The sequence below is a fragment of the Chloroflexus sp. genome, assembly GCF_034431535.1.
Classification (GTDB): Bacteria; Chloroflexota; Chloroflexia; order Chloroflexales; family Chloroflexaceae; genus Chloroflexus.
This window is the reverse complement of record NZ_DAOUDC010000001.1, coordinates 1-57,671: the sequence shown is the minus strand read 5'-3', so window position 1 is coordinate 57,671 and position 57,671 is coordinate 1. Positions and strand designations below refer to the sequence as shown.

The following is a 57,671-nucleotide window of genomic DNA, read 5'->3' as shown; positions in this document are numbered from 1 at the left end:
CGACCGTCGCATGGCAATAGCGACAATCGATCTTCAGCTCACTAACGTGATGCTTGTGGCTAAACGGCACCGGCTGGGCCGGGGCAACCCCGACATCCGTATACCACGGCGAGAGGTAAAACCCGACCATGGCGGCAATGATGCCGACCACCAGCATCACAAGGCCGAAGAGGCTGGCCAGAAAGATCGCGTTGGCATTACGCGGAAAGATTTGGGCAGACATAGGTTGCGTCTCTCGCTCTCTAGCCTAGCGGCCGGCTCTCACTTGTTGCAGCTCAGCCTCGGTCAACAAGACGACATCGGCATTCTGGCTCAATTGCAGGGCACGCACGTACGCAGCGATAGCCCAACGATCCTCAGGCGGGATGCGCGAAGCATAGCTATACATTCTGCCGATGCCGTTCGTGATCACATCAAAGAAATAGCCGATCTGCACCGTGCGCAACCGATCGTTATGCAGACTCGTTACTGTCATAGGGCCGCGATAGGCGATCACGCCATTCCCATCACCGACCAAACCGTGGCACGGCGCACAGAAGGCGTTATAGCGCGATTGGCCGTGGGCGAGCAGCGCGGCATCGAGCTTGATTTCCGGCGGCAATTGATCGGCCAACTGCCCTTCGATCCGCCCGGTCATCAACGGCGAATTGGGATTGTAGCTATTCAACGGCACCGTATTGGCCGGCGGCGGCTGCATGGCCCGGCCATCAGGAAAGAACGAACTCACATCGTTCGGCTTATATTTCGGCTGGTCGTACATATCAACGTGACAGGCGACCAGCAGCAGGCAGAGCGGCAGCCACGCCAGCCGCGCCATACGGGTAAAGATCGATCTGCGAACAGATTGCACCATACGCCCTACTCATTTCTAGCGCCGGCCACACCAAGCCGGCCTGCTGCTACCCTTCGCCATGGCCTCCTGCAATCGCCTCATTGGGATTGCGCACCCGGGCCAGATAGCTCGTGCGCGGCTTGAGATTCAGCTCATCGAAGACGGTATAGTTGTGCGGCTGCTGTTTGATCTGGGCCACCCGACTGTTGGGATCGTTGATATTACCGAAGATAATCGCCTCGGTCGGGCAGACCTGTTGGCAAGCCGTGACAACTTCGCCATCGCGAATGGGGCGATTGCCTTCCACTTTGGCCCTGATCCGCGCCGCGCTAATCCGCTGCACGCAGTAGCTGCACTTCTCCATCACACCCCGGTTGCGCACCGTCACTTCCGGGTTGCGCATCAGCTTCAGGCTCTCGCTGGTCAGGTCACTGTACTGCAAGAAGTTAAACCGGCGCACCTTGAAGGGGCAGTTGTTCGAGCAGTATTTGGTGCCAACACAGCGGTTGTAGACCATATTGTTGATGCCTTCGGCGTCATGCACCGTCGCTGCAACCGGGCAGACCAATTCGCACGGCGCCTGCTCGCATTGAGCGCAGGTCATCGGCATCATGTAGGCTTCAGGGTTATCGAGATCGCTCCCGGCGTAATAGCGATCGATCCGGATCCAGTGCATCTCGCGGCCACGCGCCACTTCCTCTTTGCCGACAATGGGGATATTATTTTCGGCTTGGCAGGCGATCACACAGGCATTGCAGCCGATACACGCCGAGAGATCGATCACCATGCCCCACTGGTTGCCGGTGCTATAATCAAAGCGGGGCAGCAGAGACTGGTACTTCGGCTTCTGTGGCGAACCGTATTTCTCGGTATAGGCCTCTTTGGCAATGTACTTGGGGTCTTCCTTGAAGCGGGCAAATTCCCCGGCCCGCACCACATCACGCCCTTCCAGCGTCCAGTGATCTTGGGTGCTGACCAGCAGATAACGCTCGTTCACAGCGGTTGCGCTCACGCCGGCCACTAGCCACGGATTGGCGCTCTGGCGCAGGCGATAGACATTGAACCCAGCGCCTTCGGCCACTCGCCCACCATGGGTACGGCCATACCCCAGCGTCACCGTAATCGTATCGTCGGCATGGCCGGGCATGATCCAGATCGGCAGCCGCAACGTCCCAACGGGCGTATTCACATCGATCATGCGGCCATTCTCGCCGGCCAATCGCTCAAGCGCCTGATCGCGCGCCCGGCCGGGAGCAGCGAGGCTAGCCGGGTCAAAGGGCAGATTCAGCAAGCGGATCGCGGTACGCGGGCTGACCAGCGCGGCGTTATCCCACGTCAGCTTAGTCATCGGACGGGGCAGCTCTTGCAGCCAGCCATTATTGGCAAAGCGACCATCCCAGATCGCCGGATCGGGGCGGAAGATCAGCTCTAGACCTGCCGAGGGCGCCGGCGCTTGCAGACGCAGACCGGGTTGCAAGGTCACGGTCACCGGTGCAAAGCGCGAACCATCGATCACGCCAGCGCTGAGCGCCCGCTTGAAAAAATCGTCGAACGCAGCGCTCTCAAGCCCGGTTTGCTGCTGCCAATAGCCGCGCACGATATCGTAATCAGTCGCACCGATTGACCCATTCACCACCGCCAACAGCTCGTGGGCGGTGCGCGCGCCATAGAGCGGCATAGTCAACGGCTGGATGATGGTGGCCGTACCATCGTAGGCGCGTGCGTCCGACCACGACTCGAGCGGATGGGCAAGCGGGATAAACCACGTCGCCAGCGCCGCTGTCTCGTCTTCGTAGGGATTGAGTACAACGACCTGCTTGGCCAGCCGCATCGCCTCGGCAAAACCCAGATCGGCCGGGGCAGTAAAGGCCGGATTGCTATCGATAATCACCAACAACTCAACGCTACCGGCGCGCAAATCGTTCACTAAGGCCGCCAAATCCTGCGGATCGGACGGCTGGGCGACCGGCTCTGCGTACTCAACGGTCGTGCCGACAGCGCCAAGCTGCCCATTGATCGCGTGGGCAATCGCATGCACCACCGGCGGTTGGGCTTCACCAACCACCACCACTGCCCGATTGCCGGCGCGGCGCAGATCAGCGGCGACGGCAGTAACCCACTGCTGCTGCGCCTCATTGAGGCCAGTGGCCGGTGCAACAGCCGCCACCCCCAACTCGTTGGCTACAGCCGCGGCCAGTTGGCCGATCAAGCCAGACTGCACCGCCAGCCGGTGATCGGCCAGTGCGCCGGTCGGCGAAAAGACCGGCTCGGCGACGTACAACCGGCTCATTGATTCGGCGTTGGCACGGACGCGGCGGCGCTGCATCAGATCGCGGGCGTAGCGCACGCGGCCCGGCCCCTCGCTGACAAAATCGGCATCGAGCGCCACGACCACCTCAGCCTCGGCGAAGTTGTAGCGCGGCTCGTAGGGCGCGCCGAAGGCCAATGCCGCACCCGCATAGGTATTGCTGCGCCCAACCGGATCGTGCTGCACCCAGCGCGCCGCCGGGAAATTCGTCAGCAACTCGGCAATCTGAGCCCGCAACGTCGGCGAAGTGATAGTCGGCGTCAACAACCGCATCCCTTGCCCTTGCAAGGCGCGCTGCACCTGCAACGTCTCGGTAATAGCGGTGACAAAGCTCTGCCATGTGCTCAGCAAGCCGCTCCGGCGCACCGTTTCCGGCCGATCAGGGTCGTAGAGCGCCAGCAACTCAGCTTGGGCAAAGACATCAGTCGCGCCAAGGCTGGCCGGGTGAGCCGGATTGCCTTCGATCTTGATCGGGCGCCCCTCGCGGCTCTTGACCGTCACACCCAAAGCAAATCCGTCGAGCGTCACAGCGGTGGCGTAATAGTTGGGAATACCGGGGATCTGATCGCGCGGCGCGCGCGCGAAGGGTGCCACCTTCTCTTGCGGTTGCTTGATAGCGAACGTACAACCCGACAAACCGGCAAGCGCCAGCGATGCCCCCATCAGCTTGAGGAAGGTGCGGCGCGATACCGGATCGGCCAGCTCGCTCGCGCCCTGCGGAAATTCGCGCGCGACCAGCTCACGGAAGGCAGGGGTATCGACCAATTGGTCGAGCGAACGCCAGAACTGCTTGCCGCGCGCCTGTTGCAATTGGGCGCGCACAGCCTCGATCTCAGGCGCGGCAGGGTGAAGATTGATCTCACTCATTGGCGTGGCCAGACTAGATACGGGGCGGATCCAATAACCCGCACGCAAACTTGTGAATTTGGGCACACTTTATCGCGTTCGATTATAGCAGAAGAACGGCTCGTCAATGCTGCCAGCTTTATATTTCTTGCCTCTACGTTTCGTATCTGTCAGGAATAACAAGCGTTTATCCCTTGTTATCCCGGCAGCTTACCGCACCATTGAGAGCTGCTTGCAAATAGGATGATTCGGCGTTATGACCTGTACAGGCGCGATATTTGTGCCGATTGGTGCAATTATAGTAGCATAGGTTGAAGCGAACGCGCAACATGAACAAGCCCTGTGCAGCATATATTCGGCTGCACAGGGCTGTTAAAAATCACTTGCTTAAATTGTCAGGCAGGGGTTTCAACTTTTCGATACGCGGCATCGAGCAATTCGATAATATAGCGCACCTCGACCTGTTTGCCGCGCCGGCGCAATTCACCGGCCAGTTGCAACGCGCAACCGGGGTTCGCAGTAGCAATAATTTCGGCCCCGGTGGTCAGCGCATTGTCGATCTTGCGCGCGCCAAGGCTCATCGCCATCTCAGGCTGGGTGACGTTGTAGATACCGGCGCTGCCGCAGCACAACGACGACTCAGGCATCTCTTTCAAGGTCAAGCCGGGGATGGCGTTCAGCAACGCCCGTGGTTGAGCGCTGATCCGCTGGGCATGCACAAGGTGGCACGGCTCTTGATAGGTGACGGTGAGGTCAAGCCGGCCCAAAGCGGCCCGGTTCAGCTCAATGCCAGCCAGAAATTCATGCACATCCTTGATTTTGGCGCTAAAGTGTTCGGCCCGTTCGCGCCACGCCGGATCGTCGTGCAAGAGATGGCCATACTCTTTGAGCGTACTGCCACAACCGGCAGCATTGACGATAATGGCGTCCACTCCCAAGCCTTCAAACGCGGCGATGTTCTGCCGGGCCAGCTCGCGCCCGCCGTCGAGATCGCCGCCGTGGGTGTGCAACGCGCCGCAGCAACCTTGATCGGGCGGGATGATCACTTCGCAGCCATTCTTGCGCAACACCCGAATGGTAGCCTCGTGGACATGCGCGAACGCCGTGCTCATAATGCAGCCGGTGAGTAGGGCGACACTATAGCGCCGTTCGCCTTCAGGCGGCAAAATCTGCCCCTGCGGCACGCTGAAGCGGTCGCTAATCGGCGGCAGCATGGCTTCGGTGTCAGCCAAGCCCAACAGCTTGAGAAGGCGGCTCTTGCGGGCCAGCCACTGCGCGCCGCTGCGCTGATAGAGGCGCATCATCGCAGAAAAGAGGCGGAAGACCTCCATCCGCTTAAACAATACCCCAAACACGGCGCCACGCAAAGCGCGCTGCCAGAGCGGGCGCGGCGGCAGTTTCGGCTCCGGCGCGCCGGGGGTGGCCGGCGGGCCAGCCTTGCCAGCGCGGGCCTGCTCGATTTGGGCCCGGCTCGCTTCAAGGATCGCACCGTACTGCACCCCCGACGGGCAGACCGCTTCGCAAGCCCGGCAATTGAGGCAGAGGCTCATCTGCTCTTGAAAAACTTCACTGGCGAGGCTGATGCGACCTTCATCAACCGCCTTCATCAGATAGATCCGGCCTCGCGGCGAAGCCATCTCAAGACCGGTCTCGCGGTAGGTCGGACACGACGAGAGGCACAACCCGCAATGAACGCAGGTATTGATAATGTCAGGGCTGGGTTTATCTTTGGCGCTAAAGCCGATCACGAGCGGAATGACCGGCTGCGATGCGGGTGACGAAGGTTGAGTCACTGTCACAGGCGCTTCTCCTCTGGATTATGAAGGCTGATTGGTAAACCAAAACGCGGCTGGATGCATCCGGCCATAAGGATCAATCGCAACTTTGAGCGCACGCATCCGGTCAAGCGCCACCGGCGACTGGCCCCACACCGGCGCCTGCAGGACGAGCGCAGGCGGGGAGGCGAGCAGGCGAGTATGCGGAAACGCAGCGACCAACTCGGCGTGATAGGCAGCCACCTGCGCCGGATCGCCGGCAACTTGCAGGTAAATGATACCGTTGAGGGCATGGGCGGTCACAGCAACCGTCACCTGCCGGCGCTGGGCAGCTTGCTCGATGGTGTGGAGCGCGGCGGCGAAACGGGCCGGCCAGACGCTCAGTCGTAGTAACGCCTGATCGGCAACCGGCGCATAACGGGTGACGGTCTGGTACCAAAACGCGGCTTCATCGGCAGCGCGGGCAACCGTCACCGTGCCGCCACGCTGCTGGGCCAGCGCCACCGTCTCGCGCAGATGGCGCTCAACCGCCGCCAGATGACCTTCGGCCCGCATGGCCACCACCACGCCATTGCGATCGGCCAGATATTCGACCGCCGTAGGCAACAGCCGCGAGGCAGCCAGCGCGTCGAGCATGGAGCATGCCGTCGCCGCATCGGGCATCTGCGCCAGCAAAGTGGCGCTCGCCGGCGGCTGGGGAAAGAGCCGCAGCGCCACCGCCGTGATCAGACCAAGCGTGCCGGCGCTGCCGACGTAGAGTTTCACTAGATCATAGCCGGTGACATTCTTGACCACCTGCGCGCCAAGCCGCACCAGCTCGCCATCAGGTTCGAGCACATCGAGCGCCAGTACCCAATCACGGAACGAACCGTACCCCAAGCGGCGCGGGCCATCGGTCGCCGTCGCCGCCAGACTGCCAATACTGCGCTGTGGATCAGCAATATCGAGCGGAAGCATCTGGTTATGCGGTGCCAGCAACGCCTGCAACTCGGCCAGCGTGGTACCGGCAGCCACCTTGATCGTCAGATCGTCCGGCTCGTAGAGCAGCGGCCCGTGCCAGCGCAAGGTAGAAACCGTCACCGCGTCTGGCGAACGCGCCGTCGCGCCACCGGTCGGGATCACCGCCACCCCAGCGTGATGGCAAGCGTTGAGCAATTCGGCAGCGGCAGCCGGCGTTTCCGGGGCAACGAATGTACCGGGAGCCAGCGCAACAGCGGCGCGGGCCGAATCATGCTGTTGCAAGCGGGCCGCGCGCGCGGCTGCTAACTCGGCGGGGGTGGTGTCAGCGGGAAAGATCTTGGCTGGGTTGAAACAGCCGGTCGGATTGAAGACCTGATGGATCGTGGCGTGCAACTGCAACTCAGCGGGCGAGAAGAAGCGCGGTAGATATTCGCACTTCTCTAGCCCAATGCCATGCTCACCGCTCACCACACCGCCGTGCTCGATACTGAGTTCAAGCACGCTCGCCGCCAGATCGTGCGCCCGCCGGCGCTGATCAGGGTCACGCGGATCATAGAGCACGAGCGGGTGCAAATTACCATCGCCGGTGTGGGCAACGTTGCACACCTCAAGCCGGTACTCGGCGCGCAACCGCTCGACCTGCTCCATCATCAGTGGCAATTTGGTGCGCGGCACCACCGTATCCACCAGATAGTACGCCGGGGCAAGGCGACCGATCGCACCGGCCACCGACTTCCGCGCCGTCCAGACCCGGGCCTGCGTCGCTGGATCGCGGGCCGGGCGCAGATCGAAGGCGCCGTGCGTGCGGCAGATAGCGATAATCTGATCGAGCTGATCGTCAAGACCATCATTGACGCCATCGACTTCGATAATCAGCGCGGTCGTGCCGGTCGTTTCAGGCAAACCCAGATCATACGCTTGATTCACGGCCCGGATCGCGTTGTGATCCATCAATTCGAGCGAAGTCGGCAGCGAACCGGCGGCGATCACGGCGCTCACCGCTGCTGCTGCCGCCACCACCGACGGGAAGAGAGCCAGCACCACCCGCACCGCTTCGGGCAGCGGTGTCAGACGAACGATCGCCGCCGTCACCACGCCGAGCGTCCCTTCGCTCCCAGCAATGAGACCGGTCAAATCATAGCCAACCGGATCAAGCACGCCATCGCCAGTCCAATAGCGTTGGCCGGTATGATCAACCACCTCGACGGCCAACACGTGATTGCTGGTCACGCCGTACTTGAGGCAATGGGGGCCGCCGGCGTTGGTGGCGATATTGCCGCCGATGGTGCTGGCGCGTTGGGAAGAGGGATCAGGCGCGAACTGGTAGCCACGCGGGGCAAGATAAGCATTCAGATCAGAGTTAACCACACCGGGTTGCACCACTGCCAACCGCGAACGCAGATCGACCGATAGGGTTTTATCCATGCGCGCAGTGCTGATCATCATGCCGCCACGCAACGGGACCGCGCCACCGGCAATGCCGGTGCCAGCGCCGCGGGCTACGATCGGCACGCCAGCGCGGGCCGCCAAGCGCACCGCCTCAGCAGCCTGTTCGGCGGTGGCCGGCAGCACCACCACATCTGGCGGATGCGAGACCAGCATACTGCCATCGGAGTCATACGTCAGCAACGCTTCGGGAGCGACGACAACGGCATCGGCCCCCAGCGCAGCGCGGAGATCATCGATCAAGGTTGCCGGTGTAGCAACAGACACTATAAGATACTCCTTATGCTATGCTCAGCGTTTGTGCCCCTATGTGATAGGTTTGGCCTAACCCAATGGCCGGGTTGTGCGCCCGGCCCTGAAGGGCCGGGCTTTCCTACGAAGCCCGCGGCGCGGGCTGAACGTGCGTTCGGTTGTGTACGTGCTCGCGCACCCAACCCGGCGAGGCCGGCTTTTGTCTCCGGCTTTTCTGGGCCGGGCTAGGGTTGCGAAGCCCGCGCCGCGGGCTGAATGTACGTTCGGTTGTGTACATGCTCGTGCTCCTAGCCCGGCGAGGCGGAGCTAACACAATCGGTTGTGCGGGCGAGAACGTGCGCCGGGTGGTTTCGTTTATCCCGCCTGACCCACCACAAACCGGCCCGGATTGAGCAGATCGGCCGGATCAAACTCCTGCTTGATTCGGCGCATCAGATCAAGGTTCGCGATGCGCGTGCCGAAGGCCGGCAGTTCAGCGATCAAGGCCGGCGGCACAGCGAGCAGCATCGTCTGCGGCGCGGCTTTGAGCAGGGCAGCGTGCCACTCGCGCAAGGCTTCAGCGGAGCCGCGCACGCGCAGATAGGCCACACCGTTCAGCGCGCGCGCCGTGACTTGCAGCGGCAAATTAGCGCGTTGGGCCGCTGCGCGCGCCGCCGCTAACGCATTGCTCAAATCGGCGGGCAAGCAGGTCACGCGCACCACCAGCTCATCAGCGGCGAGCGTTTCCGTCTGCGGCGCATCATTGATCGCATTCCAGAGCTGTTCATGGGCGGCGTCGCGCAGCGGTTCGGTACTGACGCCAGCCTGCTGCGCAAACGCGGTGACATCGCGCACGTGGCGCTCAACCGCCGCCGGCAAACCCTCGCTGCGCACCGCCACAGCACACGGCGCACCGGCGTGCTCAAACCCTTCAAGATACTCGACGGCCACCGGCACCAGTTGGCTGGCGGCAATCGCATTGATCAATTTCCACAGCGGAGCCGACGTCGCGGCGCGACAGAGAATGCTGGCAGCGGCCCGTGGCTGCGGAATCAGCTTGAAATTGGCCGAGGCAATGATCGCCAACGTGCCGAAGCTGCCAAGATAGAGCTTCATCATATCGAAGCCGCTGACATTTTTGACCACCATGCCGCCGGCTTTCGAGATCCGCCCGGTCGCTTCAACCACGCGAATGCCGATCAACAAATCGCGCGCCGAGCCATACCCCAACCGGCGCGGGCCATCCATTGCCGTGGCGAGCAAACCGCCAATCGTTGCCTGCGCCGGCAACGGGCAATCGAACGGCAACATCTGGCCGTTAGCGGCTAGAGCGGCGCTCAGTGCGCCCAAGGTCATCCCAGCCTCGACCGAAATGGTCAAATCGTCAGGGGTATAGTCAAGAATGCGATTCAGACGGCTTGTTTCCATCACCACAAATGGGCGAGCCGGCGGGCGGCCCCACGTCTGCTGAGTGCCGCCACCCCACGGTACGATCGCCACTGGTTCAGCCACGAGACGGGCCACCGTCTGAGCCAACTCTTCGAGTGAACCGGGAGCGACCGTCAGCAAGGGCGCTTGGCCATAGATTTGGCGATCGGCGGGATGCTCACGGACGTACTGTTCACCGCTGATCGCTGCTAAATCGGCGCGTAACAGGGCGAGATTCATGGGCTTATCTCGACTTCAAAACACTCCACGCCACCCCTGACCGGCGCAGGGCAGCCAACTCGCCGCAACCGCGCCCCTTGGGGAACACTTTACCGGGATTAAACAGATCGTGCGGGTCGAAACTCTGGTGCAGACCGGCCATCGCCGCGAGATCATCCGTTGTAAAGAGCAAGGTCATGTAATCTTGCTTCTCAACACCGATGCCATGTTCGCCGCTGATGACGCCGCCGAAATCGATGCTCACCTTCATCACGCCAGTGGCGGCTTCAAGCGCGCGCTGATTTTGCGAGCGATCGCGGCGATCAAAGAGGATAATCGGATGCAAGTTGCCATCGCCAGCATGGAACACATTCGCGATCGGCAAGCGGAACTCGCGCGAAATCCGGCCCACTTCATCCATCGTCTGCGGCAGTTTGGTGCGCGGCACCACCGTATCAACCAAATAGTAGGTCGGCGCAAGGCGACCCATCGCGCCGAAGGCATTCTTGCGCGCCGCCCAAACCTGATTCTGCTCGGCCAAGGTGCGGGCCGGGCGGACATCGATCGCGCCGTTGCGCCAACAGATCGCGGTCACATCGTGCAGCAGCTCATCGAGACCATCTTCGACGCCATCAACCTCGATCAGCAACGCAGCGCCGGCGGCTTCGGGCAGCCCTAACTTGTACATGTCATTGACGGCCTTAATCGCCAGCCGATCCATAATCTCTAGCGCCGCCGGCAACAACCCGCTCGCAATCACTTGGGAGACTGTGTTGGAAGCGCCGGCAATATCGGGGAAGAGCGCCAACACCACCCGCACCGCTTCGGGGAGCCGGGTCAAGCGCAGCCACGCCGCCGTGACAAAACCAATCGTCCCTTCCGAGCCAGTAATCACGCCGGTCAGATCATAGCCGGGGGTATGCGCACTGCCATCACTCGTCCACATAATCGAGCCATCAGGCAGCACAACCTGCACGGCCAGCACGTGGCTGGCGGTAATGCCATACTTCAGACAATGGGGGCCGCCGGAGTTGTTGGCAATATTGCCGCCGACAGTGCAAGCTTTTTGTGACGAGGGATCGGGGGCGAATTGGTAGCCAAAGGGCTTGAGATACTGTGACAACTCCCAATTAATTACACCGGGTTGGCACAGCACGCGACCATTGGCAGTATCAACCTGCAAAATCTTATCCATGCGGGCGGTAGAAATAACAATGCCGCCCTGCATCGGAGTTGCGCCACCCGATAGACCAGTGCCGGCGCCACGCGGCACGATTGGCATACCGGCGCGAGCGGCTAGCCGGACAATCGCTGCCACTTGCTCGGCGCTGGTTGGCAACGCCACCACATGCGGCTCGTGGGTATCCATCACGCAACCGTCGGCATCGTAGGTTAGCAACGCATCAGGTGTGGCAACCACACCGCGCGGGCCAAGGATGCGCTCAAGCTCTGCGATCAGTTCAGCACGGTTCATTCCGTACTCCTGCGGCTAGCGGGCCGCACTTTTGGTTTCGATAGGAGATTCTTTTATAAGTGGACGCTATGTCTTTAGTATACCATGAAATGAGCAGGGATCAGCAGCGCACCGTTCGCGCTGGTTGCGGTAGAGCGGTCAATAGCGGTATGATTGCACGTTTGCAAGCAGCAATCCGTTTTACCGCCGAGCATACACGCACTGCCACCGGTTTGGCCTTCACATCTCGATGGCTAGGCGCGGGTATCTCCCCGTGCCTGTGGATATTGAGTGGCGGACAGAACATCTGATTGAGGACAATGGTTGATCGCTGTACGATGTGTCAAAGCTGAGCTCTGCCCCCCTCCCCCGCGCCGGTGGAAGCGGGGCTGGAGGTGAGGGAACACCAGCGCATCGCAAAGCCTTGAACCATAATCTGCACTCATGCGTTCTGGCTGACCTTGAACCTATAGTATAGAGAGGAACGAGCTGGCTCGACCTTCCAGAGATTCGGTTACGTCTTGGAGTATGCAATAGAATAGAGAGAGCTACCAGAACCGTTGAGGAAACGAACCATGCAACTACCAGCTTCGTTACAGCGCGCGCTTGAGCGCGTGATTGCCACCCAGCCGGCGGCGGCGCTTGAGCAAACCGCCGCCGCGTTATCGAATCGCTACCGGGAAGCGAGCGCCGGCAGTGCGCCGGTCATCACTTCGCCGCTTGAGGCAGTGGCGTATGCGGCATGGCGCATGCCGGCCACCTACGCCGCGTTACGATCGGTATTCAAGCGGCTTGCAGAGGCGCAACCCGATTTTGCCCCTACCCGTATGCTCGATGTAGGCGCGGGCAGCGGCGCCGCGATCTGGGCCGCCGCCGAACAGTGGCCATCGCTACGCCGGATCGTCGCGATCGAACGGCAACCGGCGATAACGCGCCTCGGCGAGCAATTGGTCACCGGCGCGGATCTGCCGCCCATCATATGGCAACGCAGTGATGTGCTTGCCCTCGACCGGCTGCCAGACAGCGATCTGGTGGTCGCCGGGTATGTCTACGGCGAGATCGAGTCGGCGGTGCGGGTACTGTTGCTCAGTCGGCTCTGGAATGCCACACACGGCGCGTTGGTGCTGGTTGAACCGGGCACCCCGGCAGGCCATGCCACCATGTTGAGTATCCGCAGCGAATTGATCAAGCGTGATGCTAGCATTCTAGCGCCGTGCCCGCACACCGGCGAATGCCCGCTCGCCGCCCGCAATGACTGGTGTCATTTTGGGCAACGGATTGCGCGGCCTGCCTTCCAACGCCGCCTAAAAGGCGCAGCCGCGCCGTTTGAAGACGAAAAGTTCGCGTACCTCATCGCTGCCCGCCACGGCGCACCGCCGGCCAACGGGCGGATCGTGCGTCATCCCATCACACACAGCAAACGGATCGAACTACAGGTTTGCACGGCGCAGGGCCTGCAACATATTACCGTCACCCGCAGCCAAGGCGAGGCATGGCGGCGCGCGCGCGACAGCGTGTGGGGTGATGGGTGGGACTATCATCCATCTTGAGATATAGGCGATAGCGAAGCGGAGTGATATAATAATAGATACCCGGTGCGATCTGTCGCCTCGGTTACGCATAGGATACCACCATGGCCAGCACTCGCACCCACCTCCTTCTCTTCGCCGTTGACGATCTGCGGGAGTCGATTATTCAAACGCTGGTTCCCTTTCCCCAGATTAGCTACTCCTTCGTTCCTACGCTGAGCGACCTGATCACACACCTCGAAACCCAACCGCCGACCTTCATTGTCTGCCGGCCAGCCGTGCGCTACAGCATGCCGGCGGGCATTGCACTCGTGCTCATCTGCACGTTGGCAGAATATGATGTCACGCATTTTGCCAATGAGCAGACCATTGTCGATCTCTTGATCGAGGGCGATCTGGCTCGCTTGCCATTGATTGCGCAGCGCGAGGAGCGCATGCAGCGCTGGACTGAACGCGAAACGCGCCGGTTGCGCACCGTCGTCGAACATGCGCCGCACGGCGTGATCGAAGCCGAACTAGCCAGCCGGCAGGTGCGGTGGGCCAATCGGGCAATGCACGTGCTCTTCGGGTATTCGGCAGCGGAAATGGTCACCCTGCAGATCGAAGATTTGCACCCAAGCGAATCCCGCCCAACGATCATTGACGCCTTTCAGCGTATAAGCGCCGGCGATCAGGCACCACTGCTCAATATCATTTGCCGCCGGCGCGATGGCTCAATCTTCTACTGCAATATCGCGCCGGGAGGCGTGTATAGCAACGGCCAGACCTTTATTTTTGTTTTTTTCACCGATGTCACTACTGAATACGAAAGTTTACAAACACTTCAGATCAATGCGCGCCGGCTCGAATTAGCATTGCGCGCCGCCAATCAAGGGTTATACGATCTCGATCTGCGCAACGGGCATATCGTGGTCAACGATGAATACGCAACCATGTTGGGGTACGATCCGGCTACGTTTACCGAAACCAACCAGCAATGGCGCGACCGGTTGCACCCCGGCGATGCGAGCGCAGTCTACCAGACCTACCTTGACTATATTAGCGGGCGCATTCCCGAATACCGGGTTGAGTTTCGCTCACGGATGCGGCAAGGCGGGTGGAAATGGATTCTATCGGTAGGGTCGATTGTCGAGCGTGATGCCGATGGCAATCCGGTGCGCATACTCGGCACCCATACCGACATCAGCGCCTTGAAACGGCTCGAATTGCACGAACGGCTCCGGGTTCAACTCTTCACCAGCCTGTTAGGAGGGGAAAGTTTGCAAACCCTGATGAACACCCTGATTCAAGCCTTTGAAGAAGAACAACCTGACACACGTTGCGCGATTGCGCTCTTCGACCCCGCCACCCGCCGGCCACACCACGTCATCGCCCCCAACCTGCCGCCTACACTCAGCCAGATGCTAGAACAGAGCCTTCAGCCGGGGCAGGAAGCCATCTGGCATCCGCTGCTCGCGCAGCAGCGCGTGATCGTACCGGAATTACCCGCTGATCCCAATTGGGCGCGTCTTGCGTCCGCCGCGCAAGAGAGCGGCTTGTCTACACTGTGGGCGGAACCGATCCTCGGCGCCGGCGGTGCGGTGATTGGCGCTTTTACCGTTTGGTCGGCGCGGGCGGCGCCACCGCTCAGCGAAGATCGCACGCTTCTCCAATTTATCAGCCATCTCGCCGGGCCAGTGATCGAGCAGCATGTGATCGCTGAACGGCTCCGGCTAAGCGAAGAACGGTACGCCCTGGCGGAGCGCGCGGTGCAAGATGGCGTATGGGATTGGGACATTCTCGATGGCGTGACCTATCTCTCGTCGCAGTGGAAGGCGCTGTTTGGGTTTGGCGAGAATGAGCTGCCCAATGCTATCACCACCTTCTTCGAGCGCATCCATCCCGATGACTGGCCAGAAGTGACGAAGGCGCTCGATCGTCACTTTGCCGGCCTCGAACCATTCAACATGGAATTTCGCATGCGCTACCGCGATGGCAACTATCGCTGGATCTTGGCGCGGGGCGAAGCGTTGCGCGACGCTGACGGCAACGTGACGCGCATGGTCGGCGCCCTGAGCGACATTACCGAACGCAAGCAGATCGATGAACGCATCCGCGAAACGCAGAAGCTCGAGGCGCTCGGTTTGCTCACCGGCGGGTTGGCCCACGATTTCAACAACCTGCTCGGCATTATCATTGGCAACCTTGATCTCTCGCTCAGTGATTGGCAAGGCGATGAAGCAGCGCGGCAGATGATCGAAGCCTCGTTGCACGCGGCGCTGCGCGGCGCCGAACTGACCAAGAGTCTCTTGGCGGTGGCCCGCCGGCAACCGTTAGCGCCGACCACCATTGATGTCAATCAAGTGTTGCGCGAATTTCTGCCACTCATTCAAGTGACCGTCGGTTCAGCGATTAAACTTGAGCTGATCGAACAAACCAACCAGCCGGCCCGCGCCGACCGGGCCGGGCTTGAGGCAGCGATCCTCAATCTAGTTATTAACAGCCGCGACGCTATGCCAAACGGCGGCAACTTAACGATCAAAATCAGAGAACAGCGCGTCACTAGTGAAGACACAATGTTGCTAGCCATCCTTGCCCCCAGTTGCTACATTGTGATCGACGTGACCGACACCGGCACCGGTATGCCGCCAGAGGTGGCTGCGCGCGCGTTTGAACCCTTCTTCACCACCAAAGAGCGCGGGCGCGGCACCGGACTTGGGTTGGCGATGGTCTACGGCTTTGCCCGCCAATCGGGCGGCACCGCGCAAATTTATTCCACGTTAGGCCGTGGCACCACGGTGCGGCTGTATCTGCCGTGCGCTGATCAACCGGTAGGAGAAGAGCCAGTTGTCATCGAGCCGGCATCGCGCCGCGAGGCGCGAATACTGGTGGTTGATGATGATCCAGATCTGCTGCGCATGACCGTCACTACACTGCGCAATCTTGGCTACACCAGTTTTGCCGCCCAAGATAGCAAAACGGCGCTAGAGATCCTGCACAATGAGCCGATTGATCTCCTCCTCACCGATGTGGTGATGCCAGAGACAGACGGGCAAAGCTTGGCAATGCAAGCGCGGCAGATATCGCCAGCGCTCAAGGTGCTCTATATGAGCGGGTTTGCCGCCTTGCAGGGCGTTGAGATTACCGATGCGCCGCTGATTGAGAAGCCGTTTCGGGCCAGTTCGTTGGAAGTGGCGGTGCAACAGACGTTAGAGGGGTGATGGGCGTCTGCTGCAATTCGCTCGCCATCACCAGCAGCGGTGTGTTCGGTTGTCATTGCGAGGGGGCGCAACCCCCCGAAGCAATCTCTTGCTCTAGCGGAAACCGTGCGTGGAGGTATCCTTCCCACGCTCGCGGGAGATTGCTTCGCCGCGCGGCGGGCGAGGGCGACGTTTTTACCGCAGAGGACGCCGAGGGGGAAGGGAACACAAGCGCGCTCGTATCCCTGCCATCGCACCCCTTCGCGTTCTCTGCGCGCTTTGCGCCTTTGCGTTGCAATCCTTTGCGGCTTTGTGGTTGCCTCCAGCCCCCTCACCCACCTCGCAGCCTCGCGACGAGCCGAGCGGGGCTCGGCCCTACCGCTCGGCTCGTAATGACATCAGGAGAGCGGGAGATTGTGGCGTGCCGCACAGGTTTGCAAGACGGATAACGCGGCAGCGGCCAGTTGCCGGCGATCGAATTGTTGTTCGGCCAATGCCCGCGCCTTGCAACCAGCTTGGCGGGTGAAGTCAGGATGCTCGCGCAAATAGATAATCTGCGCCGCCAGATCGGCGGGATCGCCGCCGCGGGCATAGCGACCGCACTGATGGGTTTCGACTAATTGTTGCAACCAACCCGGCGTGTTGACGATGGCCGACTTTCCGGCGGCCAACGTATCGAATAGCTTGTTGGGCGAACAGGTCGCCAGCACCGGCACTGCTTTGAAGATTGTCAGGCAGACATCGGCGGCGGCGACTAGATCGGCGACTTCGGCTTTGGGCAACGGATCAAGAAACCGTACATTGCGCAGACCGTACTCTTGCGCTAATGCCTCAAGCTGCGGACGCTGGCGGCCTTGCCCAGCTAGTGCGATCAACACATCGTCATACCCCCGCTCCTGCACCACCCGCGCCGCCTCGATCACCTGCCGCAGATCGTTCGCTTCTCCCATGGTGCCAAAGTAGAGGGCGAGAAACGATGGATTGCCCAGCCGCGCGCGCCACCCGCCGCCATCGCGCTGCGGGTGGAAGAGGTCAAGATCGGCGGCGTTGGGAATGACGCTGATCTTCTCCGGCGCGACGCCGGCGTCGATGATCCCCTGCCGCATGCCGGGCGAGAGTGCGATAATGTGACATGATCGGCGATAGATGGCGCGTTCGAGCCAGCGCGCAGCTAGAATCAGCAGAGGTTGGCGCAGCGCTCCCATCTGGATCGGCGCTTCCGGCCACAGATCACGCACCTCGAAGACCAGCGATGCGCGATGCCAGCGACTAGCCACCATACCGGGAATGCCAATCGTTAGCGGCGTGCTGGTGGCAAACACCACATCGGGCCGTTCGACCCGCAACACGGCCAGCAAGCTGGCGAGCGCAAAGAGGATGAAGGCGACGATCCGCTGCCCATAGCCAATCGCCGTACCGCGGCTGTAATCGGCATAACCGGCCCGCACCTCGACGACATGAATGCCGTCAACGTCGCACTGGCGCCACCATCCGCCTGACCACGGCGTCTGACGATCGGCGGCGGTTACAAGCGTGACGCGATGACCCTGCTGGATAAAGAAGCGGGCGAACTCATACGAACGGGTGCCGCCAACCCCGGCGCGAGTGGTGAAGTATTGGTGCAGGTAGAGAATGTGCATCGGGTTTGACCGCGTTACAACGGTATTTCACGCACGACATGGCGCAACTTGCCGGCGCGGGTGCGCGGCAAACGTTCGACCAGCTCCCATTCGATCTGCATCGAGGGGCCGAGATAGCGACGCGCATCTGCTAGCACCGCCTGCATCGATTCAGGCGCAAAATCGGGTGCCGGTACCACCCGGATCACGATCCGGTCGAGCGCGACTTGAGCAATCTGGCTCTCTTTGATCCCCACCCCCGGCTTGGTCACGTGGCTGAGCCGCCCGATCCAGCGCCCATCGGGAGTCTTGATCCGGTCATCAATCCGGCCCTCGATCGCCAGCCACGACGGGCTATGGCGGCCACACGGACAATCATCGGCGGCCAGCGTAGCGAGATCTCCGGTCTGGTAACGGATAAACGGCGTCCCCGCACTAGCAAACGTCGTGATCACAATCTGCCCAGTCTCGCCGGGAGCGACTGGCTGGCCAGTATCATCAACCACTTCAGCGATCGCGGCCCGGCTGAGCACGTGGTAGCGGCGATGCTCGCATTGCCACGCGATCTGCCCGATCTCGCCGGTGCCATAGGTTTGCACCATGGAACAACCAAATGCCTGCTCAACCACGGCCTGTTGCTCAAGCGAAATCCCTTCGCTATCGGTAATAATCGCGCGCAAGCGCGGCGGTTGGTCGCCGCTTTCCAAGATGTAGGTTGCCAAGAGGTGCCATGCCGTCGGGTAGCCGGTGCCATACACGACGCCGCGCTCGCGCAAGACGCGCAGGTAGTGCGGGTAAAACGCCGGCGCGAGATGGTAGGCCGAGCACTGCAACTGGCGGTAGAGATCGATCCAGATCCAGAACGGCGGTTTCGTGCGGTTGTAGGGAGCGACATACGCGCCGGAGAAGCGGGCGCGTGGTTCGCCAAACCGGCACCCCAACGCGGCCAGCATCGCATCGGCAGGCGCCTGATGGTTGCGCGTCGCTTCGCGGTCGAGATAGAACGTGAGCGGCGTACCGGTCGAACCGCTCGTCTTGCGCGGCCAGAGGGTGCGGCGGTCGCAATCCGCGGCGACGAGATCAAACGGGTTGCACCGGATCTGTTCCTTGCACAGCATCGGGAGACTCGGTAATTCGGCCAAGCTAGCGAGCGTGCGGTCAGGCAACACGCGGCGATAGTGCGGCACGCGCCGGCGAGCCTCAGCCAGCAAACGGTTGAGCTGGGCAAGTTGCCATGCTTCTTGTTCGGCGCGTGGACGATAGTACCACGCCGGATCGTGGGCGGTCACCAGCCGTTGATAATCACCGTAACGGCGAAACCACTCACGGCGCACCGCTTCGGCATTGACCAGCACGCGCTGGAACCAGCGCGGCGCGGTGTCGTAAATCTGCTGTTGGGAAGGCAAGCGCAGGATGTTCATATCACTGCCTCGAAGCCTACAGTCTGCACACCGGCAGCCGCTAACCGCCGGGCTAGCGCTGGATCTCGGAAGACCTCGTATTCGCGCAGGCGTGATTCGGTCAATTCACCGAAGAGTTCTGGCACCATCTGGGTAGCGGGATGGATCACAAGTTCAGCCGGGCCGTAGCACGGCCATGGCACGCGCGGCACGATCTGCTCGACTTCCGCCTTACCCGGCCCATAACCCGGCGTACTCACTACGCCAGCCGGCATTCGCATGCCTTGGCGGGCAGCGGCAGCGACCCAACGTGCAATCATTTGCCCTTTCAGCCAGTAGACCGGATGGGTCAGGTGGTACATCAACGCCGAGCCATTGCGCGGCGCGGTAACGCGGCGGTGCGAGCGCATCGCTGGGATGCCGAGCTGGCGGGCTAGCGCGACAGCGAGTGCAAACAGGCCGGGTAAAACATGCACGTTCTGATGGGTATTCCAAAAATCGGGTTGGCCCGCCACGGCCACAAACCGATCATATTGAGCGCGCAACTCGGTTTCGATCTGGGCCGGCGCGATCCGGCGGGCCAGCCAGCGCCGGCGCAATTCCGGCGCCGGCCAGAACTGTCCATCCGGCGCCAACAGATCGGGTACTTGCGCCGGGTCAGCCGCCGGCCTGCCGAGCGTGAGCGTCCAGTGAATCCCGATCGAGGCCTGCGGGAAGGCGCGGCGAAGCTGCGCAGCGTCAGGGTAATCCGGCATGTTAGTCATCACGCAGGTCGCGCGCAGCGCGCCGGCAGCTAAACACGCTTCGATCGCTCGATTGACCGGGGGGCACATCCCATAATCATCGGCGGTGATAATCAGTTGGTGAACAACGCCATTCCGATTCATAGCAGTTCTGTGTATAACGCCAATAAATACTGCGCTTCGCGCTGCCAATTAAACTCGTTCATCACGCGCGCGCGGCCCTCGGCCCCCATTGCGCGCCGCAAGGCCAGATCGTCGAGCAAACGAATGATCGCCTCGGCATAGGCCTCGCTATCGTCAGGCGGCACCATGATGGCGCACCGGCCATCACCAACGAAAGGCCGGCTAGGCGGCAAATCGCTCAGCACGGTAGGCATACCCAGCGCCATAAACTCGAACAGCTTGGTGGGAATATTGTGCTGAAACTTGGGCAGATCGGGCAAAGGAATAAAACCGATCTTGGCCTGCCGCACCCGCACTGCCACCTGCTCGTGCGGCACCAGATTGGCATCGAGCATGATGTCATCTTGTAAACCGCGTCGCGCGATCTCGGCCTGCGCCCATGCCGCTTCGGGACACTTGCCAAAAAAGAGCCAGCGCACCTGCCGGCCACGCCGGCGCAACGCCTCGGCCACAGCAAAGGTCACTTCAAGATGGTAGCGTGGAATCGTACCGTGGTAAACCAGATCGAACGGCGCATCATCAGCGGGAGGCGGCTGTTGCAAAAACAGATCAAGTTGGGGAAAATTGTGAATCGTCACCACCCGGCGCGCACCAAACCGGTGTAGATAGAGATCGGCCACGCCGCGATCGGCAGTAATGATCGCGTCAAATGAACGGGACGCCAAGCGTTCCAAGGCCTCCATGCCAACAGCCAACCCACCGCGCAGGAGAGCCGGCACATGGCGTTTCTGCCGGATATAAGCCGCATTATTCTCGTGGCAATCAAACACCACGCGCGCTCGCCTTTTCGCTTTTAACCACAGTCCCAGCGGGATCAGCTCCGGATCGTGCAGATGATACAGATCGGCCTGCAACCGGCGCGCCAAGACTGCCGCTTGCCGGATACGTTGCCAACGCCGCTTGAGCGCCAAACCCAGCCGCTGATCGACTAGAGCGCCAACACTGTGCAGGTACACCCCTCGCCGTTCAAGCTCTGTCACCGGCAACGGCGCCAACAAATGCGTCTCATAGCCGGCGGACGCCAAACTGGCGCATTCACGATAAAAGATGCGCTGATCAAATGGCTGATGCACCGTCGAGATATGCACAATCCGGCGCTCAACCATCAGAGACCGCTCAGCCGGGCGCGCAGCCGTTCGGGTAGCAGCGGCATGACTGGATAGATGAGAGTGCGGTTGAGCCATCGCATCCCCCCAAAGATAGCCTCATACAGGCGCAATTCCTGCGGCGAATAAACGGTTGCTAATGCGCGAGCGCGCTCGGCATCACGGCGCGGCGAGGACTTTGAGCTGACACCGCCGCCATCGAACACGGCAACTTCTTTGGTCAAATGGACATAGCGCACCCGCCGGCGCAGGATCATGTCAAGCAGATAGGCATAATCGGCCAGAATGCGGTAATCAGTGGCAAACGGCTGCGCCGCATAGATCGCGCGGCGCACAAACCACACCTGATGGCAGATCATCTTACGATAGAGCCAGAACCGATTGAGTCGATCGGGATAACGGATCAAGCGACCTTCACCGGCGCGTCCAGTACCGAGATGGGGATGGTCAACAAACGAACGCACATCGCCGTAGAGAAAATCGGGATCATTGTGACGGCTGAGCGCCGTTGCCACGGTTGACAAAATGGTGGGACCAGCAAAACGGTCGCCAGCATTGAGAAAGCAGATATAACGGCCTTGCGCATAGGCAATGCCCTGATTCATCGCATCGTAGATACCGGTGTCGGGTGAAACAATTACCTGCACCCCTAACGCGCGCAACCGTTCCGGCGTGCCATCGGTCGATCCGCCATCTTTCACCAAATACTCGACATCGGCGAAATCCTGCGCCAACACGCTGCGCGCCGTCTGCTCAGCATCAGCAGCGCAGTTCAGAGTCACGGTAATAATGCTGAAGAGGGGTTGATTCACGCGGCATCTCCCGATCGAATAGACTGCTGGTAACGCGCTAATTGCTCTTGATACCGCCGGCGATGCTCAGGAATGAATTTGCGCTGGATCGCGGGAGGCAACCGTTTTACCAGCGCTGGCGGCGTCTGTTCGCGCACGAGTTGGATCAGGCGGGCCCGTGGTCGCCACCAGATCAGATACATCACATAATCGCGCCAGACCCGCAGCCGCTCACACCGGGCCGCTGCCAGCACCATCTGCGCATAGCGCGGATCGGCAAGGAGCCGTTCGATATCATCGGTACGGCGCAGGTCGGTCGTCACTTTGCCAGACGCAAGATCGGCGCGCAGATCGAGAATCGGTTGCGGATGCTGGCCGGTAAAGCGGGCCAGCCAATTCTGCGTGTCATACTGATCCATTATTCGCAACCCATTAGCGAGATGCACCTCGTTGAGCAAATCGAGATTTTTCCGCAACCGCTCACGTTCCCGCGCCCATGGCTGATTTTGATAGTATGCGCCTTTACGAGCGAATTGGTGCGGAAAGACCATAAAGTAGTGGTACATCCACACACCAAAAACATCGGCGTGATAGATACGGCGGCGAGTGATATCGCGCCCACGTTCATCGACAATCGTCGGCGGGCGATGGCTATCGTAGCGATAGCCCGGTCGCCAGCGAAATACCCGCCGGTAACGGCCCCACGGCTCGCCTTGGTATTGGCGATGCCAAAATAAGCCACCATCGGTGAGATAATCGAACCCGCCCCAGAAGTGATAGGCATGAAAGCAGAGGCATGTCGTGTCGGGGTGGCGGTCTAAGAAGGCTGCTACCCGCTCGATATCAGTCGGATGATAGAACTCATCGACATCGATCTGCCACAACCAATCGCCGGTGGCGCGCTCGGCATAGGCGCGGCTCTGCTCATCTTTTTCACCCGGCCAGAAGCCATTGGGATGGCCGCACATCTCGGCAGTGACGATGATCAACTTATCGGCGGGATCCTCTTCAGCCTTAAACCGATAGAGCGCCTGCAAGGTACCGTCAATCGAATGGCCATCAGGAGTAGCAGCGTGGGCAGCGCGCGGGCTCGCGCCCTCGGCGACGATGATCTGGTGGGCGAAAGGGTAGATAGCGCGCAAGTTGTAGCGTAGAAATGGCTCGCCATTGAGCACAATCATGCCGAAGGTGATGCGCGGTTTGCTGCTCATGACCGTCCTCCTGCCGGCAAGGCGCGCAAGCGCACGCGCGGCGGGGTTGGGAAGGGCTGGCGGTTGACGGCAACCACAACTCCATTACTCAGCGCCCACACTGCCCATAACGGCCAATGCAAATGGGCGGTCATCATGGTATTGCCCGATGCTTGGCCATGCACCATAGCAAACGCAAACAAGGCAAAGAAAGTCACACGCCACACGGCGCGGTCATCATCCGGCGTCTGCGCCCACACCGCTGGCAACCGGCGCGTGGCCCAGACCAAATAGCCAAGGAAGAAGACCATCCCGATGACCCCCTGATCGGCCAACGTCCCGATAAGTACATTGTGCGACCAGAGTTTGTATTCAAAGCCCCACCCCCATATCGGCGAAGCGAGAAAATAATTCCAGCCAATCTGCCACAAACCGCCCCGATCTTCAAAGACGTTGAACGACTCTTCCAGACCGCTCTCGCCTTCACGCACGACGAGGTGCGGCGCTACTTGGTACAAGAAGACCACGACAATCACGATAGCAGCAATAGCCAGCGGTACCCGCCACGGCTTCTTGCCGGCACGGCTCAATGACCAACCAAAGATCAATGCCACTGCGATGCCTGCCCCGCTCAATGACTGGCGCGCGCCGGTCAAAAAGACGCCATAGCCACACCAGAGCACAAGCGACATCACCAACACCATTGACCATAACCGGCGGGCATTCAGAAACAAGCCAAGCCCCAAGAGAAAGGCTATGCTCAAATGGTGCGAGAAATAGTTATATTCACGAATGCCAAGATTACGATAGGGCAATGACGAAAGACCGGGATCACTGAGCAAATAGGTCAGCGGCACATCGATAAAGCGCAACGCAGCATAAAAGCCATAGGCGCTTGTGAGGAGATAGGTCAGCGCGAAACGCCGCGCCGCCGGACCGTCGCGGATGACAATCAACGCAGCTAGCGAACCGACAATGATGTAGAGCAACAGCGGCCGCGCAATCGACATCTTATCGCGCAGATCGAATTGGAAGAGCGCACACAGCGCCCATGCCCACCACAGCATCATCCACGGCACAATCCACGGATCACTGCTGGGGAAGAGCTGGCGGGTCGTCAGATCAAGCCGCTTGGGCAAGAACGACCATGGCTGCACTACGTGCAAATACCGGATCAGGGCAAGCACAATCGTCGCTAAGAGCGGCCACGTCACGGCGCTCGGCCCTACAAAGACCGTGCGCGTCCACAGCGAAACCGACAAATAGATTGCCAGCGGGATCTCAGGCCGGCCGCGCCAGACCGCATACAGACAGATCAGTCCAAGCGCGGCTAATTCCAACGGATTCAGGATAATCGGCCCCGTGGAAATCATAGGGTCGCCTTACTAGCATTCAACGCCATACGCGCGATAGAGCCGGTTGCGCACACTGGCATGCTTTTGCCACAGCCACCAGAGCAGGCGCAAGCCGGCATACTGGTAATTGCCCAGCGGGCGCCGGTAGCGACGCCGTAACAACGCATGTTCGTGTTGCCAAACCGTATGTAACGTGGCCGTCTTTGCCTCTTCGTGCAAACGAAAATCACCCAACGGCGGCCCCGGAATGCGCCGGCTTGGCCCGGCGGCGCTGAGGCGGATAAAGAGATCGCGATCCATGCAGAAACGCAGGCTCCGATCAACGCCGCCGACCTGTTCGTAGACGCTGCGCCGCCAAAAGCACCCCTGTTGCGGCCAGCGATGGACACCAAGCAGCGCAGTGAAGGTGGCGTTCGGCGGCAAGGCAAAGATGCGCGCGGTCACCCGGCTATCAGCATCGATAAAATACACATCGCCATTAGCAAACGCCAGCCACGGTCGATTCGCAAAAAATTGCCCCACCCGCTGCAAGGCCCCCGGCTGCAAGCGATCATCGGAGTTGATCCATGCCAAAATCTCGCCGGTGGCGCGAGCAAAACCATCGGCCAGCGCCGCCGACTGGCCGCCATCCGGCTGCGATTGCCAATAACTCAGCCACGGTACGTAGCGCTGAATGATTGCGACGCTGCCATCGCGGCTGCCGCCATCCATCACGATATACTCAAGATTGGGATACCCCTGCAACAGCACCGAACGGATCGCCTCTTCGAGGTAGGGCGCTTGCTGGTACGAAGGCGTCACGATGGTGATACGCGGCCACGGCTGGTTATTGGCCATCACCGGCGCTGCCGGCGGCGTGGCAACCGTCCACGGCCACCCTTGCCGTCCGGGTGGCGGAGGCGGCAGGTCGATAATCGTTGGCATCATTCGGATCGTCGTTGCCATATTAGGCTGCCCCACCCACGGCGCGCATTACGATCGCCGGTTCACGATGAGCCCGATACCATTCGATCGTGGCCCGCAATCCTTCGGTAAATGTCGTCTCAGCCCGAAATCCAAACCGCTCCCATGCCCGCGACACATCGAGCTTGCGGCGAGGTTGGCCGTTCGGTTTCGAGGTATCCCAAACGATTCGCCCGCAAAAACCGGTCAATTCGGCGATCAACGTGACGAGATCACGGATGCTGATTTCGTAACTGCTGCCAATATTGACCGGATCGGGATCGCTGTAGCGTTCGGTCGCCAAGAGAATGCCTTCGGCAGCGTCGGCGGCGTAGATAAATTCGCGGGTGGGCGAGCCGTCGCCCCATACCACAATCTCATCAGCGCCACGCTCAGCAGCCTCGATACACTTGCGAATCAGCGCCGGAATCACATGCGATGTCGCGAGGTCAAAATTATCGCGCGGCCCGTAAAGATTCACCGGCAACAGAAAGATCGAGTTAAACCCGTATTGTTGCCGATAGGCTTCACCCTGCACCAAGAGCATTTTCTTAGCTAAGCCATACGGCGCATTCGTCTCTTCGGGATACCCGTTCCAGAGGTCGTCCTCTTTGAACGGCACCGGCGTATACTTCGGATAGGCGCAGACGGTGCCGATCGTCACGAATTTGCCGATGCCAAACTGCCAGCTTTCGTGCAGCAACTGCACACCCATCATGAGGTTGTCGTAGAAGAACTCGGCGGGATGATCACGGTTAGCACCGATTCCTCCTACCCGCGCCGCCATGTGGATCACAATATCGGGACGCGCATCGAGCAGCAACTGGCGAATGGCATCAACATGGCGCAGATCGTAATCACGCGAACGGGGCACGAATACGTTGCCGGCGCCGCGCTTATGCAGCTTTTCGACCACATACGAACCGAGGAACCCGGCACCGCCGGTCACAACCACTCGTTTGCCTTGCCAAAATTGATGGCTATCGGGCCAGCGTTGCGTATCGAGCTGCATAGAAACCTCGCTGGATGGATTGAGAGAAACATTTCTTGCCGGGATGGGCTCAGCGGCGCTGCGCCGCTACTGGACGATGAACTGCGCGTTGCGATATTGGCTATCGAGCGCATCTTTGATCACGCCATTCAACAACACGCTGGCCACCTCGCGAATACCTTGCTCGACGCTGATACGCGGTTGGAAACCGAGCCGCTCGCGAATCTTAGCGAACGAGACGCGAATATCGCGCATATCACCGCCGAAGGTCAGATCTTTGTACTCAATCTTCGTCCCCTCGATATAGCGCTGCACCAGCGCCACAATTTCGTCTTTGGTGTAGTTGCCTTCATCGCCGCCGACGTTAAAGATCTCGCGGTTGACAACCGCAGGCGCGGCGGTTAAGCCAAGCAGGATCGCATCGCACACATCGCGCACATGCACAAACGAGCGAGCATAACCGCGCTGATAGATGATCAACTTGCGGCGCGTCATTGCTTCAAGCACAAACTGATTGACAATCAGATCGAAGCGGGTGCGTGGTGAGACGCCGAACAGCGTAGCAAAGCGGAAGAGGATCGGCATCGTAGTTGCGCCAGCAGTCTGTTCGCGCAGATACTGCTCGGCGGCAATTTTGGTTTCGGCGTAGAGTGACTGCGGGTTGAGCGGTGATTCTTCAGTGACCGGCTTGCCATCGGCTGACAAACCGTAATTACTGTAGGTCGAAGCAAAGACAAATCGCCCAACCTGTGCCGCATCAGCCACCGCAAAGACCCGCTTGGCGCCCTCGAAGTTGTAGCGCCATGCCACCTGCGATCCCACCATCTGGCAGGCTGGGAAGCCGACGATGGCCGCCAGATGGATCACCGCATCGAACCGCGCCGGTGGCAGATCACCAGCCGTAATCTCACCGGCGCTCGCCCGTAATGTCGCCGGATCACAGACATCGCCCTTGGCAAAGCGGAAGCGGGGATGGTGCCAATAGCCAAGCAGCGATGTGCCGCCAAAGAGCAGGTCATCAACTACTGTAACTGACCACCCTTGATTGAGGAGCACACCGGTTAATAGTGAGCCAATATAGCCAGCGCCGCCAGTAATCAGAGCATGGGGGGCAGGTGCAGCCGTCATTGCGATCCCTCCTGAGCGTTGGACGCTCTGTGAAGCAAATATGTCGGTGTACTATCAGCAGGTTGCTCTTACATCAATAATTGCGCCTGGGAAAGATACACAGCGTCACTGTGCGCTGACACACGCTCGTAATGACCTGAGATACGCCAACTGCCAGCCAGCAAAGCCATTAGCTACCTGCTGAAAACGTCACCTGTGCGTTCATATTCCAGCGCAACCGCGGATCCCAGCTATCGGGCGTAATGCGCACCGTATAGATCGTGCCAATCCCGCTCTCTTGGCCAACCGGCTCGATATAGCTCACCCGCCCGCTTAAGCGCACATCAGGCAGGGCAATGAAGCCAATCGTCACCGGATCGTTCTCTTGCACCAAACTAATGTAGATTTCGCTGAGATTGGGCACCACAATCTGCCACTGATCGAGGGTAGCGATGGTAACAACCCACTGGCTAGCCTCAACCGTCTGGCCGGGTTGGGCATTGACACTCACCACAGTTGCGTTAATCGGCGCGCGGATCTGGTAACGTTCGCGATTGAGTTCGATCCGGCGCAACTCGATCTCGGCGCGCTCGATGCGCGCTTGGGCGATCGCAATCTGGGCGCTGGCCGGTTCGGCTGTCAAGCGCGCTAAATCAGCCTCAGCTTTGCGCAACTCGGCTTCGTACACTGCCACTTCATTCGGATGATTGATGGTTAATTGTGCCAACCGCGCCTCTGCTTGCAAGATGCGCTTTTCAGCAGCGGCAATTTGGTCAGGCGTGACCGGACGCAAGGCATCAGCCAACAACGCTTCAGCCTGTTCAACTTCAGCCCGATAAGCAGCAATTTCGCTAAACTCATTTTGGCGCACCGTCTCAAGCGCAACCCGTGCCTCTTGCAACCGTCGCTCAGCATTTTCGACCGCGCGCAACAAACGCGTTTCATTGTCGATCTGCGCTTGGGTCAATTGGCCGCCGCCGGCCACAATCTGCTCATTCGCCCACTTGGTGCGCGAATAGTCATCTTGCGCATTACGCAGCTCGTTGGCCAATCGCTCGATCTGCGACTCAAGCTGGGTCTTTTCCCCGGCTAGGTTATTAATCCGGGTCTGCAAACGAGCCTTGGCCTCGGCGATAGCTGCCTCTAACCGCGCCCGATCTTCGGGCGTAATCCCTTTACGCAGCCGTTCCAGCACCTCGCGAGCTTCGCGCAATTCAGCCTGAGCTGCGGCAATATCGCTCTGGGTCACATTGGTGCGACCATCAGCCAAACGGGCGCGGGCGCGGGCGATCTCGGCTTGGGCCTGCTCGATCTGTTCCGGCGTAGCCCCACTGATCAACAGCTCGTAATTGGCCTGCGCTTCCGCCAACGCCACCTTCGCCTCAGCCAATGCCAAATCGAGCGTGCGAATGTCAAGGCTCGCGATAATATCGCCGGCGCGCACCCGATCACCCGGCTTGACCAGCACTTCAGCCACCGAACCGGCGCTAACAAAGCTCAGATCGAGCACCGTGACCGGTTGTACCCGGCCATTTGCGATCAATGTCCCGTTCACAATCGCCGGAGCAGCCGTAGGAGCGGTAGCAGGCAAAGCGGCAGCCGTTGGCGCAGGCGATGCAACAACCGGTGCGGTATCCGTGGCGGCTGGTTGGCTGCACGCATTCAGCAGCAACACCCATATCGCAATCACCAAGAACCAAAAACGTGGCATGGTTCAATCTCCTGCATCGCCCACCGTCTCGCTCCGATGAGACACCGGCAACGAAACAACCGGTCGGGTGTGTTGCTCTTTGGGGAATGACCATCGTCGCGGGCGCTTGTTCACGTTGTTCAGTACCACACCTATGCAACCGATCTCAGTTTGGCGCAACAGATCGAGCATTTGGCGCAATTCGCCCTCAGCGGTGCGATTGGCGCGCACAACGACCAGCGTGGTGTCAACCGCCCGCAGCAGCAACGTCGTATCGGCAAACAGCAGCAACGGTGCTGTATCGATGATGATCACATCGGCGTGCTGGCGCAACCCGTTTAGCGCGCGCTCGAGTTGCGGCCCGCCCAACAATTGCGCCGGCAACCCTGCCATATTCCCTGCCGTCAGCACATAGAGATCAGGCTGGACTGTCACGCGCAGGAATGGCTCAATTGCTTGCGCTGAACCACCCAGCAGATTCGACAGCCCGCCTTGATTGGCGAGATCAAAGAAGGTATGAATGGTGGGATGGCGCAGATTAGCATCAACCAAGACCACGCGCCGTCCAGTTTGGGCTAACGCCATCGCCAGATTAGCCGCCGTCAGGCTACGTCCTTCACCGGCTGCTGCGCTAATGACGGCAATCACCTGCGGGCGCTCGGCAGCGGCCAGTGCATCGAGATGGAGCCGAAACATCCGGTAAGATTCGGCCTCCAGCGAGGTTGGATCGTTCAGCGTCACCAATTGCGCCGCTGGCGTAGTCCCCTTCAGCTTGCCGATCACCACCAACGGACGCCCGCCGCCGCGCCGCTCAAGATCGCCCTCATCTTTAATCCGGGTGTTGAAATAGTCGTAGAGAAAGCCGATCACTATTGCAAGTAACACAGCGATAAAAACGCTCAGAGTAATATTGCGAGCATAATCAGGGCTAACCGGATTGCGCTTGGCATAGGCCGGATCGACGACGATCAGGCTCGATCCCTGCGCATACGGATTATCAAGCAGGTCACGCTCAAGCGCGCGGAACGAGGCCACAATCGCATCAGCTAACGCTACCGCGCGCTGGCGATCGGTATCCTGCACCGTCAGCACAAACAGTTCTGTCTTGCCGACATCAGCCGTGCTCGCACGGGCTGCCAGTTGGGCAGCGTTCACGCCATCCACCATCTCAGCCGCCCGTTGCAACACTGGTCGCACCAACAAGAGCTGGCGCACCGTCAGCGCGTACCGTTCTCGCGCGCGTAAATCATCAAAGGAGGGGGAAGGACGGGCAAAGTTACCCTGATCCTGATTCACCATGAGCATGGTGGAGGCGGCATACAGGCGAGGTTGGGTTTGCGAATAGGCAAAGCCGATCCCCGCGCCGATCGCGGCGAAAAGCAGGATCAACCATGCCCAACGCCACACAAAGAGGAGATAGTTTCTGAGTTCCAAGCGACCCTCCACGCGATGCACGCAATGTCGCTAGCCATTACGCACCTGAAAGAAAGACTAAACCGGTAACGAACACTGGTCTGTAAGCGTAGAGCATTGTGAGCCAAGAGGACAGACCTAAATGGCGAATAGTATCATTGTTGCACACTAGTTGTAACTAGTTGTAACCGGTTGACGTGACAGTGAGATGTCACCTACAGAACATCGCTATGACAAAACGTTCACCTTCTCCGAGACAATGTTCTCATAGCCGACTTCGCCGTGATCTGGCGGTAGAGTTCGAGATAACGCTGAGCCTGTAGCTCTTGCCGGTACTCGGCCAGCGCAATCTCGCGGCCCCGGCGCCCCATCGCTAGCCGTTCGTCATCGTTGCGCAGCAAGCGGCGTAACGACTCGCGCAGGCCTTCGACATTACCCACCGGCGCCAGCCAACCAGTTTGGCCGGGCCGCACCAACTCGCTAATTCCGCCGGTGTCAAAGCCCACCACCGGCGTGCCACATGCCAACGACTCAAGTACCGTACTTGGCATATTGTCTTGCAACGAGGGAATAACAAAAAGATCAGCCGCGCTGTAAATCAAGGCCAACCGGCTATCATCCTCGACCACGCCAAGCGGATGGTGGACAATCGGCGCGGCCAAGGGCGGCGGATTTTTACCAATCGACACTAACACTAAATCCGGCTCGTCGCTGAGACCTGCTAACGCCGCTGCCAATTGGGTAAACCCTTTGCGCCGGTTGTCAACCGACACGGCCACAAAGAGCACAATCTTGGCGTGCAAGGGTAAGCCGAGCACAACCCGCGCATGGGTGCGATCGGCTGGCGAGAAGATAGTTGTATCCAAACCGTTGGGAATGATATGCACCGGCAAATGGCCAAAGAGCGAACTACGCTGCACTTCAGCCGCTATCCACCGGTTCAACGCCACAATATGCAACCGGCCGGGAGGCGCCGCCGCTAGCGCCTCCCGTTTACGCGCCCAAATCTGGCGTGAGAGATCATGTTCGTCACGCGAACCGAGTTGCGGGCAGGCGCCACAGGCGGCGGTATAGCGCCCGCACCCTTCATCATAATGGCACCCGCCGGTAAAGGGCTGCTGGTCTGACAGCCGCCACACCACCGGCACCCGGCGCGGTACGGTGCGAAAGAAGGAGGGATAATCGACGAATCCGGCCACCCAATGCAGATTGACTACATCACACAGCGGCAGCGCCTGAACCAACTCGCTGTCATACCGGCTCCGATCATCACTAAACGGCTCTAACCCAGCCGGGCGGGTCTGCCGATACGGCTGCATTGCCCGCCGGATTTGCCACCCGCGCCAGCGCCGTCGCCATTGACCGATCGGATCAGTTGGCGCCGGCAAGGCTTGGACCGTAGGATCGTTGCTGCGCCGGTTCGCAACCAGCATTGTGGATTGACAGCCGATCGCCACCAGTGCTCGGTGCAGCCGATACGCCGCCCGCGCCGCGCCGCCACTGATGTCGTTGGTACTGAGGTGAACAACCCGCATCGCTTTACCGCACCGCTAGCCGGCGCCGCGCTAACGGCCCAATCGCCGGCAATGAATAGATGATCTCCGGGATGGCGCGCCGGTAGTAGGCGGGAATAAAGGGCAACGCAAAGCCGGCGGTTAACCATTGAACATACGCCTCACGGCCACGGTAGAGATTGCGCCACCGCCCGTAATAGGTCGTCCAGATCACGCGGGTAATCGCCGCCCGGCAAGCAGCCCACTCGCGTGGATGGCGCTGCGCATAGACGCGCAAGGCTGGATGGCGATCGAGGAAGGCGAGGAATTGGCGCGAGGCGCGGGCCAAACTCGTCACGCTGACCGACTTGCCGAAACTGGTATCGTAGATGCGATGGCGAAAGGTCGCTTCGTCACAATACACGATCCCGCGCTCGATGCTCAACGCGACCAACAACGCATTGTCAACCCCATTCCCGCCATCAAAGTCAGGATACCCTCCCACGGCGCGCAATTCCGCCGTGCGGGCCAGATTGGTGGTAAAGCAGATAAACTTGTGCTCATTATACCCCCAGCGCTTAATCCAATCAGGCCCGCTCATACGACGCGGCGGCAAGGGCCGGTCAGCGGTTGAACCCACCACCCGATCCTGCTCATCGAGCACCTCAACCCGCGAGATAGCCGCCGCCGCATCAGGATGCGCCTCTAGCGCCGTCACCATTGCCGCGAGATAGCCCGGCACTAACTCGTCATCATCGCTCAGCAGCACGAAATAGTCGCCGTTCGCCGCCGCCAGTAACTGGTTGAAATGCGGCACAATCGGCACCGAGACCGGGTTTTGGCGAAAGACAAACGGGCGCGGATAGTTGGCACGAGCAATATTCAGCACCTCATCGCCGTTACAACCATTATCCGACACGATCAGCTCGATTGCAGGATACTCTTGCGCCGCAACCGAACGGATCGCCTGCGCTAGGTAGGTGAGCCGTTGGTACACCGGAATTGCAACCGTGACCGTTGCTGCCATGCGCCACCTCATCCCGTCGTGATCTGACCAATATCAAGCGCCGTTCGCTCGCGCACGATCCGCGCCGGCGCACCTGCCGCAATCACCCCCGCCGGCAGGCTGCGCGTGACGACACTGCCTGCCCCCACTACTGTGCCGGCGCCAATCGTGACCCCTGATAACACCACTACGCTATACCCTAGCCACACATCATCTTCCAGTACGATTGGCCCTTTACTGGTGAGCGGCTGATAAACAATGGCTTGGCCGGGGGCAGTACCGTGATCGTAGGGATAGAAGGCGCACTGCGGCGCTATTTGGCAACCGCGCCCGATGATAATCTGCTCAACATACGCCGAAAGCTGGCAGCGCGGCTGGATGCCGGTGCGTTCGCCGATAGACAAGCTGCCGCCGCGCCCGCATTCGATGATCGTGTCGCGATGGAGTTCGACGTAATCGGCTAACTCGATCGGGCCGCCATCTTGGCGCTGGTAGATCACTACGCCATCACCGATGAATACGTGCCGGCCACGCCGGATGCGCTGCCCGTTCAGTTGGGCGGATGGGGCGATGTAGCCTTGCGGATAGCGATGGGCCAGCGCCACCCGCGCTTTGTAAGGCGCATACGGCAACCCGGCAAGCCACGTCGCCAGCTTGCCGAACCGGTCAGGCCCGGCCCGCTGCATCCAGAGATCAGTCCATGCCTGTATCAGTGGCCGGCGCATCGCCTGCTCCCTTCACGATGACCCACTGTGATCGCCATACCCGGCTGCCAGCATACCGACGCGATGATAGCGCCAAAAGAGTTCTTCATCCTCTGGCGAAAAGAGATTGCGCCAATCGCCAGAGCCGCCTTTGCGCACGAAAAACGGGGTTGTCGCGCCCTGCGCCGCCTTCTCTTTCGCCCGCATCCGGTCGAACGATGAAGCGGCGACGGCTGCCGCAATCTGTTCATCGCTCGCCCGCATCCCGCAAAAATCGAGGATGCGACGCACTTGACCGGCAGTATCAGCGTAGAGGTCTTCGTACTTTACCACTAACAGCTCGCAGCAGCTATTGAGCCATCCCAGCACATGATCCGACCAGCTTCCCCAATAGATATTGCCGGTAATAATCTCGCGCAGCGTGACCGGCTGCTCCGATCGCTTATTGCGCCAGTGGAAATATGAGGTCATCGCATCGCGCCCGTCACGCGCAATGTAGATGGCGCGGCGGAAGATTGGGCGATAGTGGAGATGGGTCTTCACGAAGCGCGGACGCATCTGGTTGAACGGCGTGGCCGGATCGGCCATATACGCCAGATCGCCTTTGATATGGCTATCGGGCACATACCGGCCAAATCCTTGCAAGCCTAACTCCTCGCCAGCCAGTAGATTAGCGAGCAGAAAACGCACCCACGTATTGCCCGACTTGGGAAACGAAGCGAGATAGTAGAAGTCAGGCTGAGGCTTAAATCCTAGATCGGCATACGGCCCCTTGATCCAACGGCGGAGCGTGCGGCGCGCGCTACGGAAGACGTTGAGCATACTAGCCCTCCAGAAAGCCCTTCTCTTCGAGATAACGAACAATCTTGCGCGCGTTCTCTTCGGGGGCAACGTCGGTCGTCGTCAACACCAACTCAGGGTTGACCGGCGGCTCGTATGGATCGTCAATGCCGGTAAAGCCGCGCAACTCCCCACGGCGCGCCTTGGCATACAGCCCCTTGACATCACGCTGTTCACAAACCTCAAGCGGCGTATCAACAAAGACCTCAATAAACTGATCGCTACCGATCATCGTCCGGCACTCATTGCGCGCGGCCCGGTAGGGGCTAACCGCTGCACAGATGACCGCGCCGCCGGCCTTAACCACCGCGCTGGCGACGAAGCCGATCCGCAAGATGTTGGTGTCGCGATCCTCGCGTGAAAAGCCCAATCCCTTCGACAGATGGGTGCGCACCACATCACCGTCAAGCACAGTCGGCGTGCGGCCCCGCTCAAGCAACAGAATGTTGAGGATCCCGGCAATAGTTGACTTGCCGGCCCCGCTCAGACCGGTAAACCAGACACAAAAACCTTGCCGGTGGCGCGGCGGGTACATCTGGCGCAAGATTTCGGCGGTCTCAGGACGGGTGAACCATTCGGGCAACAGGCGCCCCTTGGCCAGATACTCGTCGCGCACTTGCGTACCCGAAATACTGGCGATCTCGGCCCCCGGCGGCACCTCATCCACCATCACATACCGGCCTTCGCGCTTGAGATAGACCAGCTCGGTGAACGGGATCATCATCACGCCAATCTCGGCGGCGTAGCGGGCCAACAGCTCTTGCGCCGCATACGGGCCATAGAATGGCTTGCCGGTGCTGTCGTTGCCGGGGCCGGCATGGTCACGGCCGACAATAAAATGATTGGCGCCGTAGTTGCGGCGAATGATCGCATGCCAGACCGCTTCGCGCGGGCCGGCCATGCGCATCGCCAACGGCAAGAGGCTGAGCAGGGTGCGCGACGGATCGTAGTACTTTTCGACCAACAGCCGGTAGCTGCGCACACGGGTGAAATGATCGACATCGCCGGGTTTAGTCATACCGACCACCGGATGGATGAGCAAGCTGCCATCAACCTGCGCCGCCGCCCGTTTGGTCAGCTCTTCGTGAATGCGGTGCATCGGGTTGCGAGTCTGGAAGGCAACCACATTGGGCCGATCCATCGCGCTTAGTAGCTGGCGTACCTCGGCAGGAGTGCGGCGCAGATCGGTAAAATCGTAATAACGCGGCAAATTCAACACCCGCAACTTACCAGCGGCGTAAAACTTCCCCCAACGCGCCATCTCGGCCACCAGCGGATGGCGCGGGTCGGTCGTGCCTAATATCGCCAGCGCTTCCCGCTCGGCGTCCCAGCGATAGATCTCGCTCAATTCCAAGATCGCAAGCGGATCGTTATGCACATCGCGCAGCAAAATCCGATCGCTGCCAAAATGGCTTTGTTCAACCGGCAATGTCACTGGGATCGGCCAGAGCGTGCCATCGGCCAAGCGCATCTCTTCCAACACCCGTTCATAATCGGCCCGACCCATAAAGCCGGTCAGGGGCGAAAATCCGCCGGTAGCAAGCAATTCCAGATCGCAGAGGCTGCGCATTGAGATCTGGATCGACGGCAAGCGCGAAGCTGTTTCCAGCAGTGCAGGTCGCTCGGCAGCCGGAACCATTAAATCGATCAAGCGGCCACCATAGGGTGAGATCAAGGTGAGATCGTGATTCATACGAGGATTGTTACCTACTTTCTATGTTACAGAGCCGGACGGAACCATGGCACCCGCACCGGCGTCCCGGCGCGGATCAACTCCGGCACGGTGACAAAGCGATATCTTGTGCCCACTTGTGCCAAGACTTGCGCCAGCGCCGTGAGCAATGGCGTGCGAGCAACCGCCGCCGGATCGCGCGGATTGACCAGCCGGTCGTGCAACAACACGATGCTGCCCGGCTGCATCTGGGCCAACAACCGCTCGGCTAACCGGTCTGGCGGCTGTGCCACCCAATCTTCGATGTGGTAGCTCCAACCAACCACCTCGTAGCCGAACAGCAAAGCATCGACCCGCGAACCATACGATTGGCCGCCGTAGGGCGGGCGAAAGAGGGCGGAAGCAAATGGCGCTAGCGCGCGCCGTGCTAGCCACAGCTCACGCCACCGCTGCCAGCGCGGCGTCTGCGGCATACGAATGTGGGTAAAGGTGTGATTGCCGATTGCATGGCCGGTAGTGGCCATCCGCGCCACCAGATCGCGTTGCCCGACGGCATGTTGGCCTAGTAGAAAGAATGTCGCCCGCGCGTGATAGCGCTCCAACAGATCGAGGAGGTGCGGCGTATAAAGTGGATGTGGCCCATCATCGAAGGTCAATGCCACGACTGGTTCGGTCGTAGCAACCCGTACTAGCGTACCGAGCAATCGCCGTCCCGCTGGGGCCAGCCAACGCCGGAACGTTCGCGAGAGAGACGGTTGGATCGATCGCGGGTGGGCCATAATGACTCTTTAGGTGCGCGCAAGATTGCTTAAATCGCCAACGGCGGGCAACGGTATTGCCAACTTGCTTGCAACAAGCCGATCAACCACGCATTCATACGCAACCATTCCGCCAACTGTTCACGCCGGCGAATGCGTGTAGCGCGAAGCAACTGGCGCATCCAACGCCGGGTATAGGCCAACCACGGCGATAATGAACGCCGGTGAGCATACCGATCGCCGCCGTACCGGCGCGCCAGCGCAACATTAGCAATCGCGCGCTCGCGAGTCTGGCGCAACATTCCACGCAACGTATCGCGATAACGAACGTAGACCAGCGCTTCCGGCACAAATGCCAAGGCAACGTGACACTGCAACTGCACGCGGAAGCAGTAGTCGGTATCCATCAAGCGTAACAGCGTCTCATCAAAGCCTCCTACCTGCTCGTGCAATGCTCGTTCGATAGCCAACCCGCAACCACCGGCATGCGATAGATAGGGCGGATAACTCACCTGTTGCAAACCATCAGCCTGTGGGTTGCGCCGGATACGGCTCAGCCACGAATGCCGGTTCAGACGTTCGATATCAAACCGGGAAGCGACAAACGGATGGCGATCAAGCGCGTGGCCGATTGCTGCCACCCAACCCGGCGCCACCACATCATCGGCATCGACAAAGGCCAGCGCCGTGCCGCGCGCATGCCGCGCCCCTTCGTTGCGGGCAAAGGCGCCGCCCCGGCGGGCGCTGGCGTCGATAATGCGCAAGTTGGGCATGCGCGCGAGGAAACTGGCTGCAACCCGCCGCGAGTCATCACGCGACCCATTGTCGGCTACGATCACTTCCCATGGCCGATCCCACTGTTGATCGGCCAGCGCCGCCAGTTGTTCGCCAAGCGTCGCCACCGCGTTGTAGCACGGAATAATGATACTGAGTCGCACCTCTACTTGCACAGACGCTCCTCCTCGCACGCAATGCGGTATGCTACCGGTATACTATTGCCGGATGAAAGAGCGATGATTACCGGCGCAACTAACAGTCTACAATACTGTAATCTTCGCGCGCAGCGGCCCTTGGATCGCCCGCGTCGCGTGGCGGGTATCAACGACCACCGGTGCCAAGGTGACAATCCGCTCGTAATCGAAGGCGCGATGATTCGTGATGATGACCGCGCAATCGCAGCTTTGCAACAGATCATCGGTCAACGGCACGGTACGCATGCGGCGGCCATCGTGCATTTCAAACTCGTCGATATGCGGGTCGCACGGTATGACCGTCGCGCCGTCAGCAGTCAACAGATCGTACACCTTAAATGCTGGCGATTCGCGGTAGTCGTCAACATCAGGCTTGTACGCAATGCCCAACAATACGATTGTGCTGCCGTTGAGCGGCTTGCGCGCCCGATTGAGCGCCCGAATGACCAGATCATGCACGTGGCGCGGCATCTGCGCATTAATCTCGCCGGCCAGCTCGATAAACCGAGTGGTGAGATCAAACGCGCGCGCTTTCCACGTCAGATAGAAGGGATCGATCGGAATACAGTGACCGCCAAGACCGGGGCCGGGGGTAAACTTCATAAAACCGTAGGGTTTGGTCGCCGCCGCCTCAATCACCTCCCAAACATTGATCCCCATCCGGTCGCAAAGCAACGCCAGCTCATTGACCAGCGCAATATTGACGGCACGAAAGATGTTCTCGAACAGTTTGGTCAGTTCCGCCACATCCGGCGAGCTGACCGGCACGACCCGGCTGGTGATATAGCCGTAAAAGGCGCTTGCTAATTCCGTGCAGTGCATGGTCACGCCACCCACGACCTTAGGTGTGTTCTCGACACTGTACCCCTTGCTGCTGGTCTGACCGGGGTCGATCCGTTCGGGTGAAAAGGCGAGAAAGATCTGATCGCCCACCCGTAACCCATCACGCTCGATCCGCGGCATAATCAGCTCGCGGGTGGTACCGGGATAGGTGGTGCTTTCGAGAATCACCAGTTGGCCGGGACGAATGTTGGCGGCAATCTCATTGCTTGCCGCCTCGACATAGCGCATGTCAGGCTCGCGAGTAGCATTCAGCGGCGTCGGCACACAGATCACCAGAATATCGCATTCCCGCAGCCGCGCCATCTCGGTCGTCGCCTCAAGCCGGCCCGCTGCACGCAACTTGGTCAACGCATCACTTGCAACATCGCCGATATAACTCTCACCCTGATTGATATGCATCACCCGTTCCGGGCTGACATCAAACCCCAACACTGAGAACCCCACCCGACCAGCGCGCTCGGCGAGCGGCAAGCCAACGTAACCTAGCCCGATCACGCCGACTCTGGCCGAACGATCATGGATCCGATTCATCAATTCGTGGAACATGCGTTTATTCTCCACACTATACGGCTGGCATTCACGAACGGCCATTATAGGCGAGACTTGTACACCGATGTCTGGTCAGCTTGGTTCGCATCGATCGGCGCAAAGTAGAGGCCATCCGGCCCAAACGCCACCGCAATCACCATCTGCTCTTGCTTGCCGCGGAAGCGCAAGAAATAATCGGGCACTGCCATCACCCGCTCGCGTTCCATATCATACGCAATCCGCACGATGCCGGGCATCTTACCGCGCCGCACCGAACCGGCCATGCCGAGGAAGAATTTGCCGGCGTTGGCCGGGCCGAGCAAGGTGCTATCGAAAGGCAAATACTGCAACGTGATCGACGTGAGGCTCGGCGCCCAAACATACGCCGCCCGTAGATGGATGCTGTTTTCTTGGCCGTTCCCAACTGTCATCCTCGCCATGCCGCTCTTCAACAAAGCGATCGGTGCCGACCCCGTGATCACCCACAAAGACCCGGCCATCGACGATCCGCATCGCATACGGATTGCGAAAACCGCTAGCCCAGACATAATTGTGCGCTTTGGTGATGTCATCATCGATGTAGAAAGGATTATCAGGCAGGGGCCGGCCATCGAGATCCATCCGGTAAATCTTGCCGACCATCTGATCAGGATCGCGAGCCAGATGCGGTCGCCATGCCTCGCCAATTCCGACAAACAGTTGCTCGCCAACCACTTGGCACGGGCCGAGATGGTGGGCTAGGCCTGATTCATCGTTGGCACACGTTTCGGTGAAGGCAACAAAGCTATCAGGAGTGAAACCAAAAACGCCGGGTTTGGTCTGGTAGCGCACGATGTTATTGCGCATCCACCCGTTTGCATCATTGTAGAGAACGGTCACAAACACGTAGCCATAGGCTAGATCGAGACAAATGCCGCCCATGCCACCCTGTCCTTGGCCGGACGGCAACTCTGCGGCGGGTTTAAATTGAAAGACATTCGCTGCAAAGGTATAGATGCTGCGATCGTTTGTGACCACCTTAATTGCCCCGCGTCGTTCGGTGACAAAATAGAGCGGGTCTTTCGGATGAGGGCCGGGTTCGGGCACAAACGCTACCGCGCTGGGAAATTGGTAGCCAGTGGTATCTTCCACAATCATAAAGCCCTCAGCCACCGCCCAATCATTCCGCCAGTCGAACGCCAGCGTCTGCGCAAACACACTGCTGCCGGCCATGATTCCTAACAAGGATAGTGTTCCCAGCAGGATCACGCGCCAGATCAGCTTCATGCCACACTCCTCGATCGAAACGGCCTGGTGAACCAAACCACAAACAGGATGCCGCAGAGAAGCGTTAACGCCGCAGCTAATGCCATCCTGCCACTGAGCGGCTGCGGGATCACCAACCACGGTGCATACCCAATGATGAGCGGCCCAGCTAACGCAAACGGGAACAACCACCAGCGCCTCCCGCGCCACGGCGCGCCAACCAGCGCCAGCGGCACACTGAGCGCCATCGCTAGCGCTACCGTCCACCCGCCGATCTGGTGCGCTTGCACCGGCAACCAGCGGTTGACCACCACTTCTCCCGGCCCGAAGGTATAGGTTTGCCAGTGCGGTTGGCCATCGACAAACAAGCGCGCAACCACGCCATCGTAGCTGAAGGCTACCACTCGTGGCTTGGTATCGCGCAACACCTCGGCGAAGCGCAGGGCCGGACGATCATTGAGCGGGCGGGTCAACGGGAGCCGTATCCGCACCAGCAGATCACGGCCCGACTGGATCAAACTGATGTTGTGGCTATCAATTTCACGCCCGAAGTTCACCATTAACCCCTCCGCCACCCGTTCCGGCTCGCGCGGTGCGAGTTGCGCCACTAGCGTAAACGCGCGCGCCTGTGCCACTGCCGCCGCTACCCCGGCCAACGGCTCGCTGCTCGTGAGCCAGCGTTGATAACCTACCCCTACCCCCTCGGCAGTAAAGGCCGCCTTCCCCTGTGCCGCCAGCGGGCGGGCAAATAGACCGCCCAGCTCCGGCGGGAACTGGGTCAGGTCATACGCCAGCAGCGGTTGCGCCGCCAGTGCAGCGGATGGGGTCAGCGTTGCGCGGGCCTCGGCAGCCGTAAACGCATGGTCATAGAGGGCGACAAAGCCGGCATACCCCGGCCAGAAGCGCCTCCCATCACTAGCCGCACCGATCTGTAACGCATAGCGCTCTGACCAATTGCTCGGCAAGGTTGCTTGCTGCCAATACGCTAGCAATCCGCCAGCCACCATCAACCAACCAATCAATCCTACCCCCGCTAATGCCGCCGGGGTCTGGCGAACCCTTGCGAGACACCAACCACCCAGCCAATCAACAACCGGCGCCACCGGCTGGGCCAGCCGCCAACTGCCCAACGCCGTCCCACCAGCATTGGCCAGCACATCAACCAGCGCCGCCGTGCGTCCGGGAATGAACAATTGCGCCGCTTCGATCGCCAAGGCTATCACGCCAGCCACGAGCAACGCGCCAACGATTTGCCCGCGCCGGCCTGCACCCATACCGGCCAACAGCCAATGCAACGCAATACCCAGCGGCGTAAACAACAGCACATTTTGCAGCATATCAAGGCCATGGCTCAGACCAGTAACCAACGTTAGCGCCGGCTGAGGGGGCAACGAATCGCTCAAGGCAAATGGGTATAGGGTGAGGGCGAGAATGAGCGCCAACACCGGCAGCAACAACGCCACCCCGCGCCGCAGCGACACATGTTGTTGCCGGCGATCAAGCAAGCGGCTCATAGGTCGTCGTCCACGGCAAGATTGGGCGCACTACCCCCGACAGGCTGCCGGCCCAATCGCCACGTGCCGTATCGCCTTCAAGGCTATCAATGACTTGAAACGCCACCGCATCGCGTTCAGCAAACTGCTTGACTGGCGGATCGAGCGTAGTCAGGGCTGCTTCTACATACAATGAGCCTTCAGCTAGAAAATTGCCGGGAATCGTCACTCGCGCGCAATATTTGCCGGGAGGGCGGGGCCGCCGCCGCCATTCCGAGTTGAGATCGAGCGTCGTGAAAACCGCCACATTATCTTCGTTGTAGAGGCGGAAATGCGGCAACAAGACATACCCGCCGAGCGTGACGACAAACTCCATTTCAATCGTTACCGGCGAGCGAATATCAATCGTATCGCTGATGTCACCATCGGCATCGCGCACCCGCACCGCGCGCAAACAGGCCACCTCTTTGCCCGGCGCGCCGGCCCGCTCAGACCACACCCGCTCGGCAATTGAATGCGCCCCTTTGCCCAGATAGACGCCTACCACCTGTTGGGCCGGCCCATCCGCCACGACTATGCCCTGATTGAGCAAAATTGCGCGCTGGCACATGCGCAAAATCGACTGCATGCTGTGCGAAACGAACAGCACTGTCCGCCCTTGCTGGCCCACGTCTTGCATCTTGTTGAGGCACTTCTTTTGAAAACGGGCGTCACCAACCGCCAGCACCTCATCGACAATCAAAATTTCCGGTTCCAGATGCGCAGCAACTGCAAACGCCAACCGCACATACATTCCCGACGAGTAGAACTTGACCGGCGTGTCGATAAATTGCGCTACTTCGGCGAAATCGACGATCGCATCGAAGTTGCGGTCAATTTCGCGCTTGCGCATACCGAGAATCGCACCGTTGAGATAGATATTCTCGCGCCCGGTCAATTCAGGGTGAAAGCCGGTGCCGACTTCAAGCAGCGAAGCCACCCGGCCATACAATTCGGCCCGCCCGCGCGTCGGCTCGGTAATGCGCGAGAGCACCTTGAGCAAGGTGCTCTTGCCGGCGCCATTGCGACCAATAATGCCGACTACTTCACCCTGCTGCACATCAAACGACACCCCATTGAGCGCCCACAGCTCGGTGGTAGCCGGTTTGGCCCGCCAGCCTCGCAGTCGCTCGACGATCGCATCGCGCAGCGTGATATATCCGGCATTCCGCTGCTTGATGGCACCAATCTGGTACTGTTTCGCCAAATCAAGCGCCCGAATTGCGTACTGCATAGGCTAAATCACATCGGCAAATTTGCGTTCGACCGATTGGAAATAGAGCAAACCGGTGAAAAAGATCGTGATCGCCGTCGTCACCGATACCAGTAACAACATGCTAGGTGGTTGGGCACCGATCAATGCCCAGCGGAAGCCCTCGACCACGCCAACCATCGGGTTGAGCGCGTAGAGCAGTTGCCAGTAACCTTCGATCAAATTGCTGGGATAAACAACCGGTGTGGCAAAGAGCCAAAGCTGGACGAGAAACGGCGTAGCATGGCGCACATCGCGGTAGCGGGCATTAATGGCTGAGAGCCAATACCCGACGCCGAGCGCCGTGATCATCGCCAGCAGCAAAAAGACGGGCAAGAGGAAGAAGGCTGGCGTCGGCGGCCATTGGTACCAGAACATCAAAGCAAGCAAGATCAAAAACGACAAGCCAAAATCGACCACGCCAGCCAGCACACTGGCGGTGGGAATCGCTAGCCGCGGAAAATAGACCTTGCGCACGATGTTGGCGCTGCCGACCAGACTATTCGCCGCTTGGCCGACGGTGTTCGCAAAAAACTGCCACGGCAGCAATCCAGCTAAATTGAACAACGGATAGGGAATGCCGTTGGTATTGACGCCGGCCAGCCGGCCAAAGATGATAGTAAACACAACCAATTGCAAGGCGGGTTGAATGATGGCCCAACTCGCGCCAAGTAGCGTCTGCTTGTAGCGCACTTTAACATCACGCCAAACTAGAAAAAAGAGCAGTTCGCGGTAGAGCCACAGATCGCGCCAATTGAACTGCCACCATCCTTTGCGCGGCTCGATAATGATTGGGGTAAGCAACATCTCTGTCGAAGCAGAAGCAGGGGCACTGGTTATCGATGTGCTCGGCGATTCAAGAGTTGCCATAATGTTCTGTTATCCTTGCTGCACGCACACAGGATACAATGATGTGAACAGGATAACACCTGTCAAGGATGGATCACATCAGTGTTGATCAACGTAATAAAAACATTGTATCTCCCTATGTAGCATAGCCTGTTCTTTGCGATCGTGCAATTACAAATTTGTCAGTCATTCAACCGCAACGAACCGCGTGAAGCGGGTCAACAACTCCAACAAGGTGCGCTGTAAATCTGGTATCATGCCCATAGCACCTTCATCGCACCGCTACTAACAAAAATGAAAGGTAGTGCATCCTATGGCCTATGCAGCCCTGATTGGCGCTGAAGTCAAGCGCCGCGAAGACCCGCGTCTTATTCAGGGACAGGGTGCGTATGTGAGCGATCTGCGCCTGCCGGGCATGCTGTACGTTGCCATCGCCCGCAGCCCATACGCCCATGCCCGGATTGTTGCCATTGATAAGGCAGCCGCATTAGCAATGCCCGATGTCGTCGCCGTTTATACCGGCGCCGACCTGCTCGATGGTTGCCAGCCATTGCCGTTGGCCAGCTCAGGCGAAGGCGGCGGCGGGCCGCAGCGCTACACGGGCCGCACTCGCTATGTGCTGGCGGTAGAGCGGGTGCGCCACGCCGGCGAGGCGGTCGCCGCCGTGATTGCGCGCACGCCGGAAGCGGCGCTCGATGCTGCCCTTGCCTTGCCGATCGAGTGGGAACCGCTGCCGGCGGCGGTTGATCCGCTCGCCGCCATCGCCCCCGGCGCGCCGATTATCTTCGATGGCTTGCCCGACAATATTGACCATCGCCGCCGCCGCCAAAAGGGTGATGTTGAGGCCGCTTTCGCCGCCGCTCATCGCATCGTGCGCCAGCGCATGGTCAACCAGCGCCTGCTCGGTTTCCCGATGGAAGGGCGCGCAGTGGTGGCCACTCCCGACCCCGCTAACGATGGCGTGACCGTGTGGACGAGCACGCAGACGCCGCATCAGGTACGTGGCGAGATCGCCAAGGTGATCGGTCTCGACGAGAATCGGGTGCGGGTGATTGCGCCCGATGTCGGCGGCGGCTTCGGGGTCAAGATCGGCATCTACCCCGAAGAGGCGCTGCTGGCGGCGCTAGCACGCCAACTCAATGCGCCGTTGCGCTGGGTCGAAGGCCGGCTCGAACACGTGCAGGCGACGACCCACGGGCGCGGGCAGGTGTGCGACATCGAGGCGGCAGTTACGGCGGAGGGTGAAGTGACTGCGTTGCGCATGCAGATTGTGGCCGATCTCGGCGCTTACCCGCTTGCCCCCGGCCTGCCCGATCTGACCACTGCGATGGCCATCGGTGTCTACAAAATCCCCGCCGTTGATCTCGAAGCGATCTGTGTCTACACCAACACCACGCCGGTGGCTGCATACCGCGGTGCGGGCCGACCCGAAGCCGCTTACTACATCGAACGGTTCATGGATCTGGTCGCCGCCGAACTCGGTTTAGACCCGGCAGAAGTGCGCCGGCGCAATTTTATTCCGCCCGACGCCTTCCCGTACAAGACGCCGACCGGCCTGACGTATGATAGCGGCGAGTATGACCGCGCCCTCACCAAAGCCCTGACGCTGGCGAAGTACGAGCAGTTGCGCGCTGAGCAAGCCGCCCGCCGCGCCGCCGGCGACCGGATGTTGCTCGGCATCGGGATTGCCTGTTATGTCGAGATGTGCGGCTTCGGCCCCTACGAAAGCGCTCAAATCAAGGTCGAACCGAGCGGTACGGTGACGGTGACGACCGGCATCTCGCCGCACGGGCAGGGCACTGCCACCACCTTCGCCCAGATCGTCGCCGACCAGATCGGGGCCGATTTCGAGCGGATCGTGGTCAAGCACAGCGATACCGCGATCACGCCAATGGGAGTCGGCACGATGGGATCGCGCTCGCTAGCCGTCGGCGGTGCGGCGTTGGTGCGGGCCGCCGCCAAGGTACGCGAGAAGGCGCGCCAGATTGCGGCGGCGATGCTCGAAGCCAGCGTGGCTGACATCGAGCTGCACGAGGGCCGCTACCGCGTGCGCGGCGTGTCGGATCGCGCCCTCACCCTCGCCGAGATTGCCCGCCGCGCTTACAGCAACAAACTGCCGCCCGAACTCGATCCTGGCCTCGAAGCGGTGGACTACTTCCGCCCACCAGACCTGATCTATCCCTTTGGCGCGCACGTCGCCGTGGTCGAAGTCGATCGCGAAACCGGCCACGTCCGCATCCGCGAGTACTACTCGGTTGATGATTGCGGGCCGCGCATTAGCCCACTGATCGTTACCGGGCAGGTGCATGGCGGGTTGGCCCAAGGCATCGCCCAAGCCCTGCTCGAAGAGGTGGTCTACGACGCCAACGGCCAGTTACTCAGCGGTACGCTGATGGATTACGCTCTGCCACGGGCCGATCTCTTCCCGCCCTTTACGGTTGACAAGACCGAAACGCCCACCCCGCTCAACCCGCTCGGCGTCAAGGGTATCGGCGAAGCGGCGACGATCGGCTCGACGCCGGCCATCGCCAATGCGGTGATCGACGCGCTGGCGCCGTTCGGCGTGCGCCACCTCGACATCCCGCTGCGCTCGGAAAAGGTGTGGCGGGCGATAAATCATTTGTAAGACACAGAGGGGGCAAAGGCGCCAAGGACGCAAAGCAGCGCAAAGGGATGAAACGCAAAAGCGCCAGGGACGCGAAGGGCGCAGAGGATGCGAAAATACAGGAAAAGCGTGTCCTGCCCCTTTCTCCCTTACCCGCCGCGGCCCCTGCGTTCTCTGCGGTAAAATTTATCCCCTCCCCAGCGAGGGGGAGGGGTAAATACAAAGGGCGCTAAGGATGAGAAAATGAAGAAAAGGCGGGTCCTGCCCCTCCCTGCTCTCCCTCTGCGCTCCCTGCGTCCTCTGCGGTAAACATCTAATCGAGGAGATCAACCGTGTCCAATATGTTCCGTGAATCACCATACCCAATGGTCAGCATCACCGACGCTACGGCGATGATCATGGCACACGCCCAACCGCTGGGCAGCGAAGAGATCGACGCGCTCACCGCGCTGGGTCGGGTGCTGGCGACCGATATTGCCGCGCCGGAAGATATTCCCGACGTGCCCAAAGCGGCCATGGACGGCTATGCCCTTCGGACCGGCGACGGTCTTGCCCCACGGCGCGTGGTCGGTGAACTGACCGCTGGCGGCGACACGACGGTGGCGCTCGGCCCCGGCGAAGCGACCCGGATCATGACCGGCGCGCCGATGCCTCCCGGCGCTGACGCGATGATCCCGGTTGAGCTGACCGAAGAGCGCGATGGAATGCTCTTTATCAAGCGCGAGCTGAAGCCCGGCGACTATGTGCATGTGGTCGGGCAAGATGTCTCGCGCGGCCAGATCGCGCTCACCGCCGGCACGACCCTCGGCGCAGCCGAAATTGGCATCCTCGCCACTTTCGGCCTCACCCGCATCAGTGTCTACCACCGGCCCCGAGTGGCGGTGCTCGCCACCGGCGATGAGGTGGTCGAGCCGGGTGAAACGCGGCCCGGCGGCGCGGTGCGCGATAGCAATCGCTACGCGCTGATGGCTGCTGTGCGCGAGGCCGGCGGCGAGCCAATCTCGCTCGGCATTGCCCGCGATGACATTGCCGTCCAGCGCCAAGCCATTTTGCGCGGCCTTGAGCAAACCGATGTCTTGATTACCAGCGGCGGTGTCAGTATGGGTACCCGCGACCTCATCAAGCCCCTGCTCGCCGAACTCGGCACGGTTCACTTTGGCCGCATCGCCTTCAAACCGGGCAAGCCAACCACTTTCGCCACTGTGAACGGCAAGCTCGTCTTTGGCCTGCCGGGATTCCCCGTCTCGTCACTGGTCTCGTTTGAAGTGTTTGTCCGTCCGGCGCTGCGCGCGCTGCAAGGCGACGTCCGCCCGTTCCGCCCGCAAGTTGAGGTAACGCTGGATAGCCCAATCACCCCAGCCCCTGACCGGCCCGAATACCAGCGCGTCATCGTCACCTACCGGGCAGGCCGGCTCTTCGCCACCAGCACCGGCGGCCAAGGCAGCTCGCGCATCCTCTCGCTGCGCGGGGCTAATGGCCTCCTGCTCGTGCCCGCCGGTGAAACGGTCTATCCGGTTGGCAGCGTGCTGTCGGCGCTGCTCACCGGCCCGCTCTTAAGCGAAGGATAACCCGTGGAATATTATGTCGTGTTATTCAGCGTATTGCAGCAAGAGCCGGAACCGTGGCCCGGCCCGTTGACTTATCTGGGGTTGGCGTTGTTACTGGTCGCGGTGATCATGACCATCTATAACCGGCGGCGGAAGTAAGGATTGCCCGTAGGTAATGCGACAGTAAGACTGCCGCACTCCAAAGTCTATAGCCGGAATGCGGCAGTCTTACTGCCGCATCCCCTCTCAGGGGCTCACGCTCGCCAAGTAATGGTATGATCGAGCCTTGCTCACGCTCACCTAACCGTATGAGCGCGACGAGCGCCAAGACTCAGATTCGTGTACCATAAGGCTACCACGATGACAACCACCCTCACCGTCACCACCAGCACCACCCAATACCCGGTCGTCACCGGCGCAGGCGTGTTGGCAACCCTCGCTGACCGGCTAGCAGCGCTCGGCTTGCGCGGCGCGCTGTGGCTGGTCGCCGACGAGCATCTGACGGCAGTCGCCGAGCAGACGGCGGCAAGGCTGCGCGTCGCCGATTACCGCGTGCATACCATCACTGTTCCGCCAGGGGAAAACAGCAAGTCGTTCGCCGAGCTGCACCGGCTCTATGATTGGATGATCGGTAACGGCATCGAGCGGCGCGACGCCGTGCTGGCGCTAGGTGGCGGCGTAATCGGCGATCTGGCCGGCTTCGCTGCGGCGACCGTCTTGCGCGGCGTGGCGCTGGTGCAACTGCCCAGCACGCTCTTAGCGATGGTCGATGCCGCCGTCGGCGGCAAAACCGGCATCAACCATCCGTTGGGCAAAAACCTGATTGGCGCCTTTCACCAACCCCGGCTAGTGCTGGCCGACACCAAATTGCTGGCGACGCTGCCTCCCCGCGAGTTACGCGCCGGCTGGGCCGAAGTGATCAAGCACGGCGTCATCCGCGACGCCGGCCTGTTTGTCGCGCTCGAAGACCTCGCCGCCGCGCGCGGCTGGCACGCTGCCAACCCCGCCGCGTGGGACGCTGGCGACGCCGAGTTGACCGCCGAACTCACCGGCATCATCGCCCGCGCTGTCGCAGTGAAGGTTGAAGTCGTCTCGAACGACGAGTTCGAGCGCGGCGAGCGGATTACGCTCAACTACGGCCACACCATCGGCCACGCGATCGAGCAACTGCTTGGCTATCGCCTGCTGCACGGCGAATGCGTCGCGATCGGTATGGACGCTGCGGCGCGGATTGCGGTCGCGCTCGGGATGTGTGCGCCAGAGCTGGTCGAACGGCAGCGCGCCTTGCTCGCCGTTTACGGCCTCGCCACTGCAATGCCGGCAGACCTTGACCGCGAGGCGATTTTAGCGCTCATCACCCGCGATAAGAAGGTGCAGGCCGGCAAGGTGCGCTGGGTGTTGCCCACCGCCATCGGGCACGTCACCGTGCGCAGCGACGTACCGATCGACGTGATCGAAACGGTGTTATCTTCATCGCCGGCGTCGTCGTAGGGACAGAGCGCGCTCTGCCCCTACGCCCCTGTTTTCGCCTGCACAATCTCGCGCACCGTCGCAAAATGCTCGGCAGTGCATGCCAGCAGAAACGGCGGCCTGCCTTTGCGGTAGAGAGTCATCTGGCGCTGGCGTTCATTAACTTCCACCTTAGTCACATCGTGCCAACGAATCGCATCGCCAGTGCGCATCACGAGCCCGGCCCCCATTGCTGAGGGCCGGCCACTGAAGAGCCAGCCAATCCGCACCAGTTTTAAAAAGGCGCTTGTGCGCCCGCTGACCTTCGCCTGTACACCCTCTTCGTCAAGCTGAAAATGCTGCTCGTACCCCACGCGGATAAACACCAGCATTACCAATAGCAACAATCCCAGAATCACGCCACCGGTCACCGCCATGACCCGCAAGGCGACTTGCCACCGATTCTGCTCGGTGATCGCACCCATAAACAGCCCGAGCAACACGATCGGAATACCAAGCACCAACCCCTCTGCTGGAGCACGACCCGATTCCGGAATGGCGACACATCAACCTTCCATTCAAGCAACAGCGTAAACGGCGTTATCGACAGCGTTCCCGCTTATCCCATTTCCAATTCACGCCGGCCCAACGCGCTCATCCGGCCCCACGCCACCGCAAGCGCCGCAATCGCAAATGGCATAATTTCGACCGTCGCCATCAACGCCATATCCTCGGCCAACGTCGTCTCTTCATCGAGGAAGCGCAGCACGCGCTGGATCGGGTTGTGGCGGAACAAATTGGCGAAGAAGCGATGGCCCGGCATCCGTCCAGCATCGAGTACATTGAGCAGTACGCTATCCATCCACGCATGGCGCTTAAAGCGCGGCTGCGGGTAGAACGGATGCCCATCCCTGATCAGACTCTCAACGATCTGCCGCGTCTGCCACTGAATGCGCTGAAAGGTGTAACCGGTGGACGGCTTGCTCATCCCGCCGGCAGTGCCAATATTGAGCACGTGCGGGCTAGGTCGCAGCGGCAACGGCACATCGCTCATTGGAATGACGCCATATTCGACGTGCGTGATCTCGTAGCGGTCGATGCCTAACTGTTCGGCGATATACTGCTGCAAACCGGCTTCGTATTCAGCTTGGCTAACCAATTGCGGCGAGAAGATCGTGTACTCGACCAATGCAGTATGGGCATCGAACGGCAAGACGTAGCCAAACCGTACATCCCCCACTTGCGGGATGCGAAAATCCATAAAGGTGGCCGCTTCGGCGTCAAACACCGGTTGCGGGATCGTGATCACCCAACCCTTAAAATGCTGCAACCACGCATGATAACCGGGCGGCACCGGCGCCGGCCGGTAGACGCTGTTAAAGCCGAACCGTGCGGTATAGGTCTTGCCGCCGACCGTCACCGCCACCCCATCAGGCAACTCGACAAACCGTTCGACGTTGCCCTGTATGCGCGTAATCTGCGGGCGGCTCGCTATCCAGTCATCAACAAACCGGTAAAAGTCAATACCCTGTATCAACTTGTACTGGTACGGCGCAATCGCCAACCGCTCCGACCAGCGATCATCGTAGAGCCAGAGATGATCCCAGCACCGCGAGACGACCGCTTCAAACGGGCCGGCTCCCACTTCCCAAAAGCACCACGTGCGATCGTTCCGTCGGGTTGGGTTCGGATCAATCAAGAGGATCGAATGCTCGGCCAACGCACTCTGTCCAAGGTGATAGGCCAGACTGAGACCGGCGGCGCCAGCGCCGGCAATGATGTAATCGTAGTCCATACGCCTTGTTCTCCCTGCGGCCATTTGGCCTGCCCTTTTTGCATTATAACCCGGAGTGTTATACTGGAAGCGACAAGATCGGTAGCAATACCGGTTTACTTGCCAATTCGTCACCTATCTTGAGAGGTTGTGTATGGGAGCAGTGATTACCGCCAGCGTCCGCCTGCGCGAAGGTCTCCACTTTACTGCCGTGGCCAATTCAGGCCGCCCGATCGAACTCGACAGCCCGCACGAAGGCAATACCGACCTCGCCGGCCCCTCTCCGATGGAGACGGTGTTGATGGCGTTGGGCGGTTGTTCGGGGATGGATGTGATCAGCATCTTGCGCAAGAAGCGCCAGCCGTTGACCGGCCTTGAAGTGCGCGTGCAAGGCGTGCGCGGCGACGAGTATCCCAAGCCGTACACCGAGATCGAGCTGGTTTACCGCTGCGCCGGCGACGTCGATCCAGCGGCGCTCGAACGCGCCATTGAGTTGTCACGCGATCGCTACTGCCCAGTCTGGTGCATGCTCGGCGCAACAGTCGATATTCGCTACCGCTACGAGATCGTGCCTTCGTTGGATGAGGCACACTAGCGCTTGCCAGCCGGCAGCGCAGAGACGGCCCGCTGGGCCGTCTCTCTCATCTCTCATCCCCCTCGCCCGTTGTTCACGCTCCTGTGTACGCTCTTGTTGACGCGCACCTGTTATGCTGGGTTACGTGAACAAGATATGCTGAATCTAACAGGAGCAACAACCGTATGACGTGGGTGATTGACGCTTCACACTCGATGATTACCTTCTCGGTCCGCCACATGATGATCTCGAAGGTGCGCGGTCGCTTTAGCCGGTTTGACGGCACGGTCAATTTTGATGAGCAGAATCCGGTCAATTCGTCAGTGCATGTCACCATTGATGCGGCCAGCATCGACACCCGCGACGAGCGACGCGACGGCCATCTGACGTCGCCCGACTTCCTCGATGTCGCCAACTACCCGACAATTACGTTTGCCAGTAAGCGGCTTGAGGTCATTGACGACAGCCATGGCCGCATCATCGGCGACCTGACGATCCGCGGCGTCACCCGTGAAGTAGCACTGGAAGTCGCGTACAACGGCCAGTCGAAATCGCCATGGGGCACGCTCAGCGCCGGCTTCAGCGCCAGCACCAAGATCAACCGCAAAGATTGGGGCCTGACGTGGAATGTTGCACTCGAGACGGGCGGCGTGCTGGTTGGCGAAGAGGTGACGATCGACATCGAGATCGAGATCGTCAAGCAGGTGCCGCAAGAGGAGCCGGTCGCGGCGTAGACCGACAGCAGGCGCACAAAATACTGGTATACTTCATGATGCAGCCGCTTCACACGGCTTCATTCGTGGAATACATCTGGTGAGGAGGCTATGTCACTGCAACCTATCGTCGTCTACGGCACCAACTGGTGCCCCGACTGCCGCCGCGCTCAGCGGGTGCTTGACCAGCACGGCGCACCGTACACCTACATCAACATCGAACACGATCCGGCCGCAGCCGAGTTTGTAGTGAAGGTCAACAACGGCAATCAGAGTGTTCCGACGATCGTCTTCCCTGATGGTTCGATTTTGGTGGAGCCGTCGAACCGGGCTTTGCAAGAGAAATTGAGCCAGATGGCGTGATCAGTAGGGACAGAGCGCTGCTCTGCCCTATGCAGGCAGAGCAGCGCTGTTTGCTTCAGAGGGCGCAGGGCCGCTCGCTGGAAGAGGGCACAGCGGCGCTGTGCCCGTACTATTTTCGATTTAGCGTTCCTCGGCGCGTTTGGCAGTCTGGGTGCTGTAGGTGCTCTCGAAGATCTTATCGGCGTTGCCGGCCTCAAATCCTTCGCGGCGATGCTCGCGGCGCAGCTCGTGCGGCGGCAGATGGGCAAATGCATCGAGCGGGCGCCGTTCGGCAAACTCCACATACGACCCCGCAATCTGGTGGCGCTCGCCGCCGGCGAATTCGGCCCAGATCATCTCGGCGACGGTGCTCGACTGCAACAGTTGACCGTCGGGGCTGACTTTAATGTTGCCGCCGGCATCGTTGAGCTTGAAGCCGTGCCGTTCAAGGAAGGCGTTGAAATCGGCGATAGTGTTGTAGCCGGCGGGCAAGTTATGCACCGTGATCGTAAAGTGATTGAGGTAGTAGCGGTTGTAAATGACCCACGCGGCATATTCACTCTCGGCGGCCAAGCGTTGATAATCGGCCCACGTGGGCAAACGCCAGAGCGGCCGGTGCAGGAAGTCATCCACCTGCGCCGCATCATCCAAATCGAGCGCATCAACCGGATCAGCAGTCACTTCATCGGTATAGCTGCGAATTATCGCTGCCGCTTCCGGCGATAGATCGCCGACGCGCAATTCAGAGATGAAGATGCGCGGCAAATCGGGGCGCGGCGGGTGGTACCAGAAGGCATCGAGCTTCTTGGCCGGGAAATGATAGCGGTCGCGCCGCTCGTACCCGTAATGCAGAAAAATCTGCTCGAGCGAGCGAATGCCGAGTTGCGGCACTCCCATAGTGCGGAAGGCGACATGGTCATTCTCGATCGCTTCAGGAGAAGCGATAATTCCTTCGGCAACCATCGCTTGCGCGATTGCAGTCACATCCGGCACCCGCTCGCGGTAACGGCGCATCAAACCAGCTAACACCTGCTCAAAGATGTAGATGCGGTCAGTGGTTGTCGTGGTCATAGCTCCTCGTCTGCAATGAGCACCACACCGGCGTGGTGGCATATTCATAGTTGTATCTTACCTTATCACCGGAGCGATGCGGTATCGGTCAAAAGTTGCACTCGGCAGGGCAGAGCGCTGCTCTGCCCCCTCGCCGCCCATCGCTCCATCAGTACGAGTAGAGCGCCGCTCTGCCTCCTACAACACCGCCACCGCCGAATAGATCAACGGCAACCACACCCGCACTTCGGTCCCATCGCCGGGACGCGAAATAATCGTCACCTGACCATCGAGCGCCGCCGCCCGTTCGCGCATCTGGCGCAGGCCCAGATGACCCGCCGGCGGCTCTTCACCGGGATTAAAGCCCACCCCGTCATCACGCACGTGAATGATCAACCCCTGATCACGCACGTCAAGCTTTACCCACACTCGCCGCGCTTGAGCATGTTTAGCCGTGTTGTTCAACGCCTCTTGGACGAAACGGAACGCGGCTAATTCCAGCACCGGCGGCAGATCGGGCGGCAGGTCGGTGAGATCAATCGCAACATCCCAATCGTGCTGCTCGGCAAACTCGGTGACGAAGCGACGCAACGCGCCGGCAAACCCAAGCTGGCCAATCTCAATCGGGCGCAGGGCAAAGATCGCGTGGCGTAACTCTTCGATCTGCGCGCGCAGATTCGCTTTGAAGGTCGCAAACTCTTCGCGCAAGCGCGCCGGGTCCTGTTCCAGCCAATCTTCCCACAGATTGATCCGCATGCGCATAAAGGCCAGCGACTGGGCTACCCCATCGTGCAGATCGCGCGCAATCCGAGTGCGCTCGGCGCTAATCGCCCTCTCCACCGCCGCGACACTGGCGATCACACGGTCGCGTCGCCGGCTATTGACCACCGCCTCAGCCAACTCACTGGCAACTGTCGCCAACAACGGCTGGCGCGCTTCGCGCAGCGCCGCTTCGCCCTCTTTGAGGAACGCCTCAATCCAACCGATCGGCGGCGCGGCGCGCTCGGCCAGCGGCAACACCAAACAAGCCGCCCAGCCGCACGCTTGCTGGGGCCGCAACACTGCCGGCTGAGCCGGCGGCGCCGGCATCGCGCGCAAACCAAACGCGGCCCGCGCCCGTTCCAACATCGCCGCATCGATCCCGGTCACCCGCGCCGTATACGGCTGGCCCTGCTCATCGGTCAGCACAATCGCCGCCGCCGCCGCATCAACCAAGCGGGCCGGCAGCGTAATCGCATAATCGAGCACCTCATCGAGCGTGGCGCTCGACGCGACCCGCTGGTTAATTTCATAGAGCAATTCCAGCCGTTCATTGCTCTCGCGCAGGGCTTCGAGCATGCGCGCTTCGTTCGAGATTCGTTCGCGCTCCTGCCGGATCGCCCAACTGAAGACCAACCAAATCGCGGCAAATGCCAGCAACCCCCAGACAATCGGGTCAACCGCCCGCCCGGTTGGCGTCTCTATCGCTTCATCAAACAAGATGCCTTCAACCAGCCGGGTGAGCGCAAACAGCAACCCGACCACTGCCGCAAACGGCCAGCGTAAGCGAACGAGGAGTTCGATCGTGTTACGGGGAGGCGATTTCATAGCCGGTGTGCTAAGACCCGTTCAAACGCTCGATAGTGCAGCGACAAGGCCTGTTCGAGATGGCGGTCGGCGACTGCCCAGGTATGCGCGCCGTCGGGCAGCGCCGCCACCGGCGCCGCGTTCGCGATGCCCAACGTCGCCAGTGTGCGCAACAGATACTCGCCGCGGTAGAAATTCGATCCCCACGGCTCAACATGCTCCGGCCCGTACTGGATCATCCACGTAATCCGCCGTAGCGCCGCCCGGTCAGCTTGCATCAACAGACAGATCGGATTCTGCGCGCGCATCACTTCTGGGGCGCGCGGACGACCTAGTGCCGGATCGAACATCGTCGCGTTGAGCAGCGTATCGTAGCGTCGCGCCGCCCGCCCTCCGTCGCTGGCATACGGAAACGAGCCATCGTAGGCGCTGACGCTGACAAACAGATCGGGACGCAGCGCCACCGCCTTGATCACCATATAGCCGCCGAGCGAGAATCCGGTCAAGGCCCGCGCCGCCGGGTGTGCGCCGAATTCACGTTCCATCAACGGCAACACCTCATCGAAAAAGAAGGTGGCAAAGCGGCCACTGCCCACACCGGGGGCATCAGTAAGCTCCGGCGCGACGAAATCGGCCAACAGGCCGGGAATGCGATTGTCGGCACTCGCCAAGCCGGGCATGGCCAACAACAACGGCCCCGCTTCACCGCGCGCCCGCACCCGCTCGTAGACATCGATTGCGCTCCCGAACCGGCTCTCGTCTTCACGCCGGTTCACCCACTCGCGCTCATGGCCGCGCAGCAAATAGACCACCGGCAGCGGCGGCCCCTCTGGCTGATAATCCGGCGGCGCATAGACATACATCCGCCCGGTGACACCCAAGGCTGCGCTCGGCCATTCAATCAAGCGCGCGCGTGGATCGATCTCCATGCTTGTTCTCCGGCGGCACACTCAACAACTGCGCCAACAGATCGTCATCAGCCGCCAGTGCCCGGCGCGGCAACGGCGGCGGCAGCTCGGCTGGCGCCACCGGCGACGTTGGACGCGGCAACGGCGGCGGCAATTCAGACGGGCCGGCTGGCGGAGCCGCCGGGTGCGGCGGGGGTGGATGATTTGCCCTATCCTCACCATCCGCCGGCGCGGCCCACCACTGCTTCACCGCAAAGTTCGCGACCGCGAACAGGGCCGGCAGCAGCGACAGCCACGCCACCACCCGAAACAACGCCCCATGGGGCGTATCGGGATTCAGCAAGGCGATGATCGCCGCCAACACCGCCAGCATCAACCCGCCGCCCCATAACCGGCGCCACCACCCAGCATCACGCCAAAAGAGCACCAGACCAGTGACGATTATCAACAGCGTGATCAGGGCCATGATCGGCCCCACACCGGCCAGCGGCCACGTCGCCAAGCTAAACCCGCCCAAAAAGAAGACCAGACAGCCAAACGCGCGTTCTGGCCCGCGGAAGAGCACTCGTAACAACCGGCCAATTCCGCGCATAACGACTCCACAGACAACTGCTTTCTTTCAGTATACCATTCTCATTTGGGGCTAGAGGTGATGGTGTCCCCTCGCCCGCTTGCCTGTTGTCATTGCTTCGGTCGGGCGGCTACCAGCGTGGC

Annotated in this window: 47 protein-coding genes (1 of these 47 running past the window's edge); 9 read left to right on the top strand and 38 right to left on the bottom strand. The window is 60.4% G+C overall.

Annotated elements, in window-relative coordinates; genetic code table 11:
• The 7 genes from U9R61_RS00235 to U9R61_RS00205 all read right to left on the bottom strand — a co-directional run.
• Positions 1-223, bottom strand: the 5' end (the start) of a protein-coding gene (locus U9R61_RS00235; protein WP_322486818.1) for a cytochrome c3 family protein. 440 nt of this gene lie to the left of the window's left edge; only the first 223 of its 663 coding nucleotides appear in the window; its start codon is at positions 221-223; the stop codon falls past the left edge of the window.
• Between the two features lie 24 nt (positions 224-247).
• On the bottom strand, positions 248-853 hold the full coding sequence (locus U9R61_RS00230; protein WP_322486817.1) for a cytochrome c: 606 nt from the start codon (positions 851-853) through the stop codon (positions 248-250).
• A 46-nt stretch (positions 854-899) separates the two neighbouring features.
• A complete protein-coding gene (locus U9R61_RS00225; protein ID WP_322486816.1) occupies positions 900-4,007 on the bottom strand; it encodes a TAT-variant-translocated molybdopterin oxidoreductase in 3,108 nt (1,035 codons plus the stop codon).
• A 374-nt stretch (positions 4,008-4,381) separates the two neighbouring features.
• The gene (locus U9R61_RS00220) at positions 4,382-5,785 is read right to left on the bottom strand and encodes a (Fe-S)-binding protein (protein ID WP_322486815.1); all 1,404 of its coding nucleotides are present in this window, start codon (positions 5,783-5,785) and stop codon (positions 4,382-4,384) included.
• An 18-nt stretch (positions 5,786-5,803) separates the two neighbouring features.
• Positions 5,804-8,434, bottom strand: a complete 2,631-nt coding sequence (locus tag U9R61_RS00215) for an FAD-binding oxidoreductase (protein WP_322486814.1) — start codon at positions 8,432-8,434, stop codon at positions 5,804-5,806.
• 339 nt (positions 8,435-8,773) lie between these two features.
• Entirely contained in the window at positions 8,774-10,066 is a 1,293-nt protein-coding gene (locus tag U9R61_RS00210) for an FAD-binding oxidoreductase (protein ID WP_322486813.1), read from the bottom strand.
• A 4-nt stretch (positions 10,067-10,070) separates the two neighbouring features.
• Positions 10,071-11,519 carry an FAD-binding oxidoreductase gene (locus tag U9R61_RS00205; RefSeq protein WP_322486812.1) on the bottom strand — a complete coding sequence of 483 codons (1,449 nt, stop codon included), beginning with the start codon at positions 11,517-11,519 and terminating at the stop codon, positions 10,071-10,073.
• 554 nt (positions 11,520-12,073) lie between these two features.
• Here U9R61_RS00205 and U9R61_RS00200 point away from each other — a divergent pair.
• Both U9R61_RS00200 and U9R61_RS00195 read left to right on the top strand, forming a co-directional pair.
• Positions 12,074-13,048, top strand: coding sequence for a small ribosomal subunit Rsm22 family protein (locus U9R61_RS00200; protein ID WP_322486811.1), 975 nt, complete (start codon positions 12,074-12,076; stop codon positions 13,046-13,048).
• A gap of 83 nt (positions 13,049-13,131) precedes the next feature.
• Positions 13,132-16,227, top strand: coding sequence for a PAS domain-containing protein (locus U9R61_RS00195; protein ID WP_322486810.1), 3,096 nt, complete (start codon positions 13,132-13,134; stop codon positions 16,225-16,227).
• Positions 16,228-16,604: 377 nt separating this feature from the next.
• Here U9R61_RS00195 and U9R61_RS00190 read toward each other — a convergent pair whose 3' ends face one another.
• The 25 genes from U9R61_RS00190 to U9R61_RS00070 form a co-directional block, all read right to left on the bottom strand.
• Positions 16,605-17,846 (bottom strand): glycosyltransferase family 4 protein, encoded by a 1,242-nt coding sequence (locus U9R61_RS00190; protein ID WP_322486809.1) that lies wholly within the window; start codon positions 17,844-17,846, stop codon positions 16,605-16,607.
• Positions 17,847-17,860: 14 nt separating this feature from the next.
• Positions 17,861-19,246, bottom strand: coding sequence for a phenylacetate--CoA ligase family protein (locus tag U9R61_RS00185; protein ID WP_322486808.1), 1,386 nt, complete (start codon positions 19,244-19,246; stop codon positions 17,861-17,863).
• Complete coding sequence (locus tag U9R61_RS00180; RefSeq protein WP_322486807.1) at positions 19,243-20,112, bottom strand: carbohydrate deacetylase; 870 nt, start codon at positions 20,110-20,112, stop codon at positions 19,243-19,245. Before U9R61_RS00180 ends, U9R61_RS00185 begins: the two co-directional genes overlap by 4 nt.
• Positions 20,109-21,257 (bottom strand): glycosyltransferase family 4 protein, encoded by a 1,149-nt coding sequence (locus U9R61_RS00175; RefSeq protein WP_322486806.1) that lies wholly within the window; start codon positions 21,255-21,257, stop codon positions 20,109-20,111. Before U9R61_RS00175 ends, U9R61_RS00180 begins: the two co-directional genes overlap by 4 nt.
• Positions 21,257-22,069: a glycosyltransferase family 2 protein gene (locus tag U9R61_RS00170; protein ID WP_322486805.1), complete on the bottom strand. Its 813-nt coding sequence runs from the start codon at positions 22,067-22,069 to the stop codon at positions 21,257-21,259. The genes U9R61_RS00175 and U9R61_RS00170 overlap by 1 nt, the downstream gene beginning before the upstream one ends.
• Positions 22,066-23,259, bottom strand: a complete 1,194-nt coding sequence (locus U9R61_RS00165; RefSeq protein WP_322486804.1) for a glycosyltransferase family A protein — start codon at positions 23,257-23,259, stop codon at positions 22,066-22,068. The genes U9R61_RS00170 and U9R61_RS00165 overlap by 4 nt, the downstream gene beginning before the upstream one ends.
• Positions 23,256-24,611 (bottom strand): O-antigen ligase family protein, encoded by a 1,356-nt coding sequence (locus tag U9R61_RS00160; protein WP_322486803.1) that lies wholly within the window; start codon positions 24,609-24,611, stop codon positions 23,256-23,258. The genes U9R61_RS00165 and U9R61_RS00160 overlap by 4 nt, the downstream gene beginning before the upstream one ends.
• 12 nt (positions 24,612-24,623) lie before the next feature.
• Positions 24,624-25,538 carry a glycosyltransferase family 2 protein gene (locus U9R61_RS00155; RefSeq protein WP_322486802.1) on the bottom strand — a complete coding sequence of 305 codons (915 nt, stop codon included), beginning with the start codon at positions 25,536-25,538 and terminating at the stop codon, positions 24,624-24,626.
• Between the two features lies 1 nt (position 25,539).
• On the bottom strand, positions 25,540-26,547 hold the full coding sequence (locus U9R61_RS00150) for a GDP-L-fucose synthase (RefSeq protein WP_322486801.1): 1,008 nt from the start codon (positions 26,545-26,547) through the stop codon (positions 25,540-25,542).
• Between the two features lie 66 nt (positions 26,548-26,613).
• Positions 26,614-27,654 carry an NAD(P)-dependent oxidoreductase gene (locus U9R61_RS00145; RefSeq protein ID WP_322486800.1) on the bottom strand — a complete coding sequence of 347 codons (1,041 nt, stop codon included), beginning with the start codon at positions 27,652-27,654 and terminating at the stop codon, positions 26,614-26,616.
• A gap of 169 nt (positions 27,655-27,823) precedes the next feature.
• A complete protein-coding gene (locus U9R61_RS00140) occupies positions 27,824-29,344 on the bottom strand; it encodes an HlyD family secretion protein (protein ID WP_322486799.1) in 1,521 nt (506 codons plus the stop codon).
• A gap of 3 nt (positions 29,345-29,347) precedes the next feature.
• A complete protein-coding gene (locus tag U9R61_RS00135) occupies positions 29,348-30,757 on the bottom strand; it encodes a polysaccharide biosynthesis tyrosine autokinase (RefSeq protein ID WP_322486798.1) in 1,410 nt (469 codons plus the stop codon).
• A 221-nt stretch (positions 30,758-30,978) separates the two neighbouring features.
• Positions 30,979-32,271: a glycosyltransferase family 4 protein gene (locus U9R61_RS00130; RefSeq protein WP_322486797.1), complete on the bottom strand. Its 1,293-nt coding sequence runs from the start codon at positions 32,269-32,271 to the stop codon at positions 30,979-30,981.
• A 4-nt stretch (positions 32,272-32,275) separates the two neighbouring features.
• Positions 32,276-33,256, bottom strand: coding sequence for a glycosyltransferase family 2 protein (locus tag U9R61_RS00125; RefSeq protein ID WP_322486796.1), 981 nt, complete (start codon positions 33,254-33,256; stop codon positions 32,276-32,278).
• 8 nt (positions 33,257-33,264) lie between these two features.
• Positions 33,265-33,960, bottom strand: coding sequence for an acyltransferase (locus tag U9R61_RS00120; RefSeq protein ID WP_322486795.1), 696 nt, complete (start codon positions 33,958-33,960; stop codon positions 33,265-33,267).
• 12 nt (positions 33,961-33,972) lie between these two features.
• Complete coding sequence (locus U9R61_RS00115; RefSeq protein WP_322486794.1) at positions 33,973-34,761, bottom strand: sulfotransferase domain-containing protein; 789 nt, start codon at positions 34,759-34,761, stop codon at positions 33,973-33,975.
• A gap of 1 nt (position 34,762) precedes the next feature.
• Positions 34,763-36,472, bottom strand: a complete 1,710-nt coding sequence (locus tag U9R61_RS00110; RefSeq protein WP_322486793.1) for a bifunctional sulfate adenylyltransferase/adenylylsulfate kinase — start codon at positions 36,470-36,472, stop codon at positions 34,763-34,765.
• A 26-nt stretch (positions 36,473-36,498) separates the two neighbouring features.
• Positions 36,499-37,230 carry a polysaccharide deacetylase family protein gene (locus U9R61_RS00105; RefSeq protein ID WP_322486792.1) on the bottom strand — a complete coding sequence of 244 codons (732 nt, stop codon included), beginning with the start codon at positions 37,228-37,230 and terminating at the stop codon, positions 36,499-36,501.
• Positions 37,231-37,259: 29 nt separating this feature from the next.
• A complete protein-coding gene (locus U9R61_RS00100) occupies positions 37,260-38,159 on the bottom strand; it encodes a glycosyltransferase family A protein (protein WP_322486791.1) in 900 nt (299 codons plus the stop codon).
• Positions 38,160-38,246: 87 nt separating this feature from the next.
• Positions 38,247-39,569 carry a nucleotide sugar dehydrogenase gene (locus U9R61_RS00095; RefSeq protein ID WP_416208799.1) on the bottom strand — a complete coding sequence of 441 codons (1,323 nt, stop codon included), beginning with the start codon at positions 39,567-39,569 and terminating at the stop codon, positions 38,247-38,249.
• Between the two features lie 44 nt (positions 39,570-39,613).
• A complete protein-coding gene (locus U9R61_RS00090) occupies positions 39,614-39,892 on the bottom strand; it encodes a hypothetical protein (protein WP_322486789.1) in 279 nt (92 codons plus the stop codon).
• Positions 39,879-40,817, bottom strand: coding sequence for a PQQ-dependent sugar dehydrogenase (locus U9R61_RS00085; RefSeq protein WP_322486788.1), 939 nt, complete (start codon positions 40,815-40,817; stop codon positions 39,879-39,881). Before U9R61_RS00085 ends, U9R61_RS00090 begins: the two co-directional genes overlap by 14 nt.
• Positions 40,814-42,310, bottom strand: coding sequence for a VanZ family protein (locus tag U9R61_RS00080; RefSeq protein WP_322486787.1), 1,497 nt, complete (start codon positions 42,308-42,310; stop codon positions 40,814-40,816). The genes U9R61_RS00085 and U9R61_RS00080 overlap by 4 nt, the downstream gene beginning before the upstream one ends.
• Complete coding sequence (locus U9R61_RS00075) at positions 42,294-43,562, bottom strand: ABC transporter ATP-binding protein (RefSeq protein ID WP_322486786.1); 1,269 nt, start codon at positions 43,560-43,562, stop codon at positions 42,294-42,296. The genes U9R61_RS00080 and U9R61_RS00075 overlap by 17 nt, the downstream gene beginning before the upstream one ends.
• 3 nt (positions 43,563-43,565) lie before the next feature.
• Positions 43,566-44,450, bottom strand: coding sequence for an ABC transporter permease (locus tag U9R61_RS00070; protein ID WP_322486785.1), 885 nt, complete (start codon positions 44,448-44,450; stop codon positions 43,566-43,568).
• A 292-nt stretch (positions 44,451-44,742) separates the two neighbouring features.
• On the opposite strand from U9R61_RS00070, the gene U9R61_RS00065 reads away from it, so the two are divergent.
• The 4 genes from U9R61_RS00065 (at position 44,743) to aroB (ending at position 50,072) form a co-directional block, all read left to right on the top strand.
• Positions 44,743-47,055: a xanthine dehydrogenase family protein molybdopterin-binding subunit gene (locus U9R61_RS00065; RefSeq protein ID WP_322486784.1), complete on the top strand. Its 2,313-nt coding sequence runs from the start codon at positions 44,743-44,745 to the stop codon at positions 47,053-47,055.
• A gap of 320 nt (positions 47,056-47,375) precedes the next feature.
• Positions 47,376-48,602, top strand: a complete 1,227-nt coding sequence (glp, locus tag U9R61_RS00060; protein WP_322486858.1) for a gephyrin-like molybdotransferase Glp — start codon at positions 47,376-47,378, stop codon at positions 48,600-48,602.
• Positions 48,603-48,605: 3 nt separating this feature from the next.
• Positions 48,606-48,740 (top strand): hypothetical protein, encoded by a 135-nt coding sequence (locus U9R61_RS00055; protein WP_322486783.1) that lies wholly within the window; start codon positions 48,606-48,608, stop codon positions 48,738-48,740.
• A gap of 201 nt (positions 48,741-48,941) precedes the next feature.
• Positions 48,942-50,072: a 3-dehydroquinate synthase gene (gene aroB, locus U9R61_RS00050; RefSeq protein ID WP_322486782.1), complete on the top strand. Its 1,131-nt coding sequence runs from the start codon at positions 48,942-48,944 to the stop codon at positions 50,070-50,072.
• Between the two features lie 20 nt (positions 50,073-50,092).
• On the opposite strand, the gene U9R61_RS00045 is transcribed toward aroB, so the two are convergent.
• Together U9R61_RS00045 and U9R61_RS00040 are read right to left on the bottom strand one after the other, a co-directional pair.
• Entirely contained in the window at positions 50,093-50,551 is a 459-nt protein-coding gene (locus U9R61_RS00045; RefSeq protein ID WP_322486781.1) for a hypothetical protein, read from the bottom strand.
• A 98-nt stretch (positions 50,552-50,649) separates the two neighbouring features.
• Positions 50,650-51,825 (bottom strand): lycopene cyclase family protein, encoded by a 1,176-nt coding sequence (locus tag U9R61_RS00040; protein WP_322486780.1) that lies wholly within the window; start codon positions 51,823-51,825, stop codon positions 50,650-50,652.
• Between the two features lie 133 nt (positions 51,826-51,958).
• Here U9R61_RS00040 and U9R61_RS00035 point away from each other — a divergent pair, with 133 nt between their 5' ends.
• The 3 genes from U9R61_RS00035 to U9R61_RS00025 all read left to right on the top strand — a co-directional run bounded on the left by U9R61_RS00035 (position 51,959) and on the right by U9R61_RS00025 (position 53,454).
• Entirely contained in the window at positions 51,959-52,399 is a 441-nt protein-coding gene (locus U9R61_RS00035) for an OsmC family protein (protein ID WP_322486779.1), read from the top strand.
• Between the two features lie 164 nt (positions 52,400-52,563).
• On the top strand, positions 52,564-53,112 hold the full coding sequence (locus U9R61_RS00030; protein ID WP_322486778.1) for a YceI family protein: 549 nt from the start codon (positions 52,564-52,566) through the stop codon (positions 53,110-53,112).
• 90 nt (positions 53,113-53,202) lie between these two features.
• A complete protein-coding gene (locus U9R61_RS00025; protein ID WP_322486777.1) occupies positions 53,203-53,454 on the top strand; it encodes a mycoredoxin in 252 nt (83 codons plus the stop codon).
• Between the two features lie 120 nt (positions 53,455-53,574).
• Here the strand turns inward: U9R61_RS00025 and U9R61_RS00020 are convergent, their stop codons facing one another.
• The 4 genes from U9R61_RS00020 to U9R61_RS00005 form a co-directional block, all read right to left on the bottom strand.
• Positions 53,575-54,504 carry a DUF1338 domain-containing protein gene (locus tag U9R61_RS00020; RefSeq protein ID WP_322486776.1) on the bottom strand — a complete coding sequence of 310 codons (930 nt, stop codon included), beginning with the start codon at positions 54,502-54,504 and terminating at the stop codon, positions 53,575-53,577.
• Between the two features lie 177 nt (positions 54,505-54,681).
• Positions 54,682-56,070, bottom strand: a complete 1,389-nt coding sequence (locus U9R61_RS00015; protein ID WP_322486775.1) for a sensor histidine kinase — start codon at positions 56,068-56,070, stop codon at positions 54,682-54,684.
• Positions 56,067-56,978 (bottom strand): alpha/beta hydrolase, encoded by a 912-nt coding sequence (locus U9R61_RS00010; RefSeq protein WP_322486774.1) that lies wholly within the window; start codon positions 56,976-56,978, stop codon positions 56,067-56,069. Before U9R61_RS00010 ends, U9R61_RS00015 begins: the two co-directional genes overlap by 4 nt.
• Positions 56,947-57,549, bottom strand: a complete 603-nt coding sequence (locus U9R61_RS00005; protein ID WP_322486773.1) for a hypothetical protein — start codon at positions 57,547-57,549, stop codon at positions 56,947-56,949. Before U9R61_RS00005 ends, U9R61_RS00010 begins: the two co-directional genes overlap by 32 nt.
• Positions 57,550-57,671 lie beyond the last annotated feature (122 nt).

Excerpts from the sequence above, each read along its gene's own strand:
- U9R61_RS00230 (WP_322486817.1), bottom strand. The coding sequence starts at position 853 with ATGGTGCAATCTGTTCGCAGATCGATCTTTACCCGTATGGCGCGGCTG.
- U9R61_RS00225 (WP_322486816.1), bottom strand. The coding sequence starts at position 4,007 with ATGAGTGAGATCAATCTTCACCCTGCCGCGCCTGAGATCGAGGCTGTG.
- U9R61_RS00210 (WP_322486813.1), bottom strand. The coding sequence starts at position 10,066 with ATGAATCTCGCCCTGTTACGCGCCGATTTAGCAGCGATCAGCGGTGAA.
- U9R61_RS00205 (WP_322486812.1), bottom strand. The coding sequence starts at position 11,519 with ATGAACCGTGCTGAACTGATCGCAGAGCTTGAGCGCATCCTTGGCCCG.
- U9R61_RS00200 (WP_322486811.1), top strand. The coding sequence starts at position 12,074 with ATGCAACTACCAGCTTCGTTACAGCGCGCGCTTGAGCGCGTGATTGCC.
- U9R61_RS00195 (WP_322486810.1), top strand. The coding sequence starts at position 13,132 with ATGGCCAGCACTCGCACCCACCTCCTTCTCTTCGCCGTTGACGATCTG.
- U9R61_RS00190 (WP_322486809.1), bottom strand. The coding sequence starts at position 17,846 with ATGCACATTCTCTACCTGCACCAATACTTCACCACTCGCGCCGGGGTT.
- U9R61_RS00185 (WP_322486808.1), bottom strand. The coding sequence starts at position 19,246 with ATGAACATCCTGCGCTTGCCTTCCCAACAGCAGATTTACGACACCGCG.
- U9R61_RS00180 (WP_322486807.1), bottom strand. The coding sequence starts at position 20,112 with ATGAATCGGAATGGCGTTGTTCACCAACTGATTATCACCGCCGATGAT.
- U9R61_RS00175 (WP_322486806.1), bottom strand. The coding sequence starts at position 21,257 with ATGGTTGAGCGCCGGATTGTGCATATCTCGACGGTGCATCAGCCATTT.
- U9R61_RS00165 (WP_322486804.1), bottom strand. The coding sequence starts at position 23,259 with ATGAGCAGCAAACCGCGCATCACCTTCGGCATGATTGTGCTCAATGGC.
- U9R61_RS00160 (WP_322486803.1), bottom strand. The coding sequence starts at position 24,611 with ATGATTTCCACGGGGCCGATTATCCTGAATCCGTTGGAATTAGCCGCG.
- U9R61_RS00155 (WP_322486802.1), bottom strand. The coding sequence starts at position 25,538 with ATGGCAACGACGATCCGAATGATGCCAACGATTATCGACCTGCCGCCT.
- U9R61_RS00150 (WP_322486801.1), bottom strand. The coding sequence starts at position 26,547 with ATGCAGCTCGATACGCAACGCTGGCCCGATAGCCATCAATTTTGGCAA.
- U9R61_RS00145 (WP_322486800.1), bottom strand. The coding sequence starts at position 27,654 with ATGACGGCTGCACCTGCCCCCCATGCTCTGATTACTGGCGGCGCTGGC.
- U9R61_RS00140 (WP_322486799.1), bottom strand. The coding sequence starts at position 29,344 with ATGCCACGTTTTTGGTTCTTGGTGATTGCGATATGGGTGTTGCTGCTG.
- U9R61_RS00130 (WP_322486797.1), bottom strand. The coding sequence starts at position 32,271 with ATGCGGGTTGTTCACCTCAGTACCAACGACATCAGTGGCGGCGCGGCG.
- U9R61_RS00125 (WP_322486796.1), bottom strand. The coding sequence starts at position 33,256 with ATGGCAGCAACGGTCACGGTTGCAATTCCGGTGTACCAACGGCTCACC.
- U9R61_RS00120 (WP_322486795.1), bottom strand. The coding sequence starts at position 33,960 with ATGCGCCGGCCACTGATACAGGCATGGACTGATCTCTGGATGCAGCGG.
- U9R61_RS00115 (WP_322486794.1), bottom strand. The coding sequence starts at position 34,761 with ATGCTCAACGTCTTCCGTAGCGCGCGCCGCACGCTCCGCCGTTGGATC.
- U9R61_RS00110 (WP_322486793.1), bottom strand. The coding sequence starts at position 36,472 with ATGAATCACGATCTCACCTTGATCTCACCCTATGGTGGCCGCTTGATC.
- U9R61_RS00105 (WP_322486792.1), bottom strand. The coding sequence starts at position 37,230 with ATGGCCCACCCGCGATCGATCCAACCGTCTCTCTCGCGAACGTTCCGG.
- U9R61_RS00095 (WP_416208799.1), bottom strand. The coding sequence starts at position 39,569 with ATGTTCCACGAATTGATGAATCGGATCCATGATCGTTCGGCCAGAGTC.
- U9R61_RS00085 (WP_322486788.1), bottom strand. The coding sequence starts at position 40,817 with ATGAAGCTGATCTGGCGCGTGATCCTGCTGGGAACACTATCCTTGTTA.
- U9R61_RS00080 (WP_322486787.1), bottom strand. The coding sequence starts at position 42,310 with ATGAGCCGCTTGCTTGATCGCCGGCAACAACATGTGTCGCTGCGGCGC.
- U9R61_RS00075 (WP_322486786.1), bottom strand. The coding sequence starts at position 43,562 with ATGCAGTACGCAATTCGGGCGCTTGATTTGGCGAAACAGTACCAGATT.
- U9R61_RS00070 (WP_322486785.1), bottom strand. The coding sequence starts at position 44,450 with ATGGCAACTCTTGAATCGCCGAGCACATCGATAACCAGTGCCCCTGCT.
- U9R61_RS00065 (WP_322486784.1), top strand. The coding sequence starts at position 44,743 with ATGGCCTATGCAGCCCTGATTGGCGCTGAAGTCAAGCGCCGCGAAGAC.
- glp (WP_322486858.1), top strand. The coding sequence starts at position 47,376 with ATGTTCCGTGAATCACCATACCCAATGGTCAGCATCACCGACGCTACG.
- aroB (WP_322486782.1), top strand. The coding sequence starts at position 48,942 with ATGACAACCACCCTCACCGTCACCACCAGCACCACCCAATACCCGGTC.
- U9R61_RS00040 (WP_322486780.1), bottom strand. The coding sequence starts at position 51,825 with ATGGACTACGATTACATCATTGCCGGCGCTGGCGCCGCCGGTCTCAGT.
- U9R61_RS00035 (WP_322486779.1), top strand. The coding sequence starts at position 51,959 with ATGGGAGCAGTGATTACCGCCAGCGTCCGCCTGCGCGAAGGTCTCCAC.
- U9R61_RS00030 (WP_322486778.1), top strand. The coding sequence starts at position 52,564 with ATGACGTGGGTGATTGACGCTTCACACTCGATGATTACCTTCTCGGTC.
- U9R61_RS00025 (WP_322486777.1), top strand. The coding sequence starts at position 53,203 with ATGTCACTGCAACCTATCGTCGTCTACGGCACCAACTGGTGCCCCGAC.
- U9R61_RS00020 (WP_322486776.1), bottom strand. The coding sequence starts at position 54,504 with ATGACCACGACAACCACTGACCGCATCTACATCTTTGAGCAGGTGTTA.
- U9R61_RS00015 (WP_322486775.1), bottom strand. The coding sequence starts at position 56,070 with ATGAAATCGCCTCCCCGTAACACGATCGAACTCCTCGTTCGCTTACGC.
- U9R61_RS00010 (WP_322486774.1), bottom strand. The coding sequence starts at position 56,978 with ATGGAGATCGATCCACGCGCGCGCTTGATTGAATGGCCGAGCGCAGCC.
- U9R61_RS00005 (WP_322486773.1), bottom strand. The coding sequence starts at position 57,549 with ATGCGCGGAATTGGCCGGTTGTTACGAGTGCTCTTCCGCGGGCCAGAA.